General features: G+C 44.6%; 53 protein-coding genes and 1 pseudogene (2 of these 54 cut by a window edge). 29 read left to right on the forward strand and 25 right to left on the reverse strand.

Going from position 1 to position 57,671, the window contains the following annotated elements; translation table 11 throughout:
* The 3 genes from QUA27_RS12795 to QUA27_RS12805 all read left to right on the forward strand — a co-directional run.
* Positions 1 to 611: the 3' portion of an aminopeptidase P N-terminal domain-containing protein gene (locus tag QUA27_RS12795; RefSeq protein WP_333068374.1), read on the forward strand. 679 nt of this gene lie to the left of the window's left edge; only the last 611 of its 1,290 coding nucleotides appear in the window; its start codon lies beyond the left edge, outside the window; it ends in the stop codon at positions 609 to 611.
* A gap of 117 nt (positions 612 to 728) precedes the next feature.
* Positions 729 to 3,275, forward strand: a complete 2,547-nt coding sequence (locus QUA27_RS12800; protein ID WP_333068375.1) for a PAS domain S-box protein — start codon at positions 729 to 731, stop codon at positions 3,273 to 3,275.
* 6 nt (positions 3,276 to 3,281) lie between these two features.
* Entirely contained in the window at positions 3,282 to 4,511 is a 1,230-nt protein-coding gene (locus QUA27_RS12805; RefSeq protein WP_333068376.1) for a hybrid sensor histidine kinase/response regulator, read from the forward strand.
* A gap of 15 nt (positions 4,512 to 4,526) precedes the next feature.
* Here the strand turns inward: QUA27_RS12805 and QUA27_RS12810 are convergent, their stop codons facing one another.
* The 5 genes from QUA27_RS12810 to QUA27_RS12830 form a co-directional block, all read right to left on the reverse strand.
* Entirely contained in the window at positions 4,527 to 5,108 is a 582-nt protein-coding gene (locus QUA27_RS12810; protein ID WP_333068377.1) for a D-glycero-alpha-D-manno-heptose-1,7-bisphosphate 7-phosphatase, read from the reverse strand.
* 104 nt (positions 5,109 to 5,212) lie between these two features.
* Positions 5,213 to 6,337, reverse strand: a complete 1,125-nt coding sequence (locus QUA27_RS12815) for an ATP-binding protein (protein WP_333068378.1) — start codon at positions 6,335 to 6,337, stop codon at positions 5,213 to 5,215.
* Positions 6,334 to 8,307, reverse strand: coding sequence for a WD40 repeat domain-containing protein (locus QUA27_RS12820; protein ID WP_333068380.1), 1,974 nt, complete (start codon positions 8,305 to 8,307; stop codon positions 6,334 to 6,336). The genes QUA27_RS12815 and QUA27_RS12820 overlap by 4 nt, the downstream gene beginning before the upstream one ends.
* A 1-nt stretch (position 8,308) precedes the next feature.
* Positions 8,309 to 10,603 carry a WD40 repeat domain-containing protein gene (locus QUA27_RS12825; protein ID WP_333068381.1) on the reverse strand — a complete coding sequence of 765 codons (2,295 nt, stop codon included), beginning with the start codon at positions 10,601 to 10,603 and terminating at the stop codon, positions 8,309 to 8,311.
* 1 nt (position 10,604) lies between these two features.
* Entirely contained in the window at positions 10,605 to 11,969 is a 1,365-nt protein-coding gene (locus tag QUA27_RS12830) for an NACHT domain-containing protein (RefSeq protein WP_333068382.1), read from the reverse strand.
* Positions 11,970 to 12,313: 344 nt separating this feature from the next.
* Between QUA27_RS12830 and QUA27_RS12835 the strand changes: the two genes are divergently transcribed.
* Both QUA27_RS12835 and QUA27_RS12840 read left to right on the forward strand, forming a co-directional pair.
* The gene (locus tag QUA27_RS12835) at positions 12,314 to 12,940 is read left to right on the forward strand and encodes an ATP-binding protein (RefSeq protein ID WP_333068384.1); all 627 of its coding nucleotides are present in this window, start codon (positions 12,314 to 12,316) and stop codon (positions 12,938 to 12,940) included.
* Positions 12,941 to 13,145: 205 nt separating this feature from the next.
* Positions 13,146 to 13,781 carry an ATP-binding protein gene (locus QUA27_RS12840; RefSeq protein ID WP_333068385.1) on the forward strand — a complete coding sequence of 212 codons (636 nt, stop codon included), beginning with the start codon at positions 13,146 to 13,148 and terminating at the stop codon, positions 13,779 to 13,781.
* Between the two features lie 362 nt (positions 13,782 to 14,143).
* On the opposite strand, the gene QUA27_RS12845 is transcribed toward QUA27_RS12840, so the two are convergent.
* On the reverse strand, positions 14,144 to 15,106 hold the full coding sequence (locus tag QUA27_RS12845) for a glycosyltransferase family 9 protein (RefSeq protein WP_333068443.1): 963 nt from the start codon (positions 15,104 to 15,106) through the stop codon (positions 14,144 to 14,146).
* Positions 15,107 to 15,276: 170 nt separating this feature from the next.
* Between QUA27_RS12845 and ispD the strand changes: the two genes are divergently transcribed.
* Positions 15,277 to 15,963, forward strand: coding sequence for a 2-C-methyl-D-erythritol 4-phosphate cytidylyltransferase (gene ispD / locus QUA27_RS12850; RefSeq protein WP_333068387.1), 687 nt, complete (start codon positions 15,277 to 15,279; stop codon positions 15,961 to 15,963).
* Positions 15,964 to 16,118: 155 nt separating this feature from the next.
* On the opposite strand, the gene QUA27_RS12855 is transcribed toward ispD, so the two are convergent.
* From QUA27_RS12855 to QUA27_RS12865, 3 genes are read right to left on the reverse strand one after another with little or no spacing between them, the layout of a single operon-like run.
* Positions 16,119 to 16,856 carry an SDR family oxidoreductase gene (locus QUA27_RS12855; RefSeq protein ID WP_333068388.1) on the reverse strand — a complete coding sequence of 246 codons (738 nt, stop codon included), beginning with the start codon at positions 16,854 to 16,856 and terminating at the stop codon, positions 16,119 to 16,121.
* 9 nt (positions 16,857 to 16,865) lie between these two features.
* Entirely contained in the window at positions 16,866 to 17,381 is a 516-nt protein-coding gene (locus QUA27_RS12860; RefSeq protein ID WP_333068389.1) for a carboxymuconolactone decarboxylase family protein, read from the reverse strand.
* Positions 17,382 to 17,410: 29 nt separating this feature from the next.
* On the reverse strand, positions 17,411 to 18,178 hold the full coding sequence (locus QUA27_RS12865; protein WP_333068390.1) for an SDR family NAD(P)-dependent oxidoreductase: 768 nt from the start codon (positions 18,176 to 18,178) through the stop codon (positions 17,411 to 17,413).
* A 188-nt stretch (positions 18,179 to 18,366) separates the two neighbouring features.
* On the opposite strand from QUA27_RS12865, the gene QUA27_RS12870 reads away from it, so the two are divergent.
* Both QUA27_RS12870 and QUA27_RS12875 read left to right on the forward strand, forming a co-directional pair.
* On the forward strand, positions 18,367 to 19,311 hold the full coding sequence (locus tag QUA27_RS12870; RefSeq protein WP_333068391.1) for an AraC family transcriptional regulator: 945 nt from the start codon (positions 18,367 to 18,369) through the stop codon (positions 19,309 to 19,311).
* 59 nt (positions 19,312 to 19,370) lie between these two features.
* The gene (locus tag QUA27_RS12875; RefSeq protein ID WP_333068392.1) at positions 19,371 to 19,694 is read left to right on the forward strand and encodes a hypothetical protein; all 324 of its coding nucleotides are present in this window, start codon (positions 19,371 to 19,373) and stop codon (positions 19,692 to 19,694) included.
* A 163-nt stretch (positions 19,695 to 19,857) separates the two neighbouring features.
* Here QUA27_RS12875 and QUA27_RS12880 read toward each other — a convergent pair whose 3' ends face one another.
* Positions 19,858 to 20,790, reverse strand: coding sequence for a LysR family transcriptional regulator (locus QUA27_RS12880; RefSeq protein WP_333068393.1), 933 nt, complete (start codon positions 20,788 to 20,790; stop codon positions 19,858 to 19,860).
* 261 nt (positions 20,791 to 21,051) lie between these two features.
* On the opposite strand from QUA27_RS12880, the gene QUA27_RS12885 reads away from it, so the two are divergent.
* The 4 genes from QUA27_RS12885 (at position 21,052) to QUA27_RS12900 (ending at position 23,825) form a co-directional block, all read left to right on the forward strand.
* On the forward strand, positions 21,052 to 21,345 hold the full coding sequence (locus tag QUA27_RS12885; RefSeq protein WP_333068394.1) for a hypothetical protein: 294 nt from the start codon (positions 21,052 to 21,054) through the stop codon (positions 21,343 to 21,345).
* Between the two features lie 98 nt (positions 21,346 to 21,443).
* Positions 21,444 to 21,710: a hypothetical protein gene (locus tag QUA27_RS12890; protein ID WP_333068395.1), complete on the forward strand. Its 267-nt coding sequence runs from the start codon at positions 21,444 to 21,446 to the stop codon at positions 21,708 to 21,710.
* Between the two features lie 191 nt (positions 21,711 to 21,901).
* Complete coding sequence (locus QUA27_RS12895; RefSeq protein ID WP_333068396.1) at positions 21,902 to 22,966, forward strand: tetratricopeptide repeat protein; 1,065 nt, start codon at positions 21,902 to 21,904, stop codon at positions 22,964 to 22,966.
* Positions 22,967 to 23,315: 349 nt separating this feature from the next.
* A complete protein-coding gene (locus QUA27_RS12900) occupies positions 23,316 to 23,825 on the forward strand; it encodes a GNAT family N-acetyltransferase (RefSeq protein ID WP_333068397.1) in 510 nt (169 codons plus the stop codon).
* A 140-nt stretch (positions 23,826 to 23,965) separates the two neighbouring features.
* On the opposite strand, the gene QUA27_RS12905 is transcribed toward QUA27_RS12900, so the two are convergent.
* Entirely contained in the window at positions 23,966 to 25,543 is a 1,578-nt protein-coding gene (locus tag QUA27_RS12905) for an adenylate/guanylate cyclase domain-containing protein (RefSeq protein ID WP_333068398.1), read from the reverse strand.
* 88 nt (positions 25,544 to 25,631) lie between these two features.
* Here QUA27_RS12905 and QUA27_RS12910 point away from each other — a divergent pair, with 88 nt between their 5' ends.
* The 9 genes from QUA27_RS12910 to QUA27_RS12950 all read left to right on the forward strand — a co-directional run bounded on the left by QUA27_RS12910 (position 25,632) and on the right by QUA27_RS12950 (position 32,060).
* A complete protein-coding gene (locus tag QUA27_RS12910) occupies positions 25,632 to 25,892 on the forward strand; it encodes a hypothetical protein (protein WP_333068399.1) in 261 nt (86 codons plus the stop codon).
* A 228-nt stretch (positions 25,893 to 26,120) separates the two neighbouring features.
* On the forward strand, positions 26,121 to 26,951 hold the full coding sequence (locus QUA27_RS12915) for a prepilin peptidase (protein WP_333068400.1): 831 nt from the start codon (positions 26,121 to 26,123) through the stop codon (positions 26,949 to 26,951).
* Positions 26,952 to 27,012: 61 nt separating this feature from the next.
* Entirely contained in the window at positions 27,013 to 27,234 is a 222-nt protein-coding gene (locus tag QUA27_RS12920) for a hypothetical protein (protein WP_333068401.1), read from the forward strand.
* A 129-nt stretch (positions 27,235 to 27,363) separates the two neighbouring features.
* Positions 27,364 to 28,314 carry an acetyl-CoA carboxylase, carboxyltransferase subunit beta gene (accD, locus tag QUA27_RS12925; protein ID WP_333068402.1) on the forward strand — a complete coding sequence of 317 codons (951 nt, stop codon included), beginning with the start codon at positions 27,364 to 27,366 and terminating at the stop codon, positions 28,312 to 28,314.
* 384 nt (positions 28,315 to 28,698) lie between these two features.
* Complete coding sequence (locus tag QUA27_RS12930) at positions 28,699 to 28,890, forward strand: translation initiation factor IF-2 (RefSeq protein ID WP_333068403.1); 192 nt, start codon at positions 28,699 to 28,701, stop codon at positions 28,888 to 28,890.
* A gap of 145 nt (positions 28,891 to 29,035) precedes the next feature.
* Positions 29,036 to 29,524 carry a photosystem II cytochrome c-550 gene (gene psbV / locus QUA27_RS12935; protein WP_333035576.1) on the forward strand — a complete coding sequence of 163 codons (489 nt, stop codon included), beginning with the start codon at positions 29,036 to 29,038 and terminating at the stop codon, positions 29,522 to 29,524.
* A gap of 154 nt (positions 29,525 to 29,678) precedes the next feature.
* Positions 29,679 to 30,179 (forward strand): photosystem II cytochrome PsbV2, encoded by a 501-nt coding sequence (psbV2, locus tag QUA27_RS12940; RefSeq protein ID WP_333068404.1) that lies wholly within the window; start codon positions 29,679 to 29,681, stop codon positions 30,177 to 30,179.
* A gap of 125 nt (positions 30,180 to 30,304) precedes the next feature.
* Positions 30,305 to 30,643, forward strand: a complete 339-nt coding sequence (petJ, locus tag QUA27_RS12945) for a cytochrome c6 PetJ (protein ID WP_333068405.1) — start codon at positions 30,305 to 30,307, stop codon at positions 30,641 to 30,643.
* A gap of 400 nt (positions 30,644 to 31,043) precedes the next feature.
* Positions 31,044 to 32,060, forward strand: coding sequence for a CHAD domain-containing protein (locus tag QUA27_RS12950; protein WP_333068406.1), 1,017 nt, complete (start codon positions 31,044 to 31,046; stop codon positions 32,058 to 32,060).
* 257 nt (positions 32,061 to 32,317) lie between these two features.
* Here QUA27_RS12950 and QUA27_RS12955 read toward each other — a convergent pair whose 3' ends face one another.
* On the reverse strand, positions 32,318 to 32,713 hold the full coding sequence (locus tag QUA27_RS12955) for a hypothetical protein (protein WP_333068407.1): 396 nt from the start codon (positions 32,711 to 32,713) through the stop codon (positions 32,318 to 32,320).
* A 195-nt stretch (positions 32,714 to 32,908) separates the two neighbouring features.
* On the opposite strand from QUA27_RS12955, the gene QUA27_RS27630 reads away from it, so the two are divergent.
* Positions 32,909 to 33,025 carry a helix-turn-helix domain-containing protein gene (locus QUA27_RS27630; RefSeq protein ID WP_510175258.1) on the forward strand — a complete coding sequence of 39 codons (117 nt, stop codon included), beginning with the start codon at positions 32,909 to 32,911 and terminating at the stop codon, positions 33,023 to 33,025.
* Between the two features lie 252 nt (positions 33,026 to 33,277).
* On the opposite strand, the gene QUA27_RS12960 is transcribed toward QUA27_RS27630, so the two are convergent.
* The 3 genes from QUA27_RS12960 to QUA27_RS12970 form a co-directional block, all read right to left on the reverse strand.
* Entirely contained in the window at positions 33,278 to 33,775 is a 498-nt protein-coding gene (locus tag QUA27_RS12960) for a 2TM domain-containing protein (protein WP_333068408.1), read from the reverse strand.
* 168 nt (positions 33,776 to 33,943) lie between these two features.
* Positions 33,944 to 34,780 carry a cyanoexosortase A gene (gene crtA / locus QUA27_RS12965; protein WP_333068409.1) on the reverse strand — a complete coding sequence of 279 codons (837 nt, stop codon included), beginning with the start codon at positions 34,778 to 34,780 and terminating at the stop codon, positions 33,944 to 33,946.
* A 1,034-nt stretch (positions 34,781 to 35,814) separates the two neighbouring features.
* Complete coding sequence (locus tag QUA27_RS12970) at positions 35,815 to 36,531, reverse strand: PEP-CTERM sorting domain-containing protein (protein ID WP_333068411.1); 717 nt, start codon at positions 36,529 to 36,531, stop codon at positions 35,815 to 35,817.
* A gap of 1,432 nt (positions 36,532 to 37,963) precedes the next feature.
* Between QUA27_RS12970 and QUA27_RS27405 the strand changes: the two are divergent.
* Positions 37,964 to 38,164: pseudogene (locus QUA27_RS27405) on the forward strand (DUF255 domain-containing protein); the annotation flags it as partial.
* Here QUA27_RS27405 and QUA27_RS12975 read toward each other — a convergent pair.
* Positions 38,101 to 38,232 (reverse strand): hypothetical protein, encoded by a 132-nt coding sequence (locus QUA27_RS12975; protein ID WP_333068412.1) that lies wholly within the window; start codon positions 38,230 to 38,232, stop codon positions 38,101 to 38,103. The pseudogene QUA27_RS27405 and the gene QUA27_RS12975 sit on opposite strands and share 64 nt — an antisense overlap.
* A 190-nt stretch (positions 38,233 to 38,422) precedes the next feature.
* Positions 38,423 to 39,997 (reverse strand): outer membrane protein assembly factor BamB family protein, encoded by a 1,575-nt coding sequence (locus QUA27_RS12980; protein ID WP_333068414.1) that lies wholly within the window; start codon positions 39,995 to 39,997, stop codon positions 38,423 to 38,425.
* A 127-nt stretch (positions 39,998 to 40,124) separates the two neighbouring features.
* Here QUA27_RS12980 and QUA27_RS12985 point away from each other — a divergent pair, with 127 nt between their 5' ends.
* Positions 40,125 to 42,212, forward strand: coding sequence for a thioredoxin domain-containing protein (locus QUA27_RS12985; protein ID WP_333068415.1), 2,088 nt, complete (start codon positions 40,125 to 40,127; stop codon positions 42,210 to 42,212).
* A 282-nt stretch (positions 42,213 to 42,494) separates the two neighbouring features.
* Here QUA27_RS12985 and QUA27_RS12990 read toward each other — a convergent pair whose 3' ends face one another.
* From QUA27_RS12990 to QUA27_RS13005, 4 genes are all read right to left on the reverse strand, one after another.
* Entirely contained in the window at positions 42,495 to 43,583 is a 1,089-nt protein-coding gene (locus QUA27_RS12990; protein ID WP_333068416.1) for an ABC transporter ATP-binding protein, read from the reverse strand.
* A gap of 233 nt (positions 43,584 to 43,816) precedes the next feature.
* Entirely contained in the window at positions 43,817 to 44,878 is a 1,062-nt protein-coding gene (locus QUA27_RS12995; protein ID WP_333068417.1) for an ABC transporter substrate-binding protein, read from the reverse strand.
* 52 nt (positions 44,879 to 44,930) lie between these two features.
* Positions 44,931 to 45,782 (reverse strand): ABC transporter permease, encoded by an 852-nt coding sequence (locus QUA27_RS13000; protein WP_333068418.1) that lies wholly within the window; start codon positions 45,780 to 45,782, stop codon positions 44,931 to 44,933.
* A 109-nt stretch (positions 45,783 to 45,891) separates the two neighbouring features.
* Positions 45,892 to 46,737, reverse strand: a complete 846-nt coding sequence (locus tag QUA27_RS13005) for an ABC transporter permease (RefSeq protein ID WP_333068420.1) — start codon at positions 46,735 to 46,737, stop codon at positions 45,892 to 45,894.
* Between the two features lie 101 nt (positions 46,738 to 46,838).
* Between QUA27_RS13005 and QUA27_RS13010 the strand changes: the two genes are divergently transcribed.
* On the forward strand, positions 46,839 to 48,350 hold the full coding sequence (locus QUA27_RS13010; RefSeq protein WP_333068421.1) for a hydroxysqualene dehydroxylase: 1,512 nt from the start codon (positions 46,839 to 46,841) through the stop codon (positions 48,348 to 48,350).
* Positions 48,351 to 48,594: 244 nt separating this feature from the next.
* On the opposite strand, the gene QUA27_RS13015 is transcribed toward QUA27_RS13010, so the two are convergent.
* The gene (locus QUA27_RS13015; protein WP_333068423.1) at positions 48,595 to 49,008 is read right to left on the reverse strand and encodes a peptide chain release factor 1; all 414 of its coding nucleotides are present in this window, start codon (positions 49,006 to 49,008) and stop codon (positions 48,595 to 48,597) included.
* 165 nt (positions 49,009 to 49,173) lie between these two features.
* On the opposite strand from QUA27_RS13015, the gene QUA27_RS13020 reads away from it, so the two are divergent.
* The 3 genes from QUA27_RS13020 to QUA27_RS13030 all read left to right on the forward strand — a co-directional run bounded on the left by QUA27_RS13020 (position 49,174) and on the right by QUA27_RS13030 (position 51,463).
* On the forward strand, positions 49,174 to 49,380 hold the full coding sequence (locus QUA27_RS13020; RefSeq protein ID WP_190734170.1) for a hypothetical protein: 207 nt from the start codon (positions 49,174 to 49,176) through the stop codon (positions 49,378 to 49,380).
* Positions 49,381 to 49,618: 238 nt separating this feature from the next.
* Complete coding sequence (locus tag QUA27_RS13025; protein ID WP_333068424.1) at positions 49,619 to 50,041, forward strand: DUF6335 family protein; 423 nt, start codon at positions 49,619 to 49,621, stop codon at positions 50,039 to 50,041.
* Positions 50,042 to 50,761: 720 nt separating this feature from the next.
* Complete coding sequence (locus QUA27_RS13030) at positions 50,762 to 51,463, forward strand: DUF4079 domain-containing protein (protein WP_333068426.1); 702 nt, start codon at positions 50,762 to 50,764, stop codon at positions 51,461 to 51,463.
* Positions 51,464 to 51,621: 158 nt separating this feature from the next.
* Here QUA27_RS13030 and QUA27_RS13035 read toward each other — a convergent pair whose 3' ends face one another.
* The 3 genes from QUA27_RS13035 to QUA27_RS13045 all read right to left on the reverse strand — a co-directional run bounded on the left by QUA27_RS13035 (position 51,622) and on the right by QUA27_RS13045 (position 56,868).
* Entirely contained in the window at positions 51,622 to 52,500 is an 879-nt protein-coding gene (locus QUA27_RS13035) for a carbohydrate ABC transporter permease (protein WP_333068427.1), read from the reverse strand.
* A gap of 265 nt (positions 52,501 to 52,765) precedes the next feature.
* The gene (locus tag QUA27_RS13040; RefSeq protein ID WP_333068428.1) at positions 52,766 to 54,229 is read right to left on the reverse strand and encodes a CIA30 family protein; all 1,464 of its coding nucleotides are present in this window, start codon (positions 54,227 to 54,229) and stop codon (positions 52,766 to 52,768) included.
* 122 nt (positions 54,230 to 54,351) lie between these two features.
* Positions 54,352 to 56,868, reverse strand: coding sequence for an ATP-binding protein (locus tag QUA27_RS13045; RefSeq protein ID WP_333068429.1), 2,517 nt, complete (start codon positions 56,866 to 56,868; stop codon positions 54,352 to 54,354).
* Positions 56,869 to 57,357: 489 nt separating this feature from the next.
* On the opposite strand from QUA27_RS13045, the gene QUA27_RS13050 reads away from it, so the two are divergent.
* Positions 57,358 to 57,671 carry the 5' portion of a hypothetical protein gene (locus tag QUA27_RS13050; protein WP_333068430.1) on the forward strand. The gene runs 61 nt beyond the window's last position, so 314 of the gene's 375 nt are visible here — the first part of the coding sequence; the start codon lies at positions 57,358 to 57,360; its stop codon lies off the right edge, out of view.

Here is a 57,671-nt window from a genome sequence, read left to right on the forward strand (position 1 = left end):
CAATTGTTGCATCCGGTTACAATGCCTGCGTCCTCCACTACATCGAAAACAACAGGCAAATGCAGGAAAACGATTTGTTGCTAATAGATGCCGGTTGTGCTTGCGGGTACTACAACGCCGATATTACTCGCACCTTTCCTGTTAGCGGCAAATTTACAGCCGAACAACAGATAATTTATGACTTAGTTTTGCAAGCACAATTGCAGGCAATTAGTCAAGTATATCCAGGAAATCCTTACAGCAAAATTCACGAAACAGCAGTGCGCGTTTTGGTGGAAGGTTTAATGGATTTAAAACTTTTGGTGGGGGACATTGAAGAGATCATTAAAGAAGAGAAATACAAGCCATTTTATATGCACCGCACCGGTCATTGGCTGGGACTGGACGTGCACGATGTCGGCGTTTATCAGTACGGCGAAAATCCGCAAGTTTTGCAGGCAGGACAGGTGCTGACGGTGGAACCGGGGATTTATATTTCTCCTTATATTAAACCCGTTGAAGGACAGCCGGAGATTCCTGAAAAATGGCGCGGTATTGGCGTGAGAATTGAAGATGATGTTTTGGTGACAGTTGATAGCCATGAAGTCTTGACGGCGGGAGTTCCTAAATGAAGGAAGAAGGAAGAAGTTAAGAAAAACTTTGGCTAATTAAGTTAGCAGCGAAGGCTTGAGCTTTGTTAGTATTGGCTTGAAAAAGCTCAAGTCGGCAACTGCAAAACCTAAAGCATTATGTGTATTGATTCTACAAAGGGCGATCGACCTCTGGAAACCTGCGAAGCATTAGTAGCAGAGCAAAAAGCAAAAATTCGACAACTTGAAGAGCATTTACAGCAGCAGAGAGAAATGTGCCAGAAATTAGAAGCACAACTCAAAGCAGTCGAGAATGCTGGCTTTTCGGGTTCCGTCAATGAATTTGATATCACCGAGAACGATCGCATTCAGTTAATCGCATCTCTGGAAAAAAGCCAGGAAATGTACCGAACTCTCATCAAACATTATCCGAATGGTTCGGTGTTTTTGTTTGATCGCGATTTGCGCTATACCCTGGTTGACGGTCAAGGTTTGGCAGTAGTTGGTTTGTCAAAAGAACTATTGGAAGGCAAAACATTGTGCGAAGTATCGCCACCTGAAGATTTGCAACTTTTTGAGACTACATATCGCGCTGCTTTGGCAGGCAAAGAGAATAATTTTGAATATAAATACGGCGGCCGCATTTATTCAACAACAATTGCTCCCGTCAAAAACGACCGGGACGAAATTTTTGCTGGAATGGTCGTTACTCAAGATATTACGGAAAAAAAACAGGCAGAAATAGCGCTGGAAGAAATTAAAAATCAGCTAGAAATTAAATATCAAAAGCGCACTGAAGACTTAAAAACAGCAAACAATCAATTGCAGGAAGAAATTCTCTCTCGCTGGCGCGCCCAAAAAGCTCTGCGGGAAAGCCAGGAACAGCTAGAATTTTTTTTCTCTCAATCTTTAGATGGTTTTTTCTTTATGATGCTGGACGAACCAGTGCACTGGGACGATACAGTAGACAAAGAAAAAGTCTTGGATTACGTATTTGCTCAAGGACGAGTAACGAAGGCAAACGATGCTTTGATAGCTCAATACGGAGGTAGTAGAGAAGAGTTTATTGGTAGGACGCTTTACTCTTTTTTATCGCACAACTTGACTGGCGGTAGAAAGATAATCAGGGAATTTTTTGATGCTGGCAGAATTCACGTCGAAAATGACAATCGCAAGTTGGATGGGACTTTAATTTGGGTGGAAGGCGACTATATTTGCATTTACGATTCTCAAAGCAGAATCGTGGGGTACTTTGGCGTGCAGCGCAATATTAGCGATCGCAAAAAAACCGAAGCAGCGCTGAAAGAAAGCGAAGAAAGGTTCCGACAGCTAGCCGAAAACATTGAAAGCGTGTTTTGGATGGTCAACGTTCAACCCCATGAAATTATTTATATCAGTCCGGCTTACGAAAAAATTTGGGGTAGAAGCTGCGCGGATTTGTATGCTTACGGGCACTTTTTTGCAGATTCCCTCCATCCAGAAGATCGCGAGCGGGTTATTGCTAATGTAACTAAACAAATTGAGTCTGAAGACGAGATAGAATATCGAATTGTCAGGCCGGACGGTCAAATCCGCTGGATTCGCGATCGGGCTTTTCCGATTAGAAATCCATCTGGTAAAGTTTACCGCATCGTGGGCATTGCAGTAGATATTACCGCACGCAAACAGTCAGAAAAAACCATCCGCGAAAGTGAAGAACGCTTCCGCCAGTTAGCAGAACATATCCAAGATTCCTTCTGGCTAATGTCTGCAGAATTCACCGATTTATTGTATCTGAGTCCAGCTTACGAGCAAATCTGGGGGCGGAGTCGCGAAGAATTGTATGCTGAGCCCTTAAAAATGATGGAGTGGGTGCATCAAGAAGATAAACATTTCTTGGAAGAGGCAATGGGGCGAGTGTTGCAGGGCGAGTCCACCAATATCGAATATCGGATTTTTCTGCCAGACGGCATAATTCGCTGGGTGTGCGATCGAGCTTTCCCCATTTACAACGAATCGGGCAAAATTTACCGCATCGCGGGTATTGCCGAAGATATCAGCGATCGTAAATTTACCGAGGCCCGCATCCAAGCAGCACTCCGCGAAAAAGAAGTATTGCTCAAAGAAATTCACCACCGAGTCAAAAATAATATGCAGGTAATCTCCAGCCTGCTGCAACTTCAAGCTCAATATATTGAAGACGAACCGACGCTAGCTTTATTTGAAGAGAGTCAGACACGTATCCATTCAATGGCTCTGATTCACGAGCAACTTTATCAATCTGAACATCTCGATCGCATCGACCTTCCCCCCTACGTCGAAAACTTGGTTGCTAATTTGTATCAATCTTTTGGGTGCGGCAACACTGCCATCAAATTCAATCTTAACCTTGACCCAATTTATTTAAACATAGAAACAGCAATTCCTTGCGGTTTAATTATTAACGAAGTAGTGTCTAATTCCTTAAAATATGCTTTTAGGCAAAGTTTAGCAGGTGAAATTAACATAGAATTTAATGAATTAAGTTCTCAGGAACTTCAATTAATTATTCAAGATAATGGTAGCGGATTCCCGGCGGGTTTCGACGTAAAAAATGCCGAAACATTAGGATTGCGATTAGTGATAATGTTGTCGGGCCAATTAGAGGCGAGTATTGCAATTGACAGTCAGTGTGGAACCTGCTACACTCTAATTTTTAAAGAGTTAAATTATCGGCGACGGATTTAAAGAAAAATGAACCCTATAAAAATTTTGGTGGTCGAAGACGAAGTTATTGTAGCGCAAGACATAGCAGGCAGATTAAAAAAACTGGGGTATGCAGTAACAGCTACAGTTTCTTCAGGAGAAGAAGCAATTCAAAAAGCTCTAGAAAACCCGCCAGATTTAGTGTTGATGGATATCGTGCTTAAAGGTGAGATAGACGGGGTAACAGCCGCAGAAAAAATCCGAACTAATAGGAATGTGCCGACAGTATTTTTAACAGCTTATGCCGACGATAAAACGCTGCAAAGAGCGAAACTTACAGACCCACTCGGTTATATTATCAAACCATTTCAACAAAATGATTTGCGGGTGGCGATCGAGATTGCCCTGCACAGACACGAAATCGAAACCAAGATGCGAGAATCTCTCAAAGCTGCGGAAGCAGTGAGAGAGTCGGTGGAAGAAAAATCGCACCGCCAAAACCAGTATATTTCAATGGCCGCTCACGAATTGCGGAATCCCCTCAACGCGATTTTAATTTCTGCGGAACTTCTCGATCTCGATCGAACTCGCAGCAGTGACGAATCCCAAGTTAGAACCCTGCGGCTGGTGCACTCAGCTACCCAGAAGATGAACCAGCTAATCGACGATATGCTGTTCATGGGCAGAGCAGAATCAGGCCAACTCAAATGCAATCCATTACCCATAAATTTAATTGAATTTTGTCAAGATTTGCTGGCTCAATTGCAGTTAGGAAATGAAGCCAAGCACAAACTAACATTAATCCCGTCAGATGTTACCAGCGCGATGTTAGATCAACAATTGCTGCACGGCATTATTTCTAACTTAATCGTCAATGCCATCAAATATTCCCCCAACGGCGGGCAAGTCACCTTGGAATTGGAATGCCGTCCAACAAGCGAAGGAGACAAAGAAGCTATTTTCTGCTTGTCTCCTCACTCTTTCTTTTCCAATTCATACTTTACCAATATTAACTCTCCCTTACTAATTATTCGCATCCGAGACGAAGGTATGGGCATCCCAGAAACCGAAGTAGGGAAAATATTTGAAATGTTTTACCGCTGCAAGAATACTGGAAAGATTAAAGGTAATGGTTTGGGATTAACAATTGTTAAAAAAGCTGTGGAATTGCAAGGAGGTGCGATCGCCTGCGAAAGCAAAATGGGCATCGGTACAACCTTCACAGTCGCGCTTCCTTACGTAGCACTTTCCTGTAAGACTCAACGAGAAACAACTTAAATGCCACTACAAACACTAATCAAAGTGTTGCAAAATCCACTCCACCGCCGTCGCTAAATTTGCTGCAATAAAATCCGGTTTAGTATGGTGCTGATACTCCCCACTCAACACGCTTTCTCCGTAACCAGTCTGCACCAAAATACCAGTACAGCCGGCATTGTGAGCCATATCAACATCAGTCGCTTTATCCCCCACCATAAAACTATTTCGCAAATCTAAATCCTGTTCCCAAGCGGCCGCTACCAACATCCCTGTATTGGGTTTTCGCCACGTTGTATATCGCGTGAATTCTGGGTTGGTTCCGCCTTCGGCTGCGCTTAAATAAGGACAGTAATAAAGAGCATCTAACTTTGCTCCTGCTTCATTTTCTAATAGCTGACCAAGGCGTTTGTGCAAAGCTTCTACGTGGCTCACTGGATAATAACCCCTCGCCGGGCCGGATTGATTGGAAACCAAACAGCAAAATATTTGTTGGTCATTTAAACGGCGTACAGCTTGGGCTACTCCGGGGATTAAATGCAAGTCTTCTACTTTGTGGATGTAGCCCGCTTCGATATTGAGAACGCCATCTCTGTCAAGAAATACTGCTCGTTTCATTGTTGTAATATATTTGATATAACTCGGCGATTGAAATCGCGTCTACACAAACAAAGTCCGCCTGCGCGGACTGAAGAGAAGAAATGCAAGTCTAGGTAAACTCGTCATTCTAAAAGAGATTGTTTTTCCAGCCATTCGCGGAAGCTGGCATGATACAAACTATAGCAAATTTCTCCTCCCATTTCTTGTTTATTTAAGAACTCGATCCAATTGTCTAACGCTTTTTCAACATCGTATTCATCCTGATCAATTATATTGGATATCGCACTTACAGATAAAGTTGCTGTTGATTGTACCAAAACATTCAGTACAGACAACTCGATCGCCGATAAGCCATCACCTCTCATCCGCAGCCAGTGGTTTTGATAATACGCTGCTAAACCCGATGGAAGTTCAGAGACAAGTGAGGACTCCCCCAGATTAGCATCAGGGTGTGAATTCTCGTTAATGGCAGGTAACATCTGACTCAGATACATGAAATTGTTTTCGCTGACAGTGGCGAGTTGTTGGCAGAATTCGGGTGGAGTTAAATCCGGTGCGGTTGATAGGTATTGCTGAATGTAGTTAAGGGCATCTTCGCGATTTTGGGCGGGATAATCTCTTAAATCGAGGGTTTGAGAGGGCGTTTCAATTAACAAACCGGATTTCTCTCTCAAAAACGGGCGGCGGGCGAGGATAAAATAAGTACGATCGCCCAAATATCTCGGCAGATAAAACAGATTTGAGCTCGGAGGCTGACTCGTGCGGGCGATCGTGTCTACAGAATCAATGACAATTATCAACTTTTGGCGATCGGCTAATTTATCGCTAATTTGCTGAAGCAACAAAGACAGAAACCAACTCCCATCATGGGATTCGAGATTTTGAATTTGAGATTTGAGCTTGAGGATTTCGGATGTTTCCCCATTGGTGGCAAGGTATTTGTCAATCAGTTGAGTGCAGACTGAAGCGAGAAAATCTTCAGCTCGATTTTTGCCTTCAACTGCAGCGTTGTAATAGATACTGCGAGGATGGGCGGTGGCATATTGAGCGAGGATGGAACTTTTGCCGCAGCCGGGAGTGCCGACTATTGTGAAATAACCGCGGCTGTGGGAGTTCAGAAAGTCGGAAATCGCACAACATACAAATTTGCGCCCGACAAAATTCTCGCTTTTTTCTCGCAGGAGTTGCTGAAATTCTTTTGGGTAAGAATCGGTAGAGATGGGAGTTGAGAGAGGTGAGGAATTCATGTTAGTGCCTCCACCCCTTCTAGGCGCAGGAAATATACGTGGCCGGATTCGTCGCCTGCGACAATTGTGACTCCATCGGGGGCGATCGCGCAAGATGCGATCGAACTTTTACCTGTGAAACTGGCAAGGACATTTCCACTTGACAAATCCCAGACTTTGATGGTTTTGTCATCTGAACCAGAAATTGCCAGCTTGCCATCAGCAGTGACGGCTACTGCATTTACTGAATTACTGTGAGCTAGAGTAAACTGTTGCTTTCCAGTGGTTAAATCCCAGACTTTAAGGGTGTTGTCCGATGCACCAGAAATTGCCAGCTTGCCATCAGCAGTGACGGCTACTGCATTTACTGAACTGCTGTGAGCTTCCAGAGTAAACTGTTGCTTTCCAGTGGTTAAATCCCAGACTTTAAGGGTTTTGTCCCACGAACCAGAAATTGCCCGCTTGCCATCAGCAGTCACAGCAACTGCATTTACTGAGTTGCTGTGACCTTCAAGAGTAAACTGTTCCTTTCCCGTGGTTAAATCCCAGACTTTGAGGGTTTTGTCATCTGAACCAGAAATTGCCCGCTTGCCATCGGGGGTGACAGCAACTGCATATACCGATTTGCTATGACCTTCAAGAGTAAACTGTTCCTTTCCAGTGGTTAAATCCCAGACTTTGAGGGTTTTTTCCCACGAACCAGAAATTGCCCGCTTGCCATCAGCAGTTACGGCTACCGAATTTACCAAGTAGCCGTAACCTTCGAGAGTAAACAGTTGCTTTCCAGTGGTTAAATCCCAGACTTTGAGGTTTTTTTCCCACGAACCAGAAATCGCCCGCTTGCCATCAGCAGTGACGGCTACCGAATTTACCAAGTAGCTGTGACCTTTGAGAGTAAACTGTTCGTTTCCAGTGGTTAAATCCCAGACTTTGAGGGTTTTGTCTAGTGAACCAGAAATTGCCCGCTTGCCATCAGCAGTTACGGCTACTGCATTTACTGAGTAGCTGTGACCTTCAAGAGTAAACTGTTCCTTTCTAGTTGTTAAATCCCAGACTTTGAGAGTGTTGTCAAATGAACCAGAAATCACCCGCTTGCCACCAGCAGTGACGGCTACTGTATATACTGAGTCGCTGTGACCTTCGAGAGTAAACAGTTCCTTTCGAGTTGTTAAATCCCAGACTTTTATGGTTGTGTCTCTTGAAACCGAAATCGCCTGTTTCCCATCCTCCGTAACGGCAACTGCATATACTGAGTAGCTGTGACCAGTGAGAGTAAACTCTTCCTTTCCAGTGGTTAAATCCCAGACTTTTATGGTTGTGTCTGTTGAACCAGAAATTGCCCGCTTGCCATCTTCCGTGACGGCAACTGCATTTACTGAGTAGCTGTGACCAGTGAGAGTAAATTCTTCCTTTCGAGTTGTTAAATCCCAGACTTTGAGGGTGTTGTCAATTGAACCAGAAATCGCCCGCTTGCCATCAGCAGTTACGGCTACTGCATTTACCGAGTCGCTGTGACCTGTGAGGGTGCGTAGCAATCCCCTGCGAGGGGGAGTTAAACAGGGTGTCAAAGGACGCAACCAAGGTGCAGCTTTCCACTGCTTTGCTACCTCCAGCATTGCCTGAATCTCTGGTATTTCAAAGTACAGTAAGCGCCCTAACAATTGTTCTGCCAGTTTGGTCTTATCTCCATCCAAAATATCGGCTGACATCCACATTACCGCTTGAATCATGTTCAGGGCTTTCGCTTTTTCTGGGTTGTACTCTGGGTGAGTTACTGCTTCTGAATCGTCAACTAAATTAAAATCATCAATAAGTGCCTGCACCCCAAACTCAGGATGCTGAATCTTTGCCATCAGAAAGTTAAAATCCGTCAGTTTTTGATAATACTTTTCTAAATTCCCTGACTTGACATAATTTGGCAGTAAGCTGCCCAGATAAGCACGTTGATAGAAAAGTGGTTTGGCCGCTAACTTGTCAGCAAATTCTCCCATCTCACGCCATCCCCTTTTCTAAATACTCAGTAATCCCTTCTAGTCGCAGGAAATATACGCGGCCGGATGCGTCGCCTGCGACAATTGTGACTCCATCGGGTGCAATAGCGCAACAGGCGATCGAACTTTCAGCCGTAAAACTGGCAATGACATTTCCAGTGGTTAAATCCCAGACTTTGAGGTTTTTTTCCCACGAACCAGAAATCGCCCGTTTACCATCAGCAGTCACGGCTACTGCTTTTACCAAATCGCTGTGACCAGTGAGAGTAAACTCTTCCTTTCGAGTTGTTAAATTCCAAATTTTAATAGTATGGTCATGTGAACAAGAAATTGCCCGCTTCCCATCATTAGTGACAGCTACTGCATTTACTGAGTAGCTGTGACCAGTGAGAGTAAACTCTTCCTTCCCAGTCATTAAATCCCATACTTTGATGGTGTTGTCATCTGAACCAGAAATCGCCCGCTTCCCATCATTAGTGACAGCTACTGTATATACTGAGTAGCTGTGACCAGTGAGAGTAAACTCTTCCTTTCCCGTGATTAAATTCCAGACTTTTACGATGTTGTCATCTGAACCAGAAATCGCCCTTTTGCCATCAGCAGTGACGGCAACTGCATTTACCCACTGGCTGTGACCTTTGAGAGTAAACTCTTCCTTTCCAGTTGTTAAATTCCATACTTTAAGAGAATGGTCTCTTGAACCAGAAATCGCTCGTTTACCATCAGCAGTCACGGCTACTGAATTTATCCAGTTGCTGTGACCAGTGAGTATCAACTCTTCTTTTCCAGTTGTTAAATTCCATACTTTAATGGTCTTGTCCCACGAACCCGAAATCGCCCTTTTCCCATCAGCAGTTACGGCTACTGCATTTACCCATTTGCTGTGACCAGTGAGAATAAATTGTTCCTTTCGAGTTATTAAATCCCAGACTTTGATGGTATTATCTCTTGAACCCGAAATCGCCCGTTTACCGTCGGGCGTAACGGCTACTGCATTAGGCGAGTCGCTGTAACCCGTGAGAATAAATTGTTCCTTTCCAACTGAATTTATCCAGTCGCTGTGACCAGTGAGAGTAAACTCTTCCTCTTTAGTTGTTAAATCCCAGACTTTTACGGTCTTGTCCCACGAACCAGAAATTATTCGCTTGCCATCAGCAGTGACGGCTACTGCATTTACCAAGTGACTGTGACCTGTGAGAGTAAACTCTTCCTTTCCAGTAATTAAATCCCACACTTTGATGGTTTTGTCATCTGAACCAGAAATCGCCCGCTTACCATCAGCAGTGACGGCTACTGCATTTACCCCCTCGGTATGACCTGTGAGAGTAAACTCTTCCTTTCGAGCTATTAAATTCCAAACTTTGATGGTTTTGTCGTCTGAACCAGAAATTACCCATTTGCCGTCGGCCGTAACAGCTATAGCATTTACCCATTGGCTATGACCTGTGAGAGTAAACTCTTCCTTTCCAGTTGTTAAATCCCAGATTTTTATAGTGTTGTCTCTTGAACTAGAAATTGCCTTTTTAGCATCAGCAGTGATGGCTACTGCAGTTACTGGTTTGCTATGACCTTTGAGAGTAAACTCTTCTTTTCCAGTTGTTAAATTCCATACTTTTATGGTCTTGTTCCACGAACCAGAAATCGCCCGCTTACCATCGGGGGCGACGGCTACTGTATTTACTTCGTAGCTGTGAGCTTTAAGAGTAAATTCTTCTTTTCCAGTTGTTAAATCCCAGACTTTGAGGGTGTCATCTCTTGAAGCAGAAATTGCCCGCTTGCCATCTTCCGTGACAGCTACTGAATATACTGAGTTGCTATGACCTGTAAGGGTGCGTAGTAGTCCTCTGCAAGGCGGAGTTAAACAGGGTGCCAAAGGACGCAACCAAGCTACTGTTTTCCACTGCTTTGCTACCTCCAGCATTGCCTGAATCTGACGAATTTTAAAGTAAAGTAACCGCCCTAACAATTGCCCTGCCAGCTTGGTATGATCTTCCTCCAAAATATCGGCTGACATCCACAGCGCCACTTGAATTAAGCTCAGAGTTTTCATTTTTTCTGAGTTGTACTCCGGGTGAGTTACTGCTTCTGAATCGTCAACCAAATTGAAGTCATCAATCAGTGTCTGCACCCCAAACTCAGGATGCTGGATTTTTGCCATCAGAAAGTTAAAATTAGTCAGTTTTTGATAATACTTTTCTAAATTGTCTGACTTGACATAATTTGGCAGTAAGCTGCCCAGATAAGCACGCTGATAGAAAAGTGGTTTGGCCGCTAACTTGTCAGCAAATTCTCCCATCTCAGACCATCCCCTCTTCTAAATACTCAGCAATCCGTTGATTTACTTCCCGAAAAATTCTCCGCTTTGAATCCATCTCCCGTTTGCCTTTCAGAAAGTCAAGGAAACTAGCATGATAGATGGTATAGCAGATTTCTCCGTCTAAATTCTGCTTTTTCAAATACTCAACCCACTCATCTTCTAAAACCTTTCCCACATCGCATTCATCCACCTTGGCAATTCCAGCAATCATCTCGCAGGGAATCGGCGTGCCAATTTCTAGTAAAATATACAAGACATTCTCCATCAATTGCCCTCGCTTAGCTTCCATCCCCATCTTTACCCAATGGCTTTGATAATACTCTAGCAACCCGTCTGGCAATTGCTTTAAACTCAAGTCATTGTAAACGCCTTTAGCAATTGCCGGCAAAACATACCGCAAATACATAAAATTGTTTTCGCTTTTGTTTGCCACTTGTTCGACAAAAGTTGTATCAGGAATGTTGCGACTTTTAATCCAGTTTCTCAGTCCATTATTATGGTCAGAATCGGTATTGATAACAAAGCGAATATATTCTTTGATATCATCCTGATTGAAATCAACATACTGGCTATCTCTTAAATCTAACTCTTCTTCTGGAACATCTACTAACAACCGCTTTTTATCGAGGCTATAGGGTCGCCTAGTCAGCAGAAAATATACGTTATTTGGCAGATTCTTCGGTAAATGTAAAAGATTTCCTCCCGGTTCTTGTTCAACTTCATCCAGTGCATCAATTGCAATTACCAAACGTTCGCCCGCCGTGAGTTTTCCCGCCACCTGTGCGAGTAAAGTTGGTAAATCGGCGTCTTCTGATTTTGGCAATTGATAGCGGTCAATTAATTGCCGGCGAATGCTCTTCAGAAACAATTCTGGTCTGTTGCGACGTTCGACGAGAATATTGAAATAGCAGGGAGATTGATGTTCAGAGACGTATTTGGCAACGATCGAGCTTTTGCCCATTCCCGCATCTCCGACGATCGTAAAATAACCGTGAGGGTTTGCGTTCATAAATTGCTGAAAAGTCTCAAAAACAAATTGGCGTCCGCAAAACCTCCGAATTTTTTCTTCTATTAACGATCTAAATTCTTCAGGGTAGGGGGCAACTACTGGGTCTGGTTTCGGATAATACTTCTGTTTTAATTTTCTAAACAATAAATCTAATTTTCCGGCACCTTTTTGGTCAATAAGTTGAGGAAAACTATCTCCAAGTTTCTTATAAATCTCTCCCAATCGCTGTTTTACAGTAGCTTCTGATATGCTTAATTTTACTGACAGCTCTACCTGATTGCGCGGTGCTTTTTCAGGAGAGAAGAGTGCTGCTAATAATGTTTCTGTTTGTTCCATCGATAATCCATGTGTCCCAGATTCGCCTCTAAGGAATTCTTGCCAATCCATCTAGGTTAACCCCTAATTTAACTTTATTACAACTTACGCATCGTGCACTTAAATCATCCTGAGCCTTGCCAATGAGCTCTTAGACGGCTGGGATGCTTGCCAGTCCTGAGCCTTGCGAAGGATAGGGACTCTGCATGACAGTAGTTTAATTATACCTTGAGTATACTTTGATTATACCGACCTCTAATAGACCTAACTTTATACCTCTGGTCAACTTCACTCAATTAAAGTGATGCGATGATTTGATCAGAAGCACAAAAGCAGTTTTTGAGAAACATTGGAGGTCACTAGAAATGAATCTTAACTTATTCGGCAACTCACACCCTGACGAAGATTCTAGCAAAATGGATGAAATCCCATCACTTGGGATAGGTATAAAAATTATTAGCCAAATTGCCGATGAGCTTAGTTATACCCACACTTCTGACCATCGAAACTGTCTGTTAATTGTAAAATATTTTCAGCCTGTACTACCTCACCCTAGCAGTCAAGCTGATTGTTTTAAACGAGCGACCGATACTTTAAACATTTTCAACTGGCTGAAAGAGCAAAAAACTAGCCAATCCGATCGAATTTCTAACCAGCCACTGCAAAAGATTACCCTTCAACTCAATAGTGATATTGCCACTGTCACTCAAGTTTTATGGTGGGTGGAACAGTTAGAGAATCTACCACTTCCCGAAGAAGTTTTGCAGCTTTGTAAACTGGCGACGGTGGAGGGGTTTATCAATGCTATTCACCACCACAAAAATATGCCATCAAACACTCCCATCGATCTTGCGATAGCAGTTTTTAACGAACGCATAGAAATTCAAATTTGGGATTGGGGAAAACCTCTTAATTTGCCAAAAAAAGTTGAAATAGAACAATCGCAAGCAAAATATACGTTCGGTGTGAAGGAGCTGGAATTTATGTTTTAGCAAAGATGACTATATCTGCCAATCATTCTTTAATTAGTTCTGCCTGACTAGGGCCCATAGGTTTTAATCTCCTGCCCTATCTGCCCCAAAATTTAGGGCAGGTCGTAAATTCAAACTCACCTTATCTGCCCTTGAGTCTCCCTTTTTGCTTCAGTAGGATATCTGTAGAAACAAAAAACATCAATATTTAGGAGAGAAAACCGTTATGAACTCTAACTTAGAAAATTCGCACCGTGACGAAAATTTTAGCGAAATCGATGAAATAGGCAAAATAGGTATAAAACTTATTGGCAAAATTGCCGATGAGCTAAGTTATACCCGCACGTCTGAGGGGCGAAACTGTCTGTTAATTGTAAAATATTTTCAGCCAGCTTTAGTATCACCCCAACCTAGCCCTGAAGCTAGTATTTTTAAGCGTGCGATCGACGTTTTACACAGCTTTAACTGGCTTCAAGAGCAACGAAATCCCCAATCCGATCCCAGCTATAACCAGCCACTTCACAAGATAAAGCTTCAAGTAAATAGCGAGCTCCAGGCGGTTACTCAAGTTTTATGCTGGGTCGAGCAGTTTTTTTTAGAGCTTCTACCCATTCCCGAAACAGTTTTGCAGCTTTGTAAGCTTGCTGCGATCGAGGGTTTTGCCCATGCGGTTCGCCACGCCCACACAAATCGGTCATTGGAAACTCCGAAAATAGAACTAGCGATCGCAGTATATAACAAACGCCTAGAGATCGAAATATGGGATTGGGGCAAGCCTTTTGACCTCAAGACCAAGCTGAAAGAAGAATTGCCCGAAAAAACTCTTTTTAGTTGGAACGACCTAGCCTTTACTCTTCACTAAAGCTGTTCTGAAATTGCTAAGTAAGTGGTTACAAATAAATATTAGATGGTCGGGCGGGGGTTACGGTTACAGGTTCGAGCCGTCTTCTGCCACTGCAATGGCAATTTGCCAATTTATCTAGGCGACAGAGGACACGGCAATGCCGTTTCCCTACCCCAAAATAATCGATCGCCCTTGATGAGAAATGCAACCATCGCCTGATGAATTGTAGGGACACGGCACTGCCGTTTCCTAGGAAATGGAGGACACGGCAGTGCCGTTTCCCTACCCCTCATCGATCGCCCTTGATGAGAAATGCAACGATCACCCGATTAATTGTAGGGACACGGCAGTGCCGTGTCCTGGCTTAGATATCCTAGTTTTTAGCCGCCCCAAACCTTTTTCAAAACATCTTGAGGAGAGATGTCTGCCATTTTGCCAGTAGGAGATTTAATGCCCAAAAATCGATCGCTCTTTGGCAACAACTTCGCCGGTTCAGTCGGGCCAAACAAAGCTATTGTATAAGTTTGAACCGCCACAGCTAAGTGCATCGGCGCACTGTCAGTACATATCATCAAATTAGCAGCAGCAATAGTGGCAGCCAACTTGCCGACATCATCCGGCGAGATAACTTTTACATTCGGACATGACTCGACTAACTTTGTCACGAAGTCTGCATCTTCGGGCCCTTTCACAACAACAACGGGCAAATTCGGCTGCCGCTGCTGACAATCTTCAATTATTTGCTTCCAGTTGTCTGTAGGGTAAATTTTGTCAATACCTTTAGACACAGCTAATTGACTCGAACCGCCGTGAATTAGAATGTAACCGCTTTCTTTGATTCCCAACCGCTGCTGTTCGGCTTCCGCCCACTGAATGTCCTGTTTAGGTACATTAATTGCCAGTGGCGGACAAGGATTTGTAATGTTAAATCCTTGCAGCAAATCGTGGTACATTGAAGCCGCGTACTGTTCAGTTTTCAGCGGTACCGCAGCAGTGAGAAATCGAGCACCGTTGGTTCCCGAATACCCAACTCTCTGCGGAATGCCGGTCAGCCACAGCAGCAGCCCTACAGTCCACCGCTGGCCGAGGGAAATAACTGCTTCGTATTCGCGATCGCGAATTACGCCCAGTAAATTGCCCCAATCTGCCATAGCGTTCCGGTCTTTGAAATTGTACGTCAAAACTTCTTTGACGGACTTGCAGACTCGGTAAGCGCCCTTTGCCCTCGGTTCCACGATGACATCAATTTGCGCCTCTGGATAAGACTGCTTGAGATCATCGAGGGTGGGGAAAAATAAAATTTGGTCGCCAATCCCGCCAGGGACAAGTGCTAGTATTCGCATCATAAACGATCGGGCTATTATCTATCGAGGTAGCTCTCAGCGATCGGTCTTCAGCTATCAGCTTATAGTAATTCTAGACTTTAAAAGCTACTGGCTGACAGCTAAACAACTGACCCAAAAGTACAGGACGCTCTTAATATATACCTAGTTGGGTGAAGAAGGGTTACTTAATGCACTTATTAATTCCTGCGGCGGGTTCGGGGCGACGGATGGGGAGTCAGCGGAACAAACTGCTGCTGACTTTGCTCTCTAAACCTTTGCTGAGTTGGACTTTGGCTGCGGCTGAAGCTTCGCAGCACATTAGCTGGATTGGCATCATGGGTCAGCCAGACGATTTTCCTGATTTTAAAGCAATTCTGAGCGATTTATCTTTGGTCAAGCCCGTGGAACTGATTCAAGGTGGCGCCACCAGGCAAGAGTCAGTTTACAACGGTTTGCAGGCTTTGCCCCCCAATGCCGATCGAGTGTTGATTCACGACGGCGCGAGGTGTTTGGCAACTGCTGAATTGTTCGATCGATCTGCCGAGGTTCTCTTGACCTGTCCGGGCTTGATTGTAGCCGTCCCGGTCAAGGATACGATTAAGGTCGTAGATGAGCGTCGGATCGTGCGAGACACCCCAGACAGAAGCAATTTGTGGGCGGCCCAGACTCCCCAAGGATTTGAAGTGAAACTGTTAAAGCAGTGTCACGAAGAAGGGCGACAAAAAGGTTGGGAAGTTACAGACGATGCGGCTTTGTTTGAAAAATGCGGTTTACCAGTCCGAATTGTGGAGGGGGAAGAGACGAATTTGAAAGTCACCACACCTGTAGATTTAGCACTAGCGGAATTTATTTTGCGGCAAAGATACGGTGAATAGTTTTAAATTGTGTAAGGAAAACTTGGTAATTATCAATGGGAATTGGTAAGCTAATTAAGTCACCTTAAAAAAGCAGAATCCTCAGATAGCCGACTTCTTGAAGAAGTCGGCTATCTAATAACCATCGCCTTTTAGATTTAATTAAATTAACCTACTTAGTAAGGGCTTGCTGTTGGTCTGACGATAATTTCGCTAACATCAACATCGTCAGGTTGTTCGATCGCAAATACAATCGATCGCGCGATGGCAGCAGCAGGAATAGCTATTCTGCGGAATTCTTGCATTCCCGATCTTGCAGTTTCATCAGTGATGCTCTCGGCTAACTCAGACTCGGTTACTCCAGGAGAAATCACCGTCACCCGAATGTCGCCCCCAACTTCTTGTCTCAAGCCTTCTGAGATAGCTCTAACGGCGAATTTAGTAGCACAGTAAACAGCAGCAGTAGGAGAAACCGCGTGTCCGCCGATTGAAGAAAGATTAATAATCTGACCAGACTTTTGGGCTTTCATCACAGGAAGTGCCGCCGCGATGCCGTACAAAACACCTTTGATATTGACATCAATCATGCGATCCCATTCCTCAACTTTGAGTTGTTCGAGTGCGGATAGGGGCATGATGCCAGCATTGTTAATCAGGACATCTACGCGATCGAACTTGCTTTGGGCAAATTGAACCAGATCCTCCATTTGACTGCGTTGCGTCACATCGAGAGCCTGGTATTCGACTGTTCCATCCTCCGCACGAATGTCCTTGGCGATCGCTTCTAGGCGATCGGTGCGACGTGCGCCTAAAACAACTTTTGCGCCCTTTTTAGCAAGCAACTTAGCACTGGCTTCACCGATTCCACTACTGGCTCCAGTGATAATGATGACTTTCCCATTTAAGTTAGACATTGAAATCTCCTATTTTTGTGATGTTACTGGGAATTTGATTTGGTTTTCTTGAAATAGCTCTTTGAGAGTTCCTGCTGCAATCAAGGCACGGGGATAACCTGATGTCACGGTGGTGATATAAATGTCTTCCATCAGTTCTTGCGGTGTAACTCCATAATTGAGAGCATATTGTGCATGAAGTTTGAACTGCGGCATCGTGCCCTGTGCGGCAAATCCCCCCAGAGAAATAAGCTGACGGGTTTTATTGTCGAGCACCTCACGCGCCCAGATATCGCCCAACGCATATTTGAGAGTCATGTCGGCAAGTTCTGGGAAATCCTTTTTAAGCTGTTCAAAATGCGGTGGTAGTCCTTTTCCACCCGTAAGACTATTCACAACTCTTTCGCCACGCTGTTGGCGTGTCAGCGTTTGTGAAGGTTGCGGAACTGTTTTTTGCGCTTCCATAGGTGAAGCAATAAAAATTGCTCCCGCTACGGTTAAAGTTAAAACTACCCCTACGGTTAAAGCTAAAAACTTTCCCTTCATGATTTCCCTTCTGTCGAGATTAGTTTGAATTACAGAAACTGACCGCCAGAGACTTCGATTCTCTGTGCATTCACCCATCTGTTGTCTTCGGATAGTAAAGCGGCGATCGCACCGCCGATATCATCAGGCAGACCAACGCGACCCAAGGCAGTTTGCGAAGCTATAAAGCTGTTAATCTCAGGATTGTCACGCACCGCACCGCCATTAAAATCCGTTTCAATTGCGCCTGGGGCTACCACATTCACAGCAATCTGTCTGTGTCCTAATTCCTTAGCCATGTATCGGGTCAAAACTTCGATCGCTCCTTTCATGCTTGCATAAGCTGCATACCCAGGTAGAGCAAAACGGGCAAGCCCAGACGAAATATTGACTATCCGTCCTCCATCATTGATCAAAGGCAGAAGTTTTTGCGTGAGGAAGAAAACGCCTTTTACATGAATATTCATCAAGCGATCGAAATCATCTTCGGTGGTATCAGCAAAAGACGCATGAAACCCAGTACCAGCATTATTCACGAGGAAATCAAAATGCTCTCTCTGCCATTTATCTTGAAGTGACTGCTTGACTTGTTCCACAAAACCGTCAAAGGTTTTCGTGTTTGAAGTATCCAGTTGCAGTGCAACCGCTTGAGCTCCGATATCGGCGATCGCAGATACGACATTTTTGGCATCCTCATCGCTGTTGTGATATGTCACGATGACATCGACTCCCTTTCTGGCAAGGGTCAAAGCGGTATTTTTGCCAAGTCCTCGGCTCGCCCCTGTTACCAATGCGATTTTTGTCTGGTTGTTCGTCATTGCCTTATCCTTTTACTGGTGCATTCAGATGTGTTCATCGTATGAGTAAAAGCAAGGCTTTTGAATACACAGACCTCGCAATTTATTGCCTAATCCTCCAAAGCCATATTTTCTGAATGGCTCAAGATGCTCTATGATCAGCAAAAGGAAATGGTTAAATCAATCAAAAAACTAGCAGGGCAATTGAAATGCTCAACCAAGTAATAAACCAAGATGCGTTAGCGAAGCCCTCGAAGAGGATCGCTAATCAATGTAAAGAATTGGCGGCATTAGTAAGTCGGCACACTGAAGGCAAGGGGAACGGTTTGCATAAAACAGCTATAGATAAGCTGGAATTGACGCGAGAATCTTCAGTTTCCGCAGCACTACATTGTGTTTATGAACCTCTTCTCGCCATCATCGTTCAGGGTCAAAAAGAAGCGTTGCTGGGTGAGGAAACCTATCGTTATGGCGAGGCTCAATATCTTGTGATCTCAGTTGATTTACCTATTAACGGATTTGTTGTAGAGGCTACCCCAGACAAGCCGTATTTAGGATTCAAGCTGAATCTAGATCCACGCCAACTCTGTGACATTATTACTGCCCAAACCAACCCAAGTGCAAATAAGAAAGAAAACTCTGTTAGAGGTTTGTTCGTCAGCACCGCCGATGCACCGTTGCTCGATTGCGCCCTCAGACTGACCAGACTTTTGGATACACCGCAGGATATCCCTATCCTGGCACCGATGATTATCCGCGAAATCTATTATCGTCTTTTAATAGGCGAACAAAGCGAAGCTGTCCGCCAAATCGCAACATCTGGCAGCAATATGCAGCGCATCGCTGAGGTGCTCAAACTGATTAAAACTGATTTTGTAAAACCGATGCGTGTTGAGGATTTGGCAGGACAAGCCAATATGTCTCCTTCATCTTTCCATTACCATTTCAAGGAAGTGACATCGATGAGTCCACTTCAATATCAAAAGCAATTAAGACTATTAGAAGCACGTCGCCTGATGCTTGCCGAAAACTCCGATGCGGCAAATGCTGCCTATCAGGTGGGTTATGAAAGCCCCTCACAGTTCAGCCGCGAATATTCTCGGATGTTCGGTGCGCCGCCGATCCGGGATATTGAGCGTTTGCGTACTGCTTGAGCGTAACTGTTTCGACTATATTGGTTTTGTTTCCTTAACACAAATGAAGGATAAAAGCAATGGAATATTGCGGTAAATGGCGGATCGCGGAGATGGAATTGTGGGATAGTGATTACTTGGACATGGAAGTTGAAGCGTATATCGAGATCGATCAAACAGGTTCAGGAGAATTTCAATTCGGTTTAGTATCAGGTCAAATTGACGGCGAAGTCGTAAAAGATGGAAAGGATCAGCGATTTGAGTTTACCTGGGACGGTAATGATGAATGCGATCCTGCATCCGGTAGCGGTTGGCTCAAATTAAAGGATAAAAACTCGGTAGATGGTCGAGTCAAATTCCACCAAGGCGACAGTTCTAGTCTTGTGGCTAAGCGCATGAAGTAGGCAATCAGCGATCGCACTATTTTATGCGATTTTTTTAAACCGCAGATGAACGCAGATGAACGCAGATACAATCTCATCCGCGTTCATCTGTATTCATCTGTTGATATCTGCGGTAACACAATCCCAATCTAACCAATAACCAATAACAACTGGCTGAGGTTTCTCATGAAGGATTAATCGGAAACTCGCCCTCACTATCAACCTCTGGGGCACTTTTAACTAAATCCAAGAACGCAAACACGGCCGGAATCAACAACCCATCCCTCAAAACAGACACCCCAATTACCCTTTCAAAATCCGCAGGCAAACTGCAAACTTTCACCGAAGCAGGTATCGGTTCCGCAGCCAAACGCGGAAGAATTGCTGTACCCAAACCTTGCATCACCATACTGACAATAGTTGAATCTTCGCTGAGTTCGTAAGCGATATTTAAGGGAAATCCCGAAGTTGTCAAATATTTTCGCAGCGGTATCGAACAAGGATTTTCCGCCGGCTGCAAAATCAACGGATAAGCTGCTAATTCTTCCCAGGTAATCTTATCACTTGAAAATTTGGCAGTTGGCGGCAGCAACACAACATATTTATCCCGCAAAATTTCTCTAGTTTCAAATTCATCGGAAATGGGAAGAGAGACAAAGCCGATGTCTGCTTTGCCCGATCGCAAAGCTTCTTCCACAGCTTGGGTATAATAAACTTCGGTAATGGTGACGGCAATTTTGGGAAAGCAACTGCGAAATTTAGCAATAATACCCGGTAGGATATGAGTTGCAACGCTCCGAAAAGTAACTATCCGTACCTGGCCTCCCTGCAAACCTTTTTCTAAATCCGCTTCTTTGACCATCATTTCTAAGGCGCAGGCTATTTGACGCCCGTGACTCACTACCCTTTCCCCCACTGGCGTCAGTTGAGCACCGTGTCGCCCCCGGTGGAACAATTGCACTCCCAATTCTGTTTCTAAAGAGGCGATGGCGTGGCTGACGGCGGATTGGGACAGTTCCAATTGCAAAGCCGCCTCGCTAAAGTTTTCACAGTCTGCTACAGCTATCAAAGCTTGAATCTGAGAGAGTTTCATCCGCCGCGTATTGATTTCGTTCATAGCGTTTGTGCCAGTAGTACCCAAATTGTCACAAGGGCTTCGATATATCGATTTTATTCATACAACCTATGCAAGCAATGCTTTGATTGTCAATTGCCGCAGAGTTAAGGTTAATTTATCAGGTAACAGATAGACTTTTACAGGACTTGCACGACAACAATATTAGGCTGTAATTGCAATGAAATTATTGCAGTTAAAGGCTATTTTGAGTAATTTTATGGGTGCAATTTTTGTAATAATTATCACTTTAAGGTGTTGGCTATGTCTACTTACAAAAGTCTGATAGACCCCCGAATAAAGAGCTCTTTTTCGACTGCCCATAGAGCTCAAATATCCGAAAAACAAAAAGGGCAATCTCTATTTTCAGCTATAAATCAAGTTGGTCAGTTTTTGCTCTACCTCATTTCTAGTGAGGACGAACTGAGGATTTGGCAGACGTGCGATCGCTATGGTAACACTTGGTGGCACGGTTGCAATCGGGCAACTGGTCGTTCTACCTGCGTTGCCACGGAGGATGAAATGCGCGCTTGGATAGATCGGCGTTATTGCCAATAGTAGTGTGTGGGTTGAGTGGAAATGCAGTGAAATACAGTCCTCCATTAGCAATTACCCATTAGCAATTACCAATTACCAATTACCAAGTAGGAGATGCTATGCTTCAACTATCTTCCAAATGTGCAGCGCCCGATCGCATTATTCTGATGGAAAACGAGGTATACAGATTGCCTCAAACTCATCGAGAAATTCAAGTTTTGTCAGGAATTGCTTGGATCACACTTGACCAACAGGACATCATCTTGCAAAGCTCTGAAAAAGCATCGCTTCCACCTAGCAAAAACTTTGCTATCATATCCGCTCTCAACAATATGCCACTGATTCTGGCAGTCTGGCAAGACAAAAACCAAGCCATGCGATGTTAGATTTGAGATTTGAGATTTGGGATTGAAGAATTGGGAATGACTGATTGTGTATGGGTTTGAAGCGCGGGCATACAGTTGCATTCTTTTTTGAAATTGGTATAGGAACCTAGCGGCTGAAAAAAAAATCGGCAGGAACACCCCAAAGAGCTCTATCTTAATAGGTATAACTTGGCTCTTGGAGGACTCGATCGGTGAACAGCCGCTCTTACCACTTTAGCTATATCGCAGCTATAAGTCTTGTCTTATCACCCGCACTCAGCTTGCTGGCAATTTCAGACGCTGGGGCTTATGCCCCAAGTATAAATGCGAAGCGGGCCAACGCTCGCGATAGCGCCCAGGCAACGGACCCCAAAACGCAAGCAGACGAACTTTTTGAAACAGGAGTAAAACAGCACCGCGAGGGTTTGTTTCGAGAAGCAATCGAGACTTTTGAGCAAGTTTTGGCAATCCGCAAGCAACTCGGCGACCAAGCCGGAATCGGAGAAACCCTCAATAATATGGGGGAAGTTTATGGCGAAATGGGTTTGAGGCCCAAAGCTTTGGAAGTTCTGCAGCAAGCTTTAGTCATTCACCGAGAAATCAGCGGAGGGCGTCGTATCGCGCGTACTCTCAATCTCATCGGTTTCGTTAACCGGATTGGGGACAATTTTTCCGAAGCGATGAAACTGCACCAAGAAGCTTTGGAACTTGCCAAAACTACTGACGACAAAATTGAAATTGGAGAATCCCTCCACAACATCGCGGCCGTGTACGCAGAACAGGCAGATTACGCCAAGGCGATCGAATTTTACCAGCAAGCGCGGACGATTCGCACGACCTCCGGCGATCGGCGCGATTTAGGCCGTACCCTCAATAACATGGGTGGCGTCTACTACAACATCGGCGACTTTAATAGAGCGATGGAATTTTATCACCAAGCTTTAGCAATTCGCCGGGAAATCGGAGACAGGGCTGGCGTCGGCCGCCTCCTCAACAACATGGCACTTACCTCTCGCAAACTCGGCAAAGATACTCAAGCGCTGATCTATTTTCAGCAAGCAATACCGATGTTAGAAGCAATTGGTGACAAGACAAGTATCGGACGCTTGCTCAACAATATGGGCGCAATTCATGAAAGTCTCGGTCAATATCCTCAAGCTTTAGAATCCTACGAGGGAGCTTTAAAAATTGCCCGCGAGGGCGGTGATAAAGCCGGAGAAACTAAAGCGATGGAGGGCATTAAGCGATTGTCTTCCGGTCAGCTTGTACCGCAATAATGACAGTTAAGCGGTTCGGGGTATCGGATGAAGATTAGACTTGCATTGCATAAGTCTTCGTCGATAGAGCAACCGCCGATTTAAAGCAGAGAAACACAGATAAACGCAGATAATTGAAGCAAGTGAAAGCAATTGAATGCAATCTTGTCTATTGGAAGCGATCGACTTTGCCGACGATTTGGCAATCATCTGCCAGTCGTTGTGTAATTTGTTGCCAAAAATATATAACTAAAAAAGAGGAAAAAGGCTTCAGGGGCGCTATAATTTGATTAATATCGGGCGCGAAAGATAGAAAGAGTTTCTGTACTAATTCGTCTGCCAGAGGGGCAAAAAATCATTAATCTAAGCTATGGATATCCGTACAGAAAATCCAGAAGATGTAGAAGCTGTTCGCAACATTAATATTGAGGCATTCGGGCGAGAAAATGAGGCTAACTTAGTCGATCGATTGCGGGGAATTGCATCTACATTTTCCTTTGTTGCGGTACAATCCGATCGCGTTGTCGGACACATGTTCTTCAGTCCGGTTGTCGTCGAAGGAAAATGTTCTAGCAATTTGTCTATTCTGGGGTTGGCACCAGTCGCAGTTCTTCCCGACTATCAGCGGCAAGGTATAGGAACGCTGCTGATTCGGGAAGGTTTAAAAGAGTGCGGCCGATCGGGATTTCAGGCAGTGGTTGTGCTCGGTCATCCAGATTTCTATTCGCGTTTTGGATTCATTCCTGCTAGTAGAAAGAGCTTAAAATGTGAATACGATGTGCCCGATGAGGCTTTTATGGTATTGGAGTTAGAAAGTGGAGCTTTGCAGGATTGCAGCGGCACGGTGAAGTACCGATCGGAGTTTAGTCTATGCGAGTGACGAAGCGACAGTTTTTCTGATGATGTATCGTACCACGAACATTACACAATTGATATTGAGGAGCCAGAGTGGAAAGCTGTTGTGCTGTACTTGTCTTTGTGAAGGATAAAACTTGCACAACTATTGCCCAGAAAAGTTATTTAAACGCCCCCTTTTCCTTTCTCCCCTTTTGCACCTTGCAAAGCAAAGATCGGAGTTGGAGCAGATTTCCCCTTCAGAACAACAGATCCCAAAGCCTCGCAAATAAAGTTTAGCTCGATCGACTCATACACCCTTTCAGCAATCAAAATTTGGTTTTCCCCCGCCTTGCTCATCAACCGAGCCGCCGTATTCACCGTATCGCCGAGGATATTAAACTCCCTGCGCCCTCGCGGTTCCCCAACCTCAGCAGCAAACACCGGCCCCCGGGACAGCCCAATTTGACAGCTTACTTTTACTTCTTCACCCGCGATAATTACCAGAGGCAAGCCTGCAATGATATCTCGGATCGCAATCGCCGCACTAGCCGCGCGGCTGGCGTCATCCGTGTGAGCGTCGGGCACGCCAAAATAAATCAGCATATCCGAACCGTCTAAGTGCGCCGTTACTTTTTGCAACACGCCCCCTTTAGCTGAGACTACAGCATCGATCGACGCAAACACCCGAGAATAACTCACTACCAGATTGACTTCTTCCTCCGGGGAAGCTTTCTCCACAGACTCCGGTAAACCAATCAAGTTGACAAACATCACTGTCGGTTCAGGAAAATCCGGCGGGATTTTCCGCCGGTCTGCATTTTCAACCAGCAGTCTTAGGATAGTGTTGGGAATATAACTAGCAAGGGGTTCAAGGCGATTCACAGCTTCCCCGATTTCTTTTACCAAGCCCGCAACGCTGCGATCGAGCAATACCGAACTCGGCATCCGCCGCCGAGTCAAAGTGATATCATACTCTCCGAGTCGATCATCCGTAAAATCGTCCGCCACCAAAAAATAACCCTGTTTCGCGGGTTCAAAACGAAATTGATCTCCCAGAGACTCTCTAGCAGTTTCAGTCACACACACCCGCCCCACAGTTCCAGAACCCTCAGCTTGCTTGGCTTGCTGGACTGAATGCCCCAGCAGTACGTGGGCCATCCGCAGCGGGGTACCAATGTCAGCACTAATATAGCGACCGCAGTGGATGCCCACGCGCATCCTCAAAGACAAAACACCCCGCGCCGTTTCAATATTGGCAAATTCAGCCATCGCCCGCTGCATCCGCAAACCCGCCCGCACCGCCCTGGCTGTATCCTCTTGGTAAACTCCTGATAGAAACTGCACCAGCATGGCATCTCCGGTAAACTCCAGCAAATCCCCGCCCGATTTGCTGACAATTTCAATCATCGAGGCAAAATAGTCGTTAATCACGCCCAGCAGACTTTCAGCTCCCTTGCGCCCCTGGCTCGCATTCGCTTCTAACAGCGAGGTAAACCCTGCCAAATCCGTGAACAGCAAGGTGCCTGTTTGCCACTGGTAGCGCACCTCGCCCGGGTTAGGCGGAGATTCGGACACGGGTCGGGGCACGTAGTCGTGGAGGATGTAGCGCAGAGTTCGCAGGTGATCGAAAACCCCCATTAGCGTTGCGGGGGACGGATCTACCCACGCAGCAGCGTACAGTTGAGCGGAAAGGAGCGATCGCAGCCGCAGTTCAAGCGCAGCTAAGGGAGGATTGTAGGTTAATCTATTAATAATTTCCACCTAGTCTATTCTTAAAAAATAAGGTAAGTTCGATCGCTCTAGAGGCCACACCAATAGCTCGACTTAATACCATTATGATAAGTTTCCAGTGAACCCATACCAACCAAACTCAGAACCCACGATAGAAACTTCCGAAAGTCACAGTTTGCTAGCTCCCGATTTGATCCGAGCTGCTCGATCCGCCTATGGTATGTATCTAAAAGTGCATTCCGAGCAGATGCAGCGTCCGGCCGGTGTAGTTGTCAGTCAAGGAAGCGATCGAGGTCAGGTAATTTTTGCTTCACAGCCCGTTTTGTTGCCCGGTGAACGTTTTGTTACTTTTGACGAAATTGAATCTCAAATGTATTAATTGGTAATTGGTCATTAATCCTTGATAACTAATATTATGCCCGCTCCTACGATCGCAATAAAATAGGTTTCTAGTGCATACCTAAGTTTTCAGGATTTTATGAAAACTTGCATTCTTGACTATTAACACCTTTTATGATGGGTAACTGACCGGACACGCTCTAAAAAACTAACAACTAACAAGTGACACATAACCACAGTCAACAATGAAAAGTCAACAGACAAATTAATGGAAATTATCTTTAATTGCCTTGTCACGGCGATCGTCTTTATTCTCGGATCGGCTATTGGCAGTTTTCTAAATGTGGTAGTCTATCGGTTGCCTGCGGGTTTGTCAGTGATACACCCTCCTTCTCGCTGTCCCAAATGTTTAAATCAGCTCAGAACTTACGAAAATATACCCGTTTTCGGTTGGCTGTGGCTGCGGGGACGCTGCAATCACTGCCGCAGTCGGATTTCGGCCCGCTATCCGCTGGTGGAATCAGCTACGGGTTTGCTGTTTTTGCTCATCTTCTGGCGGTTTGGCGTAACAGTCCAAACTCTTGGTTTTTGGGCTTTGTTTAGCTGGCTGTTGGCTTTGTCTTTGATTGATTGCGATACAATGACTTTGCCTAATTCTTTAACTCGATCGGGTTTGGTACTCGGATTGGTTTTCCAGGTGGCAAAAGGTTGGTGGCCGACTTTTAGTTTGATCGACTCGATACAGTATCTGGTACTCGATGGGATCGCGGGAGCAGTTGTCGGGTTGTGGCTGTTTGACGCGATCGGACTCGCCGGGACGATCGGCCTGGGCCAGAATGCTATGGGCGCCGGAGATACCAAATTGGCCGCCTTGATGGGAGCTTGGCTGGGCTGGAAATACTTGCTGCTAGCGGGATTCATCGCCTGTTTAGCGGGGGCTTTTGCCGGTGGCGGGGCGATCGCCCTCGGCTTGCTCGATCGGCGTCAACCGATGCCTTTCGGCCCCTTTCTGGCTCTCGGTGCAGCAATTACTGCTCTGTGGGGCGAAGCGATCTTATCTACTTACTTGCAGTTGTTTTTCCCGAATTTTAGTTTCTGAGCGACAGGTAGTCAGGCGCGATCTAACATAATATTGTCTCAAAAATTGGTAAAATTGTTCCGTGTCTTGGATTACACTTACAACTACTAGCTTTCGTTGGGAAGCGGAATTAATGCAGCAGCTCCTGGCTGCTCATCAAATCCCGGCCCGGATTGTAGACTTGGGCATAGCATCTTATTTGGGGGCTGGAAGTGCTACAGCCTTGCAAGTTCTTCCAGAACACCAGCGAACAGCATCGCTCCTCATCAGTCCAGTTGAAGATGAGCCAGAATCTGGTGATTAGTCATTAGTCATTAGTCATTAGTCACTGAACAACTAGCAATTGACAACTAGCAACTAACAACTAACAATTACTAATTACCAATTACCAATTCCCAATTACCAATTACCAATTACCAATTACCAAGTTTTAATGTCTCTATTTGATTGGTTTGCAAATCGACGAAAATCAGTACCGAACTCCCAAGAACGGCCGGAACGAGAAATTGCGGACGGACTTTGGAATAAATGCGAAGCTTGCGGTGCCCTGAGTTATACCAAAGACCTGCGAGCAAATCAAATGGTTTGCTTGGAATGCGGGCATCATATCAGAGTTTACAGTGACGATCGCATCGAGCAGTTGATCGATCCCAATACCTGGGTGCCCCTTAACGAAGGACTGCACGCCACAGATCCCCTGAAATTTCGCGATCGCAAAAAATATAGCGATCGACTTCGAGAATTTCAAGAAAAAACAGGCCACCTAGACGCCGTAGAAACAGGCACCGGCAAACTAGAAAATTTGCCCGTGGCCCTCGGAGTCATGGAATTTCAGTTCATCGGCGGCAGCATGGGCTCAGTAGTCGGAGAAAAGCTGACTCGCCTCATCGAACACGCCACGCGGGAACGCTTGTCCGTAATCATTGTCTGCGCTTCCGGTGGTGCAAGAATGCAAGAAGGAATGCTCAGCTTGATGCAAATGGCTAAAATCTCCGGGGCTCTAGAACGCCACCGGGAAGCGAGACTGCTTTACATCCCGATTCTGACCCACCCGACCACCGGCGGCGTCACCGCCAGTTTTGCCATGCTGGGAGACATTATAATTGCAGAGCCAAAAGCTACTGTGGCGTTTACGGGCGGCCGGGTAATCGAGCAAACTCTGCGGGAAAAGTTGCCGGAAAATTATCAAACTTCCGAATACTCCTTCGCCCACGGTTTTGTAGACTTGATTGTACCCCGGACTCAATTAAAGAAAACTCTGGGTCAGCTCATCAGCCTCCACCAGCCACAGCCTTTCTTGGCCGACTCGGAATTTCCCGCCCTCAATGGCAGCGACAACCACGCTTTGCCCCCGCAAACTCACGCTTTCAAACTTTCTCCCTAAGCTGTCGCGCCGGATGATTGTCTATTGGTGAGTGCGGGACACTGAGGGAAATTGCTGAGGAATTGCTCAAAACCAGGCTTCTACCAAAAATATTTAGTTTGGTAACGAGACGTTCACGCAGAGACCGGGTTTTGAACCTCGCGCCCGCATTTCCTATTGGTAATAACGACCCAGCAGTGGGATGATATTGATCGGAAGTTGATTGGCCCTGAAGTTTGGCTGGGCAAAAATGCCTAGTCGCAGTTAGCGGTTAGTTAGCTTGCGATAGATCGAACAACATCTCAGAACAAACTAACAGAACAAGCTAACAGCGCTTTCTAAAATTGTCCGGCTTTCAGTTAATAGCCGTCAACTCAATTTTGACCTGTCAGCGACCTAAAAATTATGGGTTTTGCAGACCTGTCCATCGCAGAAATAGCAGAGGACTTCAACGTCCCTGTTGAAGACGTGATCCGCTTGTGCGATGAGTTGGAAATTGCCTACAAGCACCCTCAAACCCGTTTGGCTTTGGAGGATGTTAAGGCAATTATGTCCACTCTCGAAAAAAGGCGCGACTCAAAACTTATTGCAGATTAGCTCGCAAAATTCCTCTACCTTTAAAGGTATAGCTGCACAAACTTTCGCCAGTTGTTGCAGAATCAGGGAATTTTGAACACACATCTGTTTGCCAGGTATGATCTCTTAGCGTTCAATAATTTGCCGGATTTTTTTAAGGAGAACCATGCTTAAAAGATATTTCATTGCTCTGACCGCTGTATTCTTGAGCTTTCAGTTATTTGTCAGCAGTGCGATGGCTGTCGAACTGAGTCCTGAACTTCGCACTGTGACTTTGAATGACAAGGGTGCTCCAGTAGTGCTGAGCCTCAAACAAGTTCAGCAAGGCAAACGCCTGTTTAATTCGGCTTGCGCTCAATGTCACGCTGCGGGCATGACAAAAACTGACCCGAACGTGAATTTGAGCCCGGAAACTCTGGCTTTGGCCAACCCGCCCCGGAATAATATTGAGTCGCTGGTGGACTTTATGAAAAATCCCACCACTTATGACGGGTTTGAGGAAATTTCGGAACTGCATCCGAGCATGAAGAGCGCGGATATTTTCGCTGAGATGAGAAATCTCTCGGATGACGATTTGTACGCGATTGCCGGTCACATTCTGTTGCAGCCGAAAATTGTCTCCAAGCAGTGGGCTGGTGGCAAAGGCGCTCGCTAATCGATTTTAGATTTTAGATTTTAGATTTTGGATGTTGGATTGGGAGAGGGGTGAAGTTCGGCAAGAATTGCTGGCTGGTCGTTTTTCGCTCTAACATCTGAAATCTAAAATTTACCTCCGGCTCATTGATTATCGCAAAAGGTTGTAGTCCCTCATGCTGCGTCGTGGTGCTTTTGTCTGCTTTCTGTTGGGGATGTTAATTATTTTGCCGCTCGTGCTGTCGGCTCCTCAACCTGTTTTGGCTGCTGCCGATTCTTACGTGAATAGGTATTTACAAGCCAGCGAACCTGTGGCTCTGGAGTTGGACTCTGAGGGACATACTCGCTTGTTTTCGGCTCAGGATTTGTCTGCGGGTAAGGTATTGTTCGAGCAAAATTGCCTCAATTGTCACGTCGGAGGAGCTAATTTGCCCGATCCGACGATATCTCTGTCTTTGGCTGACCTCAAAGGGGCAACGCCTCCCCGCAACAACATCAATAGTCTGGTGGCGTATCTGAGAGAACCGATGACTTATGACGGTACTGAGGAGACTTTTTGGTGCCGCCAAGTGCCGGAAAGCTGGATGCCACAGGCTGAGATTGAAAATTTAGCGGCTTTTGTGATCCGGGCTGCTCAGAAAGCTCCGGGCTGGGGCGTGGAGAATTTTGAGAGTTGAACTGCCACTGCCAAAAAGTGGTAAATTACTCGGAAGAAGGCGATACGACTGCGCGATCGCGCCTGTTTTAACAGGTAAAATATCTAAAGAATCACCCTTTGCGTGTCCATTAGAGGAGAACTGCGTTGAAAAGACTCTTATCGATCGCCCTGTTAGCGATCGCAATTTTTACCGTCGGCTTTGGCCGCCCTGCTTTGGCAGGAGATGCCGCTAACGGAGCTAAAATCTTTAGCTCGAACTGTGCTGCTTGTCACATCGGTGGCGGCAACGTGGTTATGGCAATGAAAACCTTGAAAAAGGAAGCTCTTGAGAAGTACGGTATGAATTCTCTCGAAGCTATTACCACTCAGGTAACTAAGGGCAAAAATGCTATGCCTGCTTTCGGCGCCAAGTTGAAGCCCGAACAAATTGAGGATGTAGCAACCTACGTGCTCTCCCAATCTGAGAAAGACTGGAAAGGCTAAACTGCCTCTTGGAAGTCGGGCAGCCTGGGGGGGTTTGATTTAATTTAAAACTTGTCCTCCCGATCGCACCCTCTCTCACCCTTTGGCGAATAAATATCAGTTTGCAGCGATCTTAACCTATTTGGGAAAGCGCGCCAGAAATCCGATTTTTATTAGCTCAAGGGCGAGGGAGGGTAATTTTATTTTAGATTTTAGATTGAAGATTGAAGATTTTAGATTGAAGATTTTAGATTGAAGATTGCTAAATGCTGATTTAGTAGAAATTGTCAAGCATTTTATATTAAGATTTATTGTGGCTGCGCTTCCTAAATTAAAAGTGTGTGCTAGGATATAACCCCTTATTAGCAAAGCTTTGAAATCGAGATTAAAGTCGATATGCAAAGTGGAATCTACACCTGCCATGAACGTAAAAACATCAGCAAAAGTTAAAACTCAAGTTAAAACTCTCGGAGACGCTGCATCTGGGGCGATTGAGAAATATTTCCGCAAAAGTGTAGCGCACGAGGCTGAAGTTATCAAAGACAAAGACGCGGAAGAACTTCATCAAATGCGCGTGGGATTGAGACGTTTGCGATCGGCTGTGACTGGTTTTGCTCCGGTTTTAGATTGGCCAAAAGAGGCTTCTGAACGTAAAATTGGTAAGGTGGGGCGGATTCTGGGAACTCTCAGGGATTTGGATGTGATGCTCGAAAGTCTCCAAAACCGCTATTACCAGAATTTGCCGACTGACGAACAGGAAGTTTTAGATAAAGCTTTGTTGAATTTGCTCAAACAGCGACACCGCGCTTTGAAAGGGGTGCGGGCGATTTTAGAGCACAAAAGCTACGAATCGCTGAAGCAGTCGATCGAGAATTGGTTGGAAGAACCGCAGTTTCAGGCGATCGAACATTTGCCAATTGCTGAGGTTTTGCCAGATTTACTGTTACCTCAAGTCAGTGAGTTTTTCCTGCATCCGGCTTGGCTGTTGGGCACAGAATATGAGGATGGCAAAGTTAAAGTTGTTGATGATTTAAATGCTGAGGCTGTCGAAGAGAAGTTAGCAGCAGAGGGAACTATTCTGCACGATTTGCGGAAGCAAGCTAAGCGAGTTCGCTATTTGATGAATCTGTTTGGAGATTTTTACAGCGAGACGTACGAAGTTTATGTCGAAGATGTGAAAGCTATTCAGGAATGTTTGGGCGATATTCAAGACAGTGAAGTTTTAGGCGAGTTTCTGACAGATTTTGTCGATCGCGATCTGAAAAAAGAGTTGCCGAAGTTGGCTGGTTTGTTGGCAGAAAATCGCTACGCAGCTTGGCAAAAATGGCAGGTTTTGCAGCGCCGGTATTTGAGTTCAGAAATTCGGCAAGGTTTGCGATCTGCTTTAATTCATCCTGTGGTTGAAGATGCTGCTAAGGTTGAAGCCTCGCAGCCATAAAACACATATCCCCGAATTATAAAAGAAGCCGGGGATTTCAAAAGTGATCGCGCCTCGGGAAGGAAAAGGGCGATCGCTTTTGAGTATGCCCTAAAATAAAGGGCGATCGCACTTTACGAATATTGGGCGCTCGCCGCTCGCCGTTTGCCTTTTCTCCTATTTCACCCCTGGGAAAGAGAAAACTAGCTTTCTTGCAACAAAGTGTTATGTAAGGACGGTACTTAGTTGTAGCTTCGTTAGCTTGATAATCGATTTAGTTACTTACACCTTACTTTCGTCAGGTACATTCCACAGTTTGCACAAAATTCCCAGCTATTAGTTTTTGGATCCCACTGCATAGTACCGATGGTACTTCCACGTTTGTACTGAAAACCTTCTAACGCTTGGGTATATCCATTTGACTGGCAAAAAGCATTTGCGCCTTGCTGACGTGCCCTAGGACTTCGCCCATCAGCACCTTTTATTGCTGCATCAACTGGAATATTGTTTCCTTCCGTTGGATTTTCAAAAACACCGATATCGCTACCAGCATCACCACTAGGCTCACCAGTAGTTCCACTGCCTTGAGCGCTTTGGGCATTTACTGGGAGGTTAAAAGCAAGAGTAGAAATACTGAGACCTAGAACAAAAAAACCACCTAAAATTCGTTTCATACTTGTTTAGTGGAAATCTTCATCTAAATATTATATGTCAAAAGTTTCTTTTTGCGGGTCGGAAAACGTCTGCCGTTTTACATAATTTTTCCTCTCCCGCAGGTGGGAAAAGTCGGAAAATGTCGGCAGTGTAGGAATTTGTCCGATACAAGAGTTAAAATCCCGACATCTACCAACTTGATGGAATCTGAATAAATTTTAAAATTTGCCGACAACCTAGTTTTCACTAAGACCGGAAAACACCTCGATAACGTGCAAGAGGCTATATTGCGATGTACTTGGCCACGTCAGAAATACCCAAAAAGTGCTTAGCAATTACATCGTAGCGAGAGTCATGTTAGGGAGGTTGCCTCGGAATTATGGAAAATATTCTCGGAGGTATGAGGTGAAAACGTTAATAAATTAATTTTTTGATCCACCTTAGAAAGGTCGCACTTTTCTATAATTCTATAGGCCGATTTTTTTAATATGTCAATATTAATAATGTCAATATATTCTCGCCAGGGAAGATGAGATGTAAGTAGTAAGGTGCGCGGCCGGGCGCACCCTACAAGTGACTGGGTATCACGACTGCAACCACTTCATAAACTTATTCGTCGCAGTACCAATAGATTCTCCGACTTGTTTCTTCAAACGCCACCGCTGAAACGCTTGTTCGTAATCTTCGCTTTCAGTTTGATAAACATTCCAAGCATTCAGCGACAATCCCAAGCCCCACGTTAGTAAAATGAACAGCGACCAAGAAAGCTCGTGCGACGCTGCTAGATTAAATAAAACTAAAAAAGTATTGATAATGCCGTACTTGGTCACATTTTTCTGCAATTTGCGACGACGGTAAGAGTTAAAAACCTGTTTTTCTTGAACTTCTCCTCTATTGGCTAACCATTGCTGTTCCGCCGCCAGAATATCCTGTTCGGAAATGCCCAATTCCGCTGCAATCTCGAAAAGCTGCACTCTGGATAATTCCCCTTCATCCTGTCGCCGCGCGATCGCAAGCTGTAAAATACCCTGAGCATCCTCTGAACCGTAAATGTGATTTATTTGACTTTCATTTGTCGCCATAATAGATTTCCTATAATACCTGACATACTTTCTATGATAGATATAGGCGTACTTAAACGACAGGTAGTGACATTGGGGGATTTCAACACCCGGACATTTGAGTGAGCGAGACTCCTCACTATGGTAGTGGAATCTAAAAACCAATATACTACCTCAAATTGAAACTAATTAATTTCCCGAACTTTGACTAAGTTTGCTATCTCGTTTCAACATAAATTGATAAAATATCCCAAACAAAACCACGGCAATCATTCCCACAACTAAAGAACCTTCACCCTCATGCCAATATTTAAACAAATCTAGGCGATTAGATGCAACTAACAATGCCATTCCCGCCACTCGAAAAACATTAATAATAAAACCAAAAATAACAGCGACACCTATGACTAAAGCCTTATTTTGTTTAGTAGGGAACATCAACAAACAAACAACAGCTAAACCTAATAAGTAATTCATTGCCTCTATACCCGAACAACCCCCATTTACCAACACCCTTCCGGTCGGTAAAGCCACATAATTACCGTCCCGTGTTACATCAAAACCGATATACCACAAAGAATAATAAGCAAATTTAGCAGTAAGCGAGGTAATAAAATCCACTAAAGGTAACGTAATGACACTGGGGACGCCATGAAAAAATAGTATTACCAATTCACGCCAATATAGTTTTAAGTTATGAAAACCTACCGCAAGTAGGCTCAAACCTAAACCCGACAAAAAAGGTGCAAGTCTTAAAAAAGGATCAAATTTACTGGAAACCACAGCACTTTTAAATAAAATAATAGCTATTAATAGCGTCCCTGCTACTCTCGATAAGAGGTCACTTTTTATCTCACTCTGTTTGAGAATATCCTGGTTGTCCCAAAGCAGGGAACCCACAGCGCACCAAAAAACTATACTCATCCAAAAATGAGCAATATCGTCCAGTTTCCACAGAAGTGTCATATTCAGAGTTACTAAAGCTGTGGCGATAATGATGAGCCAAAAAAGTTTTCTCTTGAACATTTTAGATATTAGTTATTAGTTGATTGATGAGAGCCATACTTCGGACAGTTTGTGATTGTCAACCGTAGAATAAAGGTTTCCAGTCGATGCGGCAGTCGAAGTACCAACGAAAAATCCAGGGTTGCCGACTCGGAACTAAAAACAGTCCAGACTATTGTTAGATCATATCATAAAAATAGTAGGGGATGTAAACAACTCATTAGCTTGAACTCCTCCTACGGAAAGGACTCGGAGGATTTGAAGAGGGCTGTAAATCTTTGAGATGAGGTTAGTAGAGATTCAGGAATTTGATGGGTAGTAAAACTCAGATGCAACCCATAGCTCAGCATTAGGACACCTATGGAAAAGACTGCTACTAGAAATGATTGGTTGGGTGCCTAGCACTGACTTACTCAGGCGGTGTAAGCAAAAACTAACAACGAAGTGAATCAACAATAATTAAAAATAAGTAGTCTTAATGAGGCTTGGGTTTCTTGAGAGTAGACGCAATTGGTACAGCGCATGGTGTGACACTGAGATTTGAGTAAATAAGGCTGAGCGAGTTAGATATTGAGCAATGCTCCATGGTGATTATCTCCTTTTAAAGAATCTCAGTGCCTTTATAGCAATCCTCGCATCATTTGTAAATTTCTTACTTCCGAGCAAGCGGGTTCGGGGCGGGTTGGGGTGGGGTAAAAAATTTACGACTCCTGCAAGGGTTGCTATATATGGGAAATGCTTCAAAAACGGCCTTACGGTAGTTGTTAAATGTGCTGTCTAGGGGCGATTTGACGGGAGCATCTCAATGAAAGCAGACAAGCTAGAAATTGGAGTTGGGAGGCAGGTGGAAAGAGGAAGAAGGAAGGAGCCGGAAGAAGTGTTTTTACAAATATGAGATGCTCCCTTGAGATAGGCTTCCAAGTCCGAGGTTTTCACGGTGGCGCGCTATCAGAGACTAAAAAACCTGATTTCATCAAGAAACCAGGTTTTTATATAGAACATAAAATAATCAGTTTGGCATCAAGCCAGAATCGAAAACGAGTTCAAACGATCGCCTATTCAGCTTTTTGAGCCTGAGCGCGTTGTTTTTTGAACATAGTACCAAACCCAACAGCGGCTCCAGCAGCAAGCATTGTTAAAGGTTCAGGAGTAGCTTCAGTGTTGCTAGTGCTGCTGATGTAAGAATCGCTGGCACCATTGGGTAAGGCTTGAACGTGCAAACCTAATTTTAAGGCACCGGTATTCAAAGCGGAAACTACGTTAGCATAATTTCCAGTGAACCGCACTCCCAAACTTTCGCTACCTTGGACAGCCCATTTATTACCAGCACCATTATCTCTTATGAAGGCATAGTCTGTGGTGAAGCCAGTACCACCTTGAGGCAACTGATCGCTACCAGCACCACCACTAAAGGCTACATCACCAGTGTTATTAATGTTAGCCACGGCATTAGACAGATAGCCATTATCATCAAAGAGAACTTTACCGATAAACATACTAGGGGATGCGGCATTTCCCGAGTTGAAGATGTTAAAAAGAACTGACGTACCCTCGTCAACTACGTCAAATGAAAAGCTATTTGCATAGGCATCTCCAACCGTGTCGCCACCAGCGATATTACCAAAGCTGAAGGCGGATGCAGGTGCGGCGGATACTGCACTAAGAGTGGCGACACCGGCAACAGCTAAAATATATTTGACTACGTTTAATTGCAATTTCATGGTTGACACCTTTATTTTTAAGTTGAGTTGAAGCAGGTTTTTTTCCTTCACATATTCAATTTAAACCACAGCACAAGTTAATGCAAGTGGTTTAGATAAAGATTCGATGAAGATTCAGAATACGCTTGTTGGATTTAGCCAAAGTGCCTAAATAGATGAGTTCTAGCTAGCCATTTGCTATGGCTTACATCAAAAAATAGGGGTGCTGCCATCCGGATTTTAGTCCTGACTTTTCTCTATTTCAAAAAGCTATAACCCACCTTCCTAACCTGAGTTTTTACACAGCATAATTACTGATAAAACTATTTTTAAGCTCTAAATTATGCCTTTAAAAAAATTTTGATCCGTTAATGTACGGTAGAAAAGTTTAAGTGATAGCTTGATTGCTGGGTAAAAATAGGTAAAAACCGATGGTGACAGTTGAAACTGCCGAATGTGGGCTATAACTCAGGACAAAATCTTGGATCGTATTCGGTGCGTCGATTCTCGCTTTCCGATTCAGCAACAAGCGCCATTTAGACTCATATGTTGCACGATTACCAAGAACCGGCTCTGGGGCCGGTTCCACAAAGAATGAGTTTTCTTGTGGGGAGTAGGGGGTGGGCAGGAGATCCCGCCGAAAACAGGCTTATAGGTCATGGTGCAACATCTCAGTTTAGAGACCAATGGTTTCGGTGGTCGTTATTATCTGTGACGCCGGAACTTTGACCGACTAAAAGGACGACTCGACTTTCTGGGACATAGTTTTTGGAACGCCTATGCGGTAGAAGCGGCGCTGGTAGTTACCTAAAAATGTCGGCGTTGCACAATTTGAGGATGATTCTTGTGGGGTGTCCCGCCTGCAGTGAAAATACACGCCTGCGGGCTAGGAGAGCCCATCCCACAAAAAAATCAAAATCATCCGGCAATTAGGCAACGCCAAAATGTCGGGACTAACAATTATATTTCTGGGTCTGCTTGCGCTAAAAATTTCTTAATATTATTTTGTGGAAAAAAGTCAATTCCTAGATTTGACGGTGACAAGCAAGTTGAAAGACTTGACGCAGTAAGGGTTTGAGCTGCTTGTCTTCAAAAAAATGTGTGCGTGCGATCGCTACTTTTGAGACTTCCTACACGATCGAATGAGGATCGTTGGCGATCGCTACCATCAAAATTGTCAATAGACTTGTGATAATTGCTACTCTCTTGAGGGACGTTGAAGAGCCTAAACCCTCTACATCTCAATGTTTCAGTGGCTTTCTCACTCCGTCAATTCCCAAATTCAGTTTGGCACTGTTTGAGGACAGCAGGAGGAACCCTCGCAGTCAGCAAAAATTTTCCCAGCCGTTGATTGAAGATTCTTCGAGATGGACTCATTTGACATCTAAATTATCAGCGATCATCTGAAAACACGATGATCGGCAACAACTCAGCTAAAACATCTCGCGCTAAACTGCTAGAGCACTGACAAGCTTACCTAGCAAAAGTTCAAGGGGATTTGATTGTGGTCAACCGTCTTAGTCAATCCCAAAGCCTTTTTCTGCGAAAACACGCTGAAAATCCGATCGACTGTTGGGCCTGGTGCGACGAAGCCTGAGAAAGGGCCGTCCGGGAAAATAAACCGATTTTCCTGTCAATTCGCTATTCTAGCTGCCACTGGTGTAGGGTGACGGCAGGTGAAGCATTTTGCGATCGCGCGATCGCAAGCTGTAAAATACCTTGAGCATCCTCTGAACCGTAAACTTGACTTATTTGAGTTTCATGAGTTGCCATAACGAGTTTTCGATAATTTAAGAAATTATTTCTCTCATACATATAACTGCAGTTAAACCGCAGGTAGGAATAGGTGGGGGATTTCAACACCCTTTTAAGAAAAGGCTTTCCGGCCTGTTCCACAACAGAGTTTACTTATTGTGGAACAGGCCGGAAAGCCTGTTCCCGATCGAGGAAAAAATACCAATAACTAACCCAAAGTATACATCCAGCCATCCCTCGCACAAATCCTCACAATTCCGTCCCAAACTACAGGCGTCGCCTCAAATGACAAACCCGGCTTAAATCTCCCCGATTCTATTACTTTCAAACGGTAAAACTCCCCTTTAGCATTTTTCAACGCATTCTGATCCCCCGCCTTCGCTCGTTCCCAATTCAAATTGAACAAATAAACACCGTTGTATCCCGCACTGATCAGTTTATTACCGTCGGTAAAAATCGGAGTCGAAATTGAAGAACCAATCGCTTTTTTAAATACTATTACTGGAGTATCGTAAGACTGGTTACGCCAAGGAACAGAAGTTTTTTGGCCTGTAATCATATCCTGGGAACCGATGTACAAATTGCCGTCGATCGCATTTGTGGCAAACAGCGCCGGAAAATCCCCTGAATTGTACTCGTCATTCAACGCCACAGAGCCAATTATCCCGCCTTCCCAGCTAGAAAGTCGGCGATTTCCGGTAGGCAAAAACCATTCGACGCTGGCATTCGGTTCTCTGTTGGGATTTAGCTTCAGCACTCCGCCGTTGCCCTGAATGTATTGTTTTTCAATCGCACAAAAAAGTTTTCCTGATTTAGAAATTACAGCACTTCCATCCAAATCCGAACCAGTATAAAAATCCCAGACTATCTTTTTAGTTTCAATGCTAATACCGTAAATATGACCGGAACCAGCAGCTATAAATATTCGATCTTTGAGCCTTGATGGCGATGATTCCGCGACCAGGTTTCCCCTGTGCTTGCTGATATCTCCGGCTACATAAAGCTGTACTTCTGACAAGATACTTGGCTGCTTGATGCCTTGTTTTATTTTTGCCTGGCTTGTGGAACTATCGAGAAAATAGCCGATCGCATTTTCCCCCGCATTGAACAAAACTCCACCGCCGATGTCCAAAGCGCTGCTGTCATTATCCCGGCTGTAGCTGGGCGTTTTCCTGATGTCCAATTTCCAAAGTTCCTTGCCAGTTCTAAAAGATATTGCCCTAAAACTCGGCACAACATTTTTGCCACCACCGCCGCTGCGGCTGCCTTGCAAAATCACAATTCTGTTTTCGGCGCTGGCTTTTTCATCGATATAAATTGTTGATGAACCTTTGATTATATCATCAAATTTATAGCGCCAAACTTCTTTATTGGTAGCAATATCTATTTTTCGCAAATTGTGGTCATAAGCACCTATAATTAAATAAGTTTTTCCCCCGTCTCTGGTAATTGTCGGCTGTCCAGTCCAACCGGCTCCGCTCCAAACTACAGACCGCCTTCCCAGAAAAGTCCTGCCGCTTCCTAGCTCAAATTTGTCGATTAACTTCAAGCTTTTCGGAACACCTCTGCCGTAGAACCGACGCTTGTCGTTACCTAAAAATGTTGGGACTAATAATTCTATTTCTGGGTCTGCTTTAGTCAGAAAATTGTTAAGATTAGTGTCTAATAAAGCTTGTTCCGAGGAGGCAGTTTGGCTCAGTTTGATAACAGCAGGAGGAACAGCAGCACTCAGCAAAAATTGCCCCAGCTGTTGATTGAAGGTTCTCCGAGATGATAAGCTCATGTTAGATCGAGATAATCAGCCATAATATTAAAACATAATTATCAGCAACAACTCAACTAAAACATCTCGCGCTAAACTGCTAGAGAAGTGACAAGCTTATTCAGCACGAGTTAAAGTGGATTTGATTATGGTCAACCGTCTTGCTCAATCCCAAAGCCTTTACCTGCGGAAACACGCCGAAAATCCGATCGACTGGTGGCCCTGGTGCGACGAAGCCTTAGAAACGGCCAGAAGCGAAAATAAACCGATTTTCCTGTCAATTGGCTACTCTAGCTGCCACTGGTGTACGGTGATGGAAGGGGAAGCATTTTCCGATCGCGCGATCGCCGAATACATGAATTCGCATTTTATACCGATAAAAGTCGATCGCGAAGAACGCCCGGATATCGACAGCATTTATATGCAAACCTTGCAAATGATGACCGGTCAAGGCGGTTGGCCACTCAACGTTTTTCTTACTCCAGACGAGCGAGTTCCGTTCTACGGAGGCACTTATTTCCCCGTAGAACCGCGCTACGGACGCCCCGGCTTTTTAGACGTTTTGCAAGCAATTCGCCGCTTTTACGATACAGAAAAAGGCAAAGTAGAAGCCTTCAAAGCTGAGATTTTAGGCAACCTCCAACAGACGGCTGCGCTGTCAGGAGTAACCGCCGAATTAAATCGCGAAATCTTTCAAAAAGGCTTAGAAATCAACACCGGAATTATTGCGGGCAGCAACCCCGGCCCCAGTTTTCCGATGATACCTTATGCTGAGTTAGCACTGCGGGGAACGCGATTTAATTTTGAATCAAAATACGACAGCAAACAAGTCTGCACTCAGCGCGGATTAGACTTAGCATTGGGTGGCATTTACGATCACGTAGGCGGCGGATTTCACCGCTATACGGTTGATGCGACTTGGACTGTACCACACTTTGAAAAAATGCTCTACGACAACGGTCAAATTGTTGAGTATTTAGCAAATTTGTGGAGCGCGGGAATACAAGAACCTGCTTTTGAAACTGCGATCGCGGGGACAGTAGAATGGTTGAAGCGAGAAATGACCGCGCCAACAGGCTATTTTTATGCCGCACAGGATGCTGACAGTTTTAACACTTCTGAAGAATTTGAACCGGAAGAAGGAGCATTTTATGTCTGGACTTATGCCGAACTGGAAGAACTGTTAACTGCTGAGGAATTAACGGAAATTAAAGCACAGTTTACTGTTAGTCGCAGCGGCAATTTTGAAGGTCAAAATGTATTGCAGCGCCGCCATCCAGGCAAACTGAGCGAGACGGTAGAAACGGCTTTGGCTAAACTATTTCAAGTTCGCTACGGTGGCAATCCCGATACTGTCAAAACCTTTCCGCCAGCCCGCAACAATCAGGAGGCTAAAAACGACAGTTGGCCGGGTAGAATTCCCGCCGTTACTGACACGAAAATGATTGCTGCTTGGAATAGCTTAATGATTTCGGGTTTAGCCCGCGCTGCGGCGGTTTTTGGAAATTTAGAATATTTGGAATTAGCTGTGAAAGCTGCTAATTTTATTTTAGAAAATCAGTGGACGGATGGGCGGTTTCAGCGGTTGAATTATGACGGACAATCTGCTGTAACCGCGCAGTCGGAAGATTATGCTTTGTTTGTGAAAGCTCTGTTGGATTTGCACCAAGCGAGTTTGACTTTAGGCAACGGGGAAGAGGAAAAACAGTTGCCAAATTCTCAGTTTTGGTTGGAGAAAGCTGTGCAGGTGCAAGAAGAGTTTGATGAGTTTTTGTGGAGCGTGGAATTGGGAGGATATTACAATACTGCTAAGGATGCTAGCGGAGATTTGTTGGTGCGGGAACGCAGCTATATAGACAATGCAACTCCGGCGGCGAATGGAATTGCGATCGCCTCTTTGGTTCGTCTCGCACTGTTGGGGCAAAATTTGGAATATCTCGATCGCGCGCAGCAAGGTTTGCAAGCTTTCAGCAGTATTGTACAAGATGCTCCGCAAGCTTGTCCGAGTCTACTTTCGGCGATCGATTGGTATCAGCACTCTACCCTAATTCGCACGACTCCCGATCGAATTTCTGGCTTGATTTTGCAGTATTATCCGACTGCTGTCTGTCAGATTGAGGCTGATTTGCCTGAAGGTGTTATCGGGTTAGTTTGCGAGTGTTTAACTTGCAAGGAACCGGCGAAAAGTCAAGACCGGTTGTTGGAGGAAATTTTGCAAAGTCAAACGCGGGTTTAGTACCAATACTGTCTATATTATTGAACGGCGAAGACACCAAGGACGTGAAGGAAGAAGGAGGAAGCTGGAGGAAGAAGTAGATTATCTTCTACCGGGAAGGAATCGCATCTTCAGTCTGCCCCTCAATCTTCTAAAACCTCAGCTAAGTCTTCCATTGTCAAGTCGCTTGGACTTAACTTTACTGGTCAAACGGTGCCTGAGACGGTAGCGATAGTGAGACTTTGGACACTACCTAATCTTACTCTGTCGCTAGAATCTCAGTGGCTTCAGCCCGCTTGAGTGTCAAAAAATGCAAATACTTTCCGGCGGCACGGCAACTCGAACGCTGTCGCCGACTTGGTATCGCTGCAAGTCATCTCTGTGCAAGTTTTGTCGGCGAAGGGCGATCGAACTTTTAGCAGTCAACCGCACCGTATAGCGCGTGTCAGTGCCAATATAAATAGCCTCTTCTACTATTGCGGGCCAGCTATTTTCAACATCATAATTAGCCGGGAAAATAGCAGCTTTTTCTGGACGCAACACCAGGGTGACAACTTTCCCCGCGGGCATATCTTCGGCTGTCGCAACTAACACGGGCAACTGCTGGTCAACCAACACGATTATTTGACCGTTTTGCTTTTCTACTACTTGCCCGCTTAAAAAATTGCTGTCGCCAATAAAATCAGCAACAAACCGCGTTTTAGGATATTCATAAATATCAACAGGCGTCCCGACTTGTTGCAGTTTTCCTCCATCCATCACTGCAATTCTGTCCGACATTGTTAGTGCTTCTTCTTGATCGTGAGTCACATAAATAAATGTAATTCCTAATTTTCGCTGCATTTTTTTTAATTCTAACTGCATCTCTTTACGCAATTTTAAATCCAGCGCTCCTAGGGGTTCATCCAACAGCAAAACAGACGGCTGTTTGACTAATGCTCTTGCTAATGCTACTCGCTGCTGCTGTCCCCCTGACAGTTGGCGGGGATAGCGTTTTCCTACCTCGGTTAACTGTACTAATGCTAAGGCATCAGCAACGCGATCGCGAATTTTTGTCTGAGGCATATTCTCCATTTCCAACCCAAAAGCGACATTTTGTGCTACTGTCATGTGCGGAAATAAAGCATAATTTTGAAATACCGTATTTACTGGGCGGTGAAATGGCGGGCGATTTTGCATCGGTTGGCCGTGAATGTAAATTTCCCCGGCTGTGGGAATTTCAAAACCGGCAATCATTCGTAAAGTTGTAGTTTTGCCGCAGCCAGAAGGGCCGAGTAAAGAAAAGAATTCTCGATCGTAAATTTGCAGGTTGATGTTGTCTACAGCTAAAAAATCGTGACTGCGGACACTTTTAAATACTTTGGAAACTTCTAAAACTTCGACGGCGTGCATTGTGTTAGTATGTCTTAGGTATGACTAATAAAAATTTGAACTCAATTCCGGTTAAATAAACATAAATTATCTAGGGGCGGGTTCATCAAAATCTCTAATACAAACTAAAAATTTAAGTAAACCCGCCCCGGCGGAAACCTGTGTGATAGCGTTTCTCAAGCGTAGTGAGGTATGCCCTATGCCCTATGCCTTATGCGAGATAGTACCTCATGTTACTGAGAAAGGTTATATATCTACTTTCCAGCCCCCGCTTTAACTTCCGTCCAAGCTCGATCGTACAATGCAGTTGCTTTCCCGACATCCTCCAATAATTTCATTTTGCCAAAGATTTCAGCCGGCGGGTAAATTTGAGGATTTTTCAAATCTTTCGCGTCGATTAAACCTCGCTCAATTGCTGCCTTGTTGGGCGATCCGAAGTGGGTAAAATTAGAAATTTGGGCGCCTACTTCTGGCTGCAAAATAAAGTTAATAAATTTCTCCGCTAACTCTTTCTGGGGTGCACCTTTGGGAATTGCCATGTTGTCAGAGAAGATAATTGTTCCTTCTTTGGGAATAGCGTAGCGGAGATTGGGATTTTCTTTCATAACTTGGAAAACATCGCCACTCCATTCCATTGTCAGATTTACTTCTCCTTGATCGAGCAGATTTTGACCAGTATCCGGGACAAAAGCAGCAATAATATTTTTACTTTTAATCAGCAAATCGCGGGCTTTGTTAATTTCTTCGGGATTGGTTGTATTGGGGTCAAATCCTAAATACATTAAAACTCCTGCAAATGTGTATCTTGCATCGTCTTGCCACGCGACTTTTCCGGTATATTTCGGGTCGAACATCGCCGCCCAACTGTTGATATCGCCCTTGGTTGTTTTGACGTTGTAGCCAATTCCCATTGTTCCCCACAGGTAGGGCAGAGAGTATTTATTCCCCGGATCAAAATTTTGATTGACCAATTTAGGTTCTAGGTTTTTTTGATTGGCAATATTATTTAAATTCAGCGGTTCAATTATATTTTCTGCGATCATGATTTTCACCATGTAATCGGCGGGAAATATTAAGTCGTAACCGGGGTTTCCCTGTTTGAGTTTGGCGTAGAGTGCGTCGCTGTTCTCAAATGTGTCGTATTGAATTTTAACATTGTTCTCTTTCTCGAATTGGGCGATCGCTTCTGGGGCGATATAACTGGCATAGTTGTAAATGCTGAGGACTTGCTGCTGGTTAGCACCTGTGGGGCTACAGCCGAAAGCCACCGTTGCACTCATCACAAACAAAATTAGGAAAGTCAGCAGGCGTTTCATAGGTTGTGTTAGTTGCATATGACAATAATTATGACACAAAAAACTTTTTTCTTTAAGTTTTCTGAACTTTTAACGATGATAAAACCAGGAATAAGGAAGCGAACAACATCAAAGTTGAAATAGCATTAATCGCTGGCGTTACTGCAAACTTTATCATGCCGTAAACAAATAGCGGCAGCGTCACCGAACCGACGCCGGTGGTAAAGAAGGTGACGACAAAATCGTCCAGAGACAGAGTAAAAGCCAACAGTGCCGCGCTGAAAATAGCGGGCCAAATCAGAGGGAGGGTGATGCGCCAAAAAGTCCGCCATTCGTTAGCGCCTAAGTCAAAAGCTGCTTGTTCTAATATCGGATCGAGTTCTGCCAAACGTGCCCTGACAGTAATAGTCACAAAGGAAATATTAAAGACAACATGACCGATAATTACGGTAGGTAAGCCGAGATTGAGGCGAATTCCCGTGAGATTTTCTAGGATCCGAAATACTAGGGTAAAGAAAACTAGCAGCGAAATGCCGATCGTAATTTCGGGCATAATAATCGGCAAAAACAGTAAAGCTTCTACGGCTTTGCGCCCCGGAAAATGAAAGCGTTCCAGCGCTAGGGCGAGCATTGTACCAAAAACGGTTGCTAGCACAGTCGAAATAGCTGCAATTAGCAAGCTGTTGTTGAGTGCTGTCCAGATTCCGGCACTGCTACTCGTAGCAATCGTCGCGCCTGCATTGCTAAACAAACTGCGATACCAATCGAGGGTAAAGCCGCGCCAAACGGCATTGAATCTGGAGGCGTTAAAGGAGTAAATAATTAAGATGAGAATTGGCAAGTAAAGAAAGGCTAATGCTAGTACAGCTTGTACCCAAAGCCACTTTTTGCCTATCGCCCGCACGAGTAAATCTAGTTTAGTCATTAGTCCAAAATAGGGTAGCCTGTAGGGGCGGGTTTTACAGACAATTTTTGCCTAAAACCAATAATCTCATAAACCCGCCCCGCCCAACTGTAAATCTCAATCTACCTGTTTAAGTTTCGTCAGACACGCGGAAGTAAATTAACACAGGAATCAATATGATTACCGTCAACAGCATAGAAAGGGCCGAGCCAAAAGGCCAATCGCGGGCTTTCATAAACTGATTTTGAATCAAATTTCCCACCATAACTGTTTTAGAACCGCCCAATATATCCGGTGTGATGAAAGCGCCGACTGCGGGAACAAAAACTAAAATAGAGCCTGCAACAATACCGCGAGTTGTTAATGGTAAAAATACGCGCCAAAAAGTGCGAATATCGTTTGCCCCTAAATCATGAGCAGCTTCTACTAATGAAAAATTGAAGCGTTCTATGCTAGAATATAAAGGCAGAACCATGAAAGGTAAATAGCCGTAAATAAGACCGATAGCCACAGCGAAAGGCGTAAAAAGCAAGTTTAACGGTTCGCTAATAATTTGCAGGCTTTCCAGGGCTGTGTTAACTACTCCTTCGCTGCGTAAGAGTATGATCCAGGCGTAGGTTCTTACTAAAAAATTAGTCCAAAATGGAATAATTATCAGCAAAAGCAAAGCATTTCGCCAGCGGGGAGAACGGGTGGCGATGAAAAATGCTAGGGGATAGCCAACTAACAAGCAAGCGGCCGTTGTCAAAAAAGCCAGCCAGAGCGATCGCCCAATTACTCCTAAGAAAAGTCCGCTGAACAAACGCTGGTAGTTGCTAAGAGTAAATATCCAAGTAACGCCCCCGTAAGTACCGCGTTCTAAAAAACTGTACAACAGTACAATTAACACTGGCCAAATGAAGAAAACCATCAGCCAGGCGGTAGCGGGAAATAATAGCAGCAACAGGTTAGTTTGCTGGCGGTTTTTGACACTCATTATTCACTCAAGCGAAATTTAGCACATAATCCAACACATTTTATATCAAATCCGGATTTTATGAATTATGTCATCATTAATAAATTATCAAGAGGTACGCAATGTCAGCAGAATCGTCAACCCCAAAAATAGTCATCGTCGGTGCAGGATGGGCAGGTTTAGGCGCTACCTATCACCTAGCCCAGCAAGGCTATGATGTCACCCTGCTAGAAGCAGGCCCTTATCCGGGTGGGTTAGTTGCGGGGTGGAAAACCGCCGGCGGTCGTTCCGTAGAAGCAGGTATTCATGGCTTCTGGTATCCCTACAAAAACATATTTTCCTTAGTCAAGGAGTTAGGCCTCGATCCCTTCACGCCTTGGACTCGTTCTTGTCAGTATTCACCCGCCGGATTGGAAGTAGAATCGCCGATTTTTCAGGACGAACCGCGGCTTTCCACACCGTTAGGAACCTTTCTTTACACCCGATTTAAAAGGCTGCCATTAGTCGATCGGCTTTCAGCCTTACCCTTACTCTACGCCGTCCTAGATTTCGACAATTCTGACGAAGCTTGGCGCAGGTACGATCGCGTGACAGCGCGCGAACTATTCAAACAGTTTGGTGTTTCTGCTAGGCTGTACCGCGATGCTTTTGAACCGATGTTATTAGTAGGTTTATTTGCACCAGGAGAACAGTGTTCGGCTGCCGCCGCTTTGGGAATGCTCTATTATTTCATATTAGCACACCAACCGGATTTTGATGTAGTTTGGTGTCGCGGAACAGTCGGAGAAAAAATCTTTCGCCCCTGGGTCGAACGCCTGGAAAAACTCGGTGCAAAAGTATTGACAAAGCAGCGAGTTACTGACTTAGTAGTTGACAGCAACAACCGAGCCACAGGCGTTGTTTGCGGCGAAGAAACCTTCGATGCAGATGCAGTTATTTTTGCAGTTGGCGTCACGGGAATGCAAAAAATTATCAGCAGCAGCCCTGCTTTGCAAAGTCGCCAAGAGTTTCGGAACGTAATGAATCTGGGTGCAGTTGACGTGTTAGCTGTTCGCCTGTGGTTTGACAGAAAAATTGACATTCCGCTGCCTTCTAATGCCTGTTTTGGATTTAGTTCAACTACAGGTTGGACGTTTTTTGATTTGAATGCTTTGCACGACGAATTTCGAGGCGAACCGGGAACAGTTGTCGAAGCTGACTTTTATCACGCAAATCAATTAATTCCCCTGAAAGATGAGGAAATTGTTTCCTTAGTTCAGCGGGATTTAGCGACTTGCATCCCCGCTTTTCGGGACGCCAAAGTAATTGACAGCAGCGCGATTCGGCTGTCACGGGCGGTAACGCATTTTGCCCCTGGCAGCTATCAGTATTTGTTGCCTGCGGTAACAAGTTATGATAATGTATTGATGAGCGGCGATTGGGTTGTGACCCGGCACGGTTCTTGGTCGCAGGAAAAGGCTTATGTTACTGGCTTGGAGGCGGCCAATTTAGTAATTTCGCGTTTCGGACTTGGGAAAAAAGCGACAATTATTCCCGTGGAAGCTGACGAACCGCACATTCAAATCGGGAGAAAGATTAATCAGTTTACTCGCAGTTTGACTAAAACATTCATTCCCGATTTTTGGCTGCCATAAGCAGAAGGAAGTTCGGCAACGGATTCGGTAACGCATTTAACGGATGTCAGAAATAAGGAAGAAGGAATTTCTTGCTTGAAGCGGTAAGGTGCGCACTGCGCACCCTACATATAGACTAATAACCCATGATCGATGACTAATGATACTACTTTCACAAAATGCAAGTATAAACAAGCTAGAAACCCAAATCTTCATCAGTCATAGCCAATCTAAAATCTAAAATCTAAAATCTAAAATGGCATGACTATCGCCAATAAGGCCGACCTTTCCAAAAAACTCCCACCGTAACTCCAATTAGTGCAGCTTCCGATAAACTTGCTAATAAAGGAGGTATGGGTAGGAATGACTTTAACACCAAACCCAAGAGTACGCAGAAAACTAAAACCCACAAACTAATTCGGTTGAGCAAAAATTGTTGTTGCCAATACTCTAAAAAGTACACTGCTAAAGCTCCCATTCCCACTGCTGCTGCAAAAGGTATCAATGTCCCGAGGGAAGAACTGTAGAGAAGCGTCACCCCGTTGCGGATTGGTCGCGATTGCGTGAAACCCCAGGCTAAAAATAGCTCCAGTGCAATCACGATTGAGTTGACGAGGGCGGCAATTTGCAGCATTTCTCGCCAAGGTAAAAGTTTTAAGCGCCGCAGAAAATTACTCACGATCGGCAGATTAGGTAGGTTGCTTTGATTTTATAACAGTTTTGCGCTGGCGATCGACCTTTTATGACAATTTGTGAAGTAAAATAAAGATATAGAGCAGTCTCTTGACAAATTCACCCAGAGTACCTGCCTATTAGTTGTTGGAACCGTGAAAGGAAAAAAGTTATGGTGGAGAACACTGTCGATTGTGCTGTAGCCTGCGTCAATGGCTGCGTTCTGGGCGACAAGTGCCCGAAGCGGGAATACGCAGAAGCAACGTCCAACTTTATTGAAAATACTTCTCTGGATAAAATGCTAGAAATAGCAGAGGAAGCGGTGAGAAGGAAACGCATGGAACCCCCCAAATGGGTAATTCCTGATTTTCCCGAATAGAATTAGCCTCCCCATTAAAAAGCGATCGCCATTTTCAAACGGGCGATCGCTTTTTGTATTCCCAATGAAATAGCTGATCCGAATCCATATATTTCTTGGGATAGAAGCTAAAAACTTAAACAGGAATTATTATACGACTTAATTATAGCCATCGGCAATTACTAAAAACAATTCAGTTAAAGCCAAATTCGGACATTTTTAATTTAATTGAGTTCAAAAACAAACAGGAGCAAGTATCGTGGCACAGCAAAAGAAAAGCAACGCAAAAACAACAACAGAACGCGATAATTTGGGCGAATTGCCTCAAGAAATTACCGAATCTTACGGTACCGGCGTCATCGATCAACCGGGATTGAGCCAAGACGACATAACAACCTTGCAGGACAGCAGTTCGGACTACTCTTCCACCAGTTCCCAAATCGGCGGCGAGGATGGCGATCCGGCTGCGGAACAAGAAAGTGCCACTGGCGAGCAATCGGTGGGCGGAACCGCGCCTACTCCCGACCTGGATATTGTTGACGAACTGGGAGCCGCTGCGGGCATAGAAATGCCCGATGGCGCTATTTTGAACACAACAAATATGCTTGAACATCGAGATGAAAGTCGCTGGGAATTAGACCCTAGTTCTGCGGAAGATTATCAGGAACGACCGGATTTCTAGGTCAATTTTTTACAAAAGAAATAGGTAGCACAATAGGAGCGGGTTCACCATTATCCATACTTGATATGCCAAGTATTTGTAAATCCGCCCCTCATCACTTTTGATCTCGCAACACGTATCTAACTCCCCGAACGCTAGGCAGCAGGTCTTTGGCGTTACTTGCTTCTAATTTAATCAGTAACGCACGAATATACACTTCAATAAGGTTGCACGAGCCAACCCTTGTGACGCCTGGAAAATCTTTAATGGGAAGCTTTATCTCAACTACGACAAGAAAGTACAAGCACAGTGGATGGGCGATATCCCTGGTAAAATGCTTGAGCGAACAAAAATTACCCTACTATTGTGAATAACAAAGAACTGTTCAGCTAAGCTCAAAGTGATGCAGGTAGTTACTCGCTAAGCGCCACTGACCTTACCGCCAGCAGTTTTCATTTCTCTGAGAACAAGGTAATTGTAATTGGGTAATTGCGTAACTGAGAAAGCTGTACCTCACCCAATTGACAACTGCTATATCCTAGCTTCAGATTTATCAACATTTCTGGTGAGTTACCCTTCATAAAGCGTGGTTGTAGTCAGGACTTCAATCCTCTGTATGCGGGTGAATAATCGCTATTAGTCCTGACTGCAAAGTTACTGTGGTTAGATCGCCGGGTATGATATTATGTATCGCAAAAACCGGGTTGATGAAGCCAACCCTCCTCAACAAAAAGGTGCTGTATGGAATTTAAAGATTTTCTGGCTTTGCTGCATCCTATTTTAGCTGTAGCGATTGTTTTTCCTACGCTTGGTATTGTTCTCAATATGGCGTGGCAAACCATGCAGCGTCGCAACCAAATTGCGATCGACACCAAGAGCAAAATTCCACCTGTAGTCGGTCCCGAACACGTCAAAGCAGGTCGAATTCTGTCAGGTTCTGTGGTAGGAGTGACGTTGTTGGGTCTAGCCTACCCGATTTTTGAGCATATTTTGAGCAAGGATGTTTGGAGCAAAAACTCCTTTCAAGTCATTTTCATTGTGCTGATGTTTGTTGCAACTGTCACCTCTTTGGTCATGCTATATCGAGCTACACCCGCTTTATGGCGCGGCATATTTGCGACCCTAACAGGTACTGGTTTGGTGATTCTTGGCACTCAAGATGGGGTTTATCGGCGAACCAATGAATGGTATTGGTCACACTACTACATTGGCATCACCGCTGCGCTAATTATGGTTTTCTCCCTTGCCATCATTCAAGACATTTACAAAGACCGCTCAAATCGCTGGCGCACTATCCATGTGATCTTGAACTCGATCGCCGTGCTGCTCTTTCTGGGACAGGGAATGACCGGAACCAGGGATTTATTAGAAATTCCTCTGAACTGGCAGAAACCCTATATTTATAGCTGTGATTTCGCCAATAAGACCTGCCCAAAGCCGTGAGCGATCGCATTACTTCGAGATTCAAGTCTAAAATTAGTCTAAATTAGAGCAGTAAACCTGGTTTCTGAATGTAACAAAGCCATGGTAATCACAGGAATGAGAACGAGAAACCTAGTTTATGATGCCCGGATTGCGTCAGCCCTAATCAGCCACCAATCTTAATCATTGCGAGTCAAACCCTGAAGGCTAACTTGCAAAATCGACAAACCCAAAATTAGCAAAAACAAAACCAGCCCGATCGTACAAGCATAGCCAATTTCCAAGTCCTTAAAAGCCCGTTCGTAAAGATAATACACAACCGTCTTAGAACTATTGCGGGGCCCGCCCTGAGTCATAATATAAACTTCTTCAAAAACCTTAGTAGCAGAAATCGCCGAAATTACTGCTACCAAAACTAGATACGGCTTCATCAGCGGCACAGTAATATCCCAGTGCTTTCCCAAACCATCAGAACCATCAATAGCAGCCGCCTCATAAAGTTCTGCCGGAATAGCTTGCAGCCCTGCCAAATAAATCACCATGTAATAGCCCAATCCTTTCCAGATAGTAACTGCCATGACGCTAAAGATTGCTAACTTCGGATTAGCCAGCCAAGAAACAGGAGGCAAACCCAACAATTCCCCCAACTGATTCAGCAGTCCAGTCTCAGCAAACAGCCACTTCCAAGCAATCCCGGCGACAACCATGGAAATCACCGCCGGCGTGTAGTATGCTGCTCGAAACCAGTTCATCCCCTTAAGTTTTTGGTTGCACAAAATCGCCATTCCCAACGGTAGAACAACCAATACAGGCACAACGCAGGTGAGATACAGCAGCGTATTCGTCAAAGTTTGCCAGAATGTGCGATCGCCCCACAACCTGTTAAAATTCTTCAAACCCACCCACTGCGGCATTTGAGTTAAATCATATTCGTAATTAGTAAAACTCAAATAAAAAGCTTGCACCGCCGGCCATAAAACAGTCAAACTCAAAATAAATAAAGCCGGAAGCAAAAACAAATAAGGCGTCAAGGAGCGTCGGGAAAAAGTCACAGACATAGTAATTGGTAATTGGTAACTTTACTCGTTAACAGGATCTGCCTGGTAACGCATATCCGGAGGTTCTGCCTCCAATTTTCCTAGTAACAAGCGAGGCAGAGCCTCGGGACATTGATTCCCAGGCATAGCCTGGGAACCAGTTATAAAACTCGCATTTGTAGGGTACTATTCGGCGCACCGGAACTGAGTCCTTGAAACGATTTCTTGTCCCCTCTTTATTAAGGGGGGTTAGGGGGGATCTAGAATTCGACCCTACAAATAATAATTATTTAACTCCCGCAAACAAAGCCTGCCAGTCTCCGGGAGAACTACCATTTTCCCCCTCTTTCACCTCAAAAGTAAGGTTGCAAGCTTGCGGTTGTTCCAAAGCCTGCACACACAATTCTGCAATATCTTCCCGACTGACTTTGCCTCTAATATTGTCTCCTTGCTCAAATATTAAAGCTTTGCCTCCCGGTTCTTCAGTCAAAGCGCAAGGTCTCACAATAGTATAAGGTATGCCGCTCGATCGCACACAATCTTCCCCTTTCAATTTCCAAGTCAAAATCCCCCCCAACATATCATTCATCCTGACTGCAGGCGGTTCTTCTTCCAAGTTAATTCCCGGGCGGCCGGGGCGGGTAACTCCTGCCGAACTCACCATCACAAAGCGCGGCAAAGTCTGTCCCCCATAAGCTTTAATAGATTCTAACTCGATTTGAAAAATACCCGGTGTAAATTTCGGGTTTAACGCGCCATCATATTCAAATTTGCTCAACATTAACTGAAACGAAAAAATACTGCTGGCATCAAATTTGGAGCCATCTTTGACAGTTTTGGCGCGAAATACTGGAATTAACTCATCAAAGGGAATGGTGACAGTAATCCAGATATTGTAAACAGTATCAAACGAATAGCAATAGCCAATTCCATCCCATTTAGATTCGCTGCGAACAATTAATTTGTAGCGCTTACCGTCCCCTTTGACGCGCAGGTAGAGGCCACTAAATCCTGCGAGATTGAGGGGAGGATCGAAGTTGCGGGTACGCACAGAAGCAAAGCCACCGGAGTTGGCAGTAGAAACATTGCCTGTGAATATAGCTGTATTGTCTGTAAGTACGATCGAACTTTCGCTGGTGCCGCCCATCACGATGTCGTCGAGGGCACCCCAAGTTTCTTTTAAATCTTGGCTGGGTTTTGTGAAGTCAAAAATTATTTTTTCGCCTGCTTGAATTAGCTGGCGGCGAACAGCTTGGACTAAATTATTGATGCCTTTGTATTCGACTATTTCGGGAACATCCACCACTTCCGGCATATAAAATTTGATGCCTTGGTAGTATTTTTCCCTGGTTGGGGTGTCTCCTTCTATCGGTTGAACTTTAGTGCCGGTACAGCAGATAACTGCTTCCACGCCCTCGGTTACTAACGGTGTTAGCGTCTCTGGCAGAGTAATATCTCCTTCGACTAATTCGAGATTATTGCCGAGAATTTCTGTTGCTCTTTTAGCATCTCTGACGAGGCAGCGTACTTTATATCCCCGCTGTTGCAGCCGCTTGACAACTCGCTTCCCGACGCCGCCGGTGGCACCGGCTACCAGTATCAGTTTGGGTTGGTCTTTTTTACTGTTGCTGCTGCTTCCAAAGATTTGTTGCAGCCAGCTAATGCTGCCAATGAAGGGAATGACGCCGAAATAAGCCAAGGTTTTGAGAAACCGGCCGGCATCCCATTGGGCGGTTTTTTTTTCAGTCATACTAGCTTCCTCTGAATTGGCTCAAATCTACTTAGCTGCTTTTGTATTTTAATCGAATTTTCGATTTGTGAATTGGGTCGATTTCCTAATTTCGGGATAGCTTCCCTAGCGCGGACTTTTTTTCACTTGACAATGGGTGTGGGATGAGTTTGGCTCAAGGGAATCTCAATAATCAACTCAGTTCCCTCTCCGGGGGCAGAAATGCAAGTCAATTTGCCGCCGTGTTGTTCTACCACAATTTCATGGCTAATCGCCAAACCTATCCCCGCACCTTTGCCCACCGGTTTTGTGGTAAAAAACGGCTCAAAAATTTTCTGGCGAACTTTTTCTTCCATGCCCCAACCGTTGTCCTCGATCCGAACTGCTACGGCTTTTTCTCCGGGACAAAGTTCAGTGACAATCCGAATTTGTCCGTACTTAACTGGCTCTTCGCCGCCGCCCTGCGATAAATTATTGTTGACAAAGGCCTCTTCGAGAGCATCAATTGCATTTGCCAGTACATTCATAAATACTTGGTTGATTTGAACTGCGTAACACTCAACCAAAGGCAGAGAGCCATATTTTTTGATGAGATGAATTGCTGGGCGATCGGGCTTCGGTTTGAGTCGGTTGCTCAAAATCAGCAAAGCACTGTCTAATCCGTCGTGAATGTCAACTGGTTTAATCTCTGCTTCGTCAATTCTAGAGAAATTTCGCAGCGACTGAACTATCTCTCGGATGCGGTTAGCTCCTACTTTCATTGAACCCAGCAACTTGGGTAAGTCTTCAACTATAAACTCTAATTCTACTGCTTCTATTTGTGCTTGAATTTCTGGCGAAGGCGAAGGATAGTGCTGCTCGTAAAGCTGCAATAAATTCAGCATTTTGTGACTGTATTCGTTGGCATAACTAAGATTTCCATAGATAAAGTTAATCGGGTTAGTGACTTCATAAGCTACCGCCGCCACCAACTGGCCCAAACTTGACATTCTTTCGCTTTGCACTAATTGAGTTTGCGCCCGCTTAAGCTCGGACATTGCTGTTTTTAAATTAGCAGTTTTTTCGCGTTCTCGGGCGACTGATGCTTCTAGTGCTGTATTTAATTTTTCGAGTTTGTCAACTTGGCGCAGCACTATATTAATCATTGCTTTTTTCAGTTCCAATGCAGCGTCTATTTCGCATTGTTTCCAAGGCAACGATTTGTACCTCACATTTTCTTTCCACAGCTCGAAGGATTTCCGAGGAGACAGTCGAGGGTTGCCATCTTCATCGGTTTCAACTGGTTTGTTGGGGTTTCCCGCCCAATTTACCGTCTTAATTACTTCGGGGCGAAACCACAAAATGTATATTTTCTGAGTCGGCGATATTGCTATAGCCAAACACCCGCTAGCCGTGTCTTTAAATTCCTCAGCTTCAGGATAGCATTTGGTCAGCGAGTCTGTATAAAAAATTTCTTTATTTAAATGCTTTTGCACCCACTGAGTTAAGTATTTGAGGGATTCTCCTTGAGGTGTTTGCCCGACTCGATAGCAATTGTCCCCAAATACTATTGCGGCTCCCCGGGCGTTGACTGCTTCTAGCAAATTATGCTGACATTTAACTAACACTTGTGACAAGTTTTCGGACGTGGATATGTCTTCAAAAATTTTGGTCTGAATCGATTTCAAGTGTAATTTGTAGTCGTAGTCTTCGTTTCCTTCTTTTGATTGCAGTTCTAAGGACATTACTTGCCCGATAAATTCGCAAGCTGCGCGCAATTCATAGTTGAGGTGTTTTGGTGTATAGTTGTGGCAAGCAATCAATCCCCACAGTTTTTTGTCTTTGATTAATGAGATTGACATCGAAGCTGCAACGCCCATATTTTGCAGGTATTCTATGTGAATGGGAGAAACGCTTCTCAACACGCTGAAACTGAGGTTTTGAGACTGGGTGGTAACAGCATTGTTTCCTGAAACAAGGGGGACGGGTTGATAATTAACATCGGGGATCAACCTCAGCCAATTTAACGTATACAGTTGTCGGGCTTGTTTGGGAATATCTGAGCTGGGGTAGTTTAATCCCAAGAAAGGACTTAGGTTTTCTGCTTTAGCTTCAGCGATCACAGCGCCGTTGCCTTCGCAGTCAAATTGATAGAGCATAACTCGATCAAAACCAGATATTTTTCTGACTTCTTCTACAGTTATTTGAGATAATTCTTTGAGATTTGGGGCGCTTTGAATTTTACTGACAGTGGCTCTCACTGAATGATAAAAACTAAAAACAGAAATATTTTCTGGGTTTGTGGCTAATTCCAACTCGACAATCAATACGTCTTCTACTCGGTGGAGGATGCAGTCAAATTCTAAATACTTACCTTTGTTTGTGACAGAGAGTTTAATGGGATTAACGGTTTTTAAGTTTTCATTACGCAAACAAAGATTGAGTTTTTTTAGTTGAACTCGATTGAATAATACGCTCAAATTTTTACCGATCGCACTTTTGGCATCAATTCCTAACAAGTCTGGCATATTTTCGCTGACTTGCAGTATTTCTAGTTCAGGTTCTCGTACCACAAGTAGCACCCCGTGTGGCTGAATGTGCCCCGATATATGAATGGGTTCTCTGTCGCAGTTTGTCAAGTCAACTTCTTCGAGTGCGGGAATTGTGATTTGTTGATCCATTTGCTTTGTCTTCCGCTGTAAAATTTGGAGATAGTTCTATTGATTTGAGATTTGAGAGCAAATTGGCTTTTCCATAAAAATCTCATATTGTTCGATCGCATAACGGCTCGATCCCTTGACGGACACGGAGAATCAATCACCCGATACTCAGCGAATCAAAAATGATTTAGTCGAAAACCAGCCTGCAGTATGTGTTGCTGTTATACCAGCCTCAGCCTTCTAGAAATTTTACCGACTTGGCTCTTCTATACTATCGCTTCCCGATATTAATTATCATAGCAATTGTTGCCATTCTTCAAGTATGTTTAATAATTTCCCCAAACTTTAATATTTGTGGTAAAATTTTGCCTGCTGGAAAAGGGGGAGAGAAATGCGTCTCCAGAGCGGCCTACTTACTGAAATATTAAGTTAAGGTAATGGTGACAAGATCTGAAAGTCAAGTCACGCTAAGCTCTTTAAGTATACCCAACAGGCCCGACAATTAGACTGATGATCGACTTCAATACAGTTACTGAATTTTCTCATACCTACTGCATAGCTATCTGTGCCTTTTTAGTTCCGGCAAACTTGCTGACTACTTTGCAGACAGCGATTTTGATAGGACTAAACCGACCTCGAATGCAAATTTGGGCGTCTGTGGTTGTCGCCAGCCTTTGGGCTACAGCAATGATATTTCACGTTTTCACCTGGTTCGCGATCGGGGTAGTCATGCCTCCGACATACATCTTGCTAGTTATGGCAATCACCTGTCTGACAATTAATGTCTGGGCGATCGCTCATCCTGCAAGCATGATGCAATTAAT

Source organism: Microcoleus harperi Pol14_C6 (assembly GCF_036701295.1).
Lineage (GTDB): Bacteria > Cyanobacteriota > Cyanobacteriia > Cyanobacteriales > Microcoleaceae > Microcoleus.

Bases quoted from the DNA above. Each gene is read 5' to 3' on its own strand.
- QUA27_RS12800 (WP_333068375.1), top strand. From the start codon at position 729: ATGTGTATTGATTCTACAAAGGGCGATCGACCTCTGGAAACCTGCGAA.
- QUA27_RS12805 (WP_333068376.1), top strand. From the start codon at position 3,282: ATGAACCCTATAAAAATTTTGGTGGTCGAAGACGAAGTTATTGTAGCG.
- QUA27_RS12810 (WP_333068377.1), bottom strand. From the start codon at position 5,108: ATGAAACGAGCAGTATTTCTTGACAGAGATGGCGTTCTCAATATCGAA.
- QUA27_RS12815 (WP_333068378.1), bottom strand. From the start codon at position 6,337: ATGAATTCCTCACCTCTCTCAACTCCCATCTCTACCGATTCTTACCCA.
- QUA27_RS12820 (WP_333068380.1), bottom strand. From the start codon at position 8,307: ATGGGAGAATTTGCTGACAAGTTAGCGGCCAAACCACTTTTCTATCAA.
- QUA27_RS12825 (WP_333068381.1), bottom strand. From the start codon at position 10,603: ATGGGAGAATTTGCTGACAAGTTAGCGGCCAAACCACTTTTCTATCAG.
- QUA27_RS12830 (WP_333068382.1), bottom strand. From the start codon at position 11,969: ATGGAACAAACAGAAACATTATTAGCAGCACTCTTCTCTCCTGAAAAA.
- QUA27_RS12835 (WP_333068384.1), top strand. From the start codon at position 12,314: ATGAATCTTAACTTATTCGGCAACTCACACCCTGACGAAGATTCTAGC.
- QUA27_RS12840 (WP_333068385.1), top strand. From the start codon at position 13,146: ATGAACTCTAACTTAGAAAATTCGCACCGTGACGAAAATTTTAGCGAA.
- QUA27_RS12845 (WP_333068443.1), bottom strand. From the start codon at position 15,106: ATGCGAATACTAGCACTTGTCCCTGGCGGGATTGGCGACCAAATTTTA.
- ispD (WP_333068387.1), top strand. From the start codon at position 15,277: ATGCACTTATTAATTCCTGCGGCGGGTTCGGGGCGACGGATGGGGAGT.
- QUA27_RS12855 (WP_333068388.1), bottom strand. From the start codon at position 16,856: ATGTCTAACTTAAATGGGAAAGTCATCATTATCACTGGAGCCAGTAGT.
- QUA27_RS12860 (WP_333068389.1), bottom strand. From the start codon at position 17,381: ATGAAGGGAAAGTTTTTAGCTTTAACCGTAGGGGTAGTTTTAACTTTA.
- QUA27_RS12865 (WP_333068390.1), bottom strand. From the start codon at position 18,178: ATGACGAACAACCAGACAAAAATCGCATTGGTAACAGGGGCGAGCCGA.
- QUA27_RS12870 (WP_333068391.1), top strand. From the start codon at position 18,367: ATGCTCAACCAAGTAATAAACCAAGATGCGTTAGCGAAGCCCTCGAAG.
- QUA27_RS12875 (WP_333068392.1), top strand. From the start codon at position 19,371: ATGGAATATTGCGGTAAATGGCGGATCGCGGAGATGGAATTGTGGGAT.
- QUA27_RS12880 (WP_333068393.1), bottom strand. From the start codon at position 20,790: ATGAACGAAATCAATACGCGGCGGATGAAACTCTCTCAGATTCAAGCT.
- QUA27_RS12885 (WP_333068394.1), top strand. From the start codon at position 21,052: ATGTCTACTTACAAAAGTCTGATAGACCCCCGAATAAAGAGCTCTTTT.
- QUA27_RS12890 (WP_333068395.1), top strand. From the start codon at position 21,444: ATGCTTCAACTATCTTCCAAATGTGCAGCGCCCGATCGCATTATTCTG.
- QUA27_RS12900 (WP_333068397.1), top strand. From the start codon at position 23,316: ATGGATATCCGTACAGAAAATCCAGAAGATGTAGAAGCTGTTCGCAAC.
- QUA27_RS12915 (WP_333068400.1), top strand. From the start codon at position 26,121: ATGGAAATTATCTTTAATTGCCTTGTCACGGCGATCGTCTTTATTCTC.
- accD (WP_333068402.1), top strand. From the start codon at position 27,364: ATGTCTCTATTTGATTGGTTTGCAAATCGACGAAAATCAGTACCGAAC.
- QUA27_RS12930 (WP_333068403.1), top strand. From the start codon at position 28,699: ATGGGTTTTGCAGACCTGTCCATCGCAGAAATAGCAGAGGACTTCAAC.
- psbV (WP_333035576.1), top strand. From the start codon at position 29,036: ATGCTTAAAAGATATTTCATTGCTCTGACCGCTGTATTCTTGAGCTTT.
- psbV2 (WP_333068404.1), top strand. From the start codon at position 29,679: ATGCTGCGTCGTGGTGCTTTTGTCTGCTTTCTGTTGGGGATGTTAATT.
- QUA27_RS12950 (WP_333068406.1), top strand. From the start codon at position 31,044: ATGAACGTAAAAACATCAGCAAAAGTTAAAACTCAAGTTAAAACTCTC.
- QUA27_RS12955 (WP_333068407.1), bottom strand. From the start codon at position 32,713: ATGAAACGAATTTTAGGTGGTTTTTTTGTTCTAGGTCTCAGTATTTCT.
- QUA27_RS12960 (WP_333068408.1), bottom strand. From the start codon at position 33,775: ATGGCGACAAATGAAAGTCAAATAAATCACATTTACGGTTCAGAGGAT.
- crtA (WP_333068409.1), bottom strand. From the start codon at position 34,780: ATGTTCAAGAGAAAACTTTTTTGGCTCATCATTATCGCCACAGCTTTA.
- QUA27_RS12975 (WP_333068412.1), bottom strand. From the start codon at position 38,232: ATGGCAACTCATGAAACTCAAATAAGTCAAGTTTACGGTTCAGAGGAT.
- QUA27_RS12980 (WP_333068414.1), bottom strand. From the start codon at position 39,997: ATGAGCTTATCATCTCGGAGAACCTTCAATCAACAGCTGGGGCAATTT.
- QUA27_RS12985 (WP_333068415.1), top strand. From the start codon at position 40,125: ATGGTCAACCGTCTTGCTCAATCCCAAAGCCTTTACCTGCGGAAACAC.
- QUA27_RS12990 (WP_333068416.1), bottom strand. From the start codon at position 43,583: ATGCACGCCGTCGAAGTTTTAGAAGTTTCCAAAGTATTTAAAAGTGTC.
- QUA27_RS12995 (WP_333068417.1), bottom strand. From the start codon at position 44,878: ATGAAACGCCTGCTGACTTTCCTAATTTTGTTTGTGATGAGTGCAACG.
- QUA27_RS13000 (WP_333068418.1), bottom strand. From the start codon at position 45,782: ATGACTAAACTAGATTTACTCGTGCGGGCGATAGGCAAAAAGTGGCTT.
- QUA27_RS13005 (WP_333068420.1), bottom strand. From the start codon at position 46,737: ATGAGTGTCAAAAACCGCCAGCAAACTAACCTGTTGCTGCTATTATTT.
- QUA27_RS13010 (WP_333068421.1), top strand. From the start codon at position 46,839: ATGTCAGCAGAATCGTCAACCCCAAAAATAGTCATCGTCGGTGCAGGA.
- QUA27_RS13020 (WP_190734170.1), top strand. From the start codon at position 49,174: ATGGTGGAGAACACTGTCGATTGTGCTGTAGCCTGCGTCAATGGCTGC.
- QUA27_RS13030 (WP_333068426.1), top strand. From the start codon at position 50,762: ATGGAATTTAAAGATTTTCTGGCTTTGCTGCATCCTATTTTAGCTGTA.
- QUA27_RS13035 (WP_333068427.1), bottom strand. From the start codon at position 52,500: ATGTCTGTGACTTTTTCCCGACGCTCCTTGACGCCTTATTTGTTTTTG.
- QUA27_RS13040 (WP_333068428.1), bottom strand. From the start codon at position 54,229: ATGACTGAAAAAAAAACCGCCCAATGGGATGCCGGCCGGTTTCTCAAA.
- QUA27_RS13045 (WP_333068429.1), bottom strand. From the start codon at position 56,868: ATGGATCAACAAATCACAATTCCCGCACTCGAAGAAGTTGACTTGACA.